Source organism: Gordonia desulfuricans NBRC 100010 (assembly GCF_001485495.1).
Taxonomy (GTDB): domain Bacteria; phylum Actinomycetota; class Actinomycetes; order Mycobacteriales; family Mycobacteriaceae; genus Gordonia; species Gordonia desulfuricans.
On record NZ_BCNF01000026.1, the window covers coordinates 1 to 57,671 of the forward strand.

A 57,671-nucleotide genomic window follows, 5' to 3' on the forward strand; every position below is an offset into this window, starting at 1 on the left:
TCTCCGCAGCCTTCGTCGAGTGGCGGCCACCTCGGAGGTGGTTGGGTTGGCGAGTTCGGCCGTCTGAGGTTTCGACACGACTTGCCGCTTCGCTCCTCGTCGGCTCAACCATCAACGGGCAGTTGATGATTGCTCCGGGACCGGGCATCGCGAAGCTATCAGCGGCCAGCCACCGGGAGTCACGCGTCAGCCGACCAACTCGAAGATGGTCGCGTTGGCCATGCCGCCTGCCTCGCACATGGTCTGCAGGCCGTAGCGGATTCCGTTGTCGCGCATGTGATGGATCAGGCGGGTCGCGAGGATGGCGCCGGAACCACCCAGCGGATGGCCGACGGCAATCGCCCCGCCGAGCGGATTCAGCGCCTTGTCCGCGGCACCGGTCTCGATCTGCCAGGCCAGGGGAACCGGCGCGAAGGCCTCGTTGACCTCGAACGCACCGATCTCGTCGATCGTCAGACCCGAACGGGCCAAGGCCTTGGCGGTGGCCGGGATCGGGCCGGTCAGCATGATGACCGGATCGTCGGCGGCGACCACGGTGGTGTGCACCCGTGCAATCGGGGTGAGCCCGTGCGCCGCAGCCGTCTCACTCGACATCACCAGCAGCGCGCCGGCGCCGTCGGAGATCTGTGAGGCATTGCCCGCATGGATCACACCGTTCTCGTCGAAGACCGTCTTGAGCTTGCCCAACGACTCCAGGGTGCCGCCACGACGGATACCCTCGTCACCCTCGAGAACACCGGGCAGGGTGGCGAGTTGTGCATCGAAGGCACCGGAATCGGCTGCGGCCGCCGCCAGCTCATGCGACCGCAACGAGTACTCGTCCACCCGGGTACGGTCCAGATCCCAACGGCGGGCGACCATCTCCGCACCGATCCCCTGACTGAACCGATCGACGCCGAAGCGGTCGAGCACCGTCGCCGGCTGGCTCTCCCCGTTCGGCGCGGCACTGCCCATCGGAACCCGGGACATCGACTCCACGCCACCGGCCACGACGATGTCGAGCTGGCCGGAGATCACCGCGGCAGCAGCCATCGCCAGCGTCTGCTGACTCGATCCGCAAGCACGGGTGACGGTGGTACCCGGAACGGACTGTGGCCAGCCCGCGGCGAGCACCGCGGTGCGGGCGATGTTGCCCGCCTGCTCACCGCTCTGGCTCACGCAACCCCACATCACGTCGTCGACGACTGCCGGATCGACACCGGTACGGGCGGCCAGCGCCTCGAGCACATGCGCCGACAGATCGGCCGGATGGATTCCGGAGAGCGCACCCCCACGGCGTCCGATCGGGGTGCGGACTGCGTCCACGATCACTGCATCTGTCATGTCACGACTTCCTCGGGTATCGGCGATCTCGGGTACAGGCGATCTCGGGTGCGGGTGTGTTCCGGCGGCGCCGGTCGCCACTGCCATCGAATCGACCATGAAGCGACGACGATCTCAAGGAGTTTGATGCTCATACAGACATAGCCACGACCTATAGTGCCCGGTGATCCGCCCACACATTGCCTGCCCCTAAGGCACCGTTAGCCGAACAGCGGTACCAAGCACCCCCGACGCGGGGCATGGTGGGTGCATCGCACGGGACCGGCGAGTACCCGCCGCGGCCGATCCACATCACTCACCAGGGGGAGACGACAACCGATGCAGCGCACCGTGTTCAACACCGATCATGAGGCCTTTCGCGCCACCGTCCGCGACTTCATCGCCAAGGAGGTGGAACCGGTCCACCACGAGTGGGAGAAGCAGGGCCACCCGCCACGCGAGTTCTACAACAAGCTCGGCGAACTCGGCGTCCTCGGCATCGAGGCACCCGAGGAGTTCGGGGGTGGCGGGGCCTCGGACTTCACCTACTCGATGGTGATCAGCGAAGAATGCGCCCGGGCCGGGGTGACCTTCGGCAGCTACTCGGTACACGCCAACCTGATCCTGCCGTACCTGATGGAGTACGCCACCGACGAGCAGAAACAGCGGTGGATTCCCGGATTCTGTTCCGGTGACCTCATGTTCGCCATCGCGATGACCGAGCCCGGCACCGGATCGGATCTGGCCAACATCGCCACCACCGCCCGGCTCGACGACGACGGCAGCCACTACGTCCTCGACGGTGCGAAGACCTTCATCACCGGCGGTGCACTCGCCGACCGCATCCTCGTGGTCTGCCGCACCTCCCCCTTCGACCCCGCCGACCGGCGCGCCGGACTCTCGATCCTGGTGGTGGACACCACCTCCGAGGGATTCAGCGTGGGCCGGCGACTGGAGAAGATCGGCCTCAAGGCCTCCGACACCGCCGAACTCTCGTTCAGTTCGGTGCGGGTACCGGTGACCGACCGCCTCGGCGACGAGGGAGCGGGCTTCACCTACCTCACCCACAACCTCGCCCAGGAACGGCTGACCATCGCGATCGGCGCCGCCGCGACCGCAGCCGCCGCCCTGCAGCACGCCCTCGCCTACACACGCGAACGCGACGTGTTCGGCAGGCCGGTGGCGTCGTTCCAGAACACCAAGTTCGTCCTCGCGGAATGCTCCGCCGAGGTCGAGGCCGTCCAGCAGTTCGTCGACCGCGCCCTCACCCTGCACAACGCGGGCGAACTCAGCGTGCCGGACGCCGCACGCGCCAAGCTCTTCGCCACCGACACCGCAGGCCGCGTCATCGACAAATGCCTGCAACTCCACGGCGGCTACGGCTACATCACCGAGTTCCCGATCGCCCGGCTCTACGCCGACACCCGCGTCTCCCGGATCTACGGTGGCACCAGCGAGGTGATGAAGACGATCATCGCGAAAGATCTGGGACTCTAGCGGGTTCTCACTCCATGCTGCGCAACTGGTCCAGCCAGACACGCGCCGACGCATCCGACGGCGACCGCCAGTCACCGCGCGGCGACAAGGAGCCGCCCGACCCGATCTTGGGGCCGTTGGGCATCGCGGTGCGCTTGAACTGGTTGCCCATGAACCGCTTGAGGAACACCCCCAGCCAGTGCTCGATGGTGTCGTCGTCGTAGCTGTTGCGGGACTCGACGGCCTCGGAATCCCACGGCAACCCCCGCGACCGCGGACCCCACGTCTGCTGTGCGAGGTAGGCGATCTTGGACGGCCGGTTGCCGTAGCGCGTCAGGTGATAGAGGAAGAAGTCGTGCAACTCGTACGGCCCGACGGTGTCCTCGGTGGACTGGACCGCCCCGTCCTCCCCCGGCGGGATCAGCTCGGGGCTGATCACGTCCTCGAGGATCTCCACCAGCGCCGCCGTGGTCTCCGACGCATAGGTACCGGTCGAGATCATCCAGCGGATCTGATGCTGGACAAGGGTTTTCGGTACCGACGAGTTGACATTGTAGTGCGACATCTGGTCGCCGACACCGTAGGTGCACCATCCGAGCGCGAGCTCGGACAGGTCACCGGTACCGAGCACGATCCCGCCATGGTGGTTGGCCAGCCGGAACAGGTGCGAGGTGCGCTCACCGGCCTGCACGTTCTCGAAGGTCACGTCGAAGACCTTCTCGCCCCGCGAGTACGGGTGCCCGAGATCGGCCAGCATCTGCTCACACGACGGCCGGATGTCGAGCTCGGCCCCACTCACCCCGAGCGTGTCCATCAGCACGTGGGCACGGGCCAGGGTCGCACCACCGGTGGCGAACCCCGGCATGGTGTAGGCCAGGATGTTGGTGCGCGGCAGGCCCAGTCGGTCGAAGGTGTCCACCGCGACCAGCAGCGCGAGGGTGGAGTCCAGTCCCCCCGACACCCCGATCACGATCTTGTCGAGACCGGTGGACCGCAACCGGGCGGCCAGACCCTGGACCTGGATGTGCCCGACCTCGGCACATCGCTCGTCACGGTCTGCGAGCCCGCTGGGCACGAACGGGAACCGCGGCACCGTCCGGCGCAGGCTGTCGGCGTGAGCGAATCCCGGTTCGGCGGATTCGACAGCAGCGGTGTCGCGCCCGTCGAAGGCGAACTCGATGCGCCGCAACGACTTCAGCTCGGCGGAGAGGTCACCGGCCTGATCGCGCAGGCTGATCATCCGCATCCGCTCCTGCCGGAGCCGGTCGAGGTCGACGTCGGCGCTGATGATCTGGGAGTCCATCGCGAATCGTTCACTGCGGGCCAGCAGCGACCCGTTCTCGGTGATCAGCGCGTCGCCGTCCCAGGCGAGATCGGTGGTGGACTCGCCGAAACCGGCGGCGACGTAGAGATGAGCGGCGACGCAGCGCGCGGAATGGCTGCTGCACAACGACAGTCGGTAGGCCTCCTTGCCGACGGTGACCGGGCTGCCGGACAGGTTGGCCAGCACCGTGGCCCCGCCCAGCGCCGCCGGCACACTCGGCGGGATCGGCACCCAGCCGTCCTCGCAGACCTCCAGGTGCAGGACGAACCCGGGCAGGTCGGCGGCGGTGAACAGCAGATCCGGGCCGAACGGGACCCGTTGCCCCAGAACCACACAGGTGTCGACGGTGGCGTCACGTGCGGCCGCGAAGTACCGCTGCTCGTAGAACTCGCGGTAGTTCGGCAGATACGACTTGGGCACCACGCCGAGGATCACGCCGTCCTGGATCGCGACCGCTGTGTTGAACAGACCGTCACCGACCACCAGCGGTAGCCCGACCGCCACCACCGACCGGATCCCGCGACTCGCCTCGACCACCGCGGCGAGGGCCTCCAGGCAGCCGTCGAGCAGCGCGTCCTGCTGGACGAGATCGTCGATGCTGTAGCCGCACAGGCCCAGTTCGGGGAAGACGATGAGCGCCGAGCCGTCGGCGGCGGCCCGCCGCATCAGCTCGATCGTCGCCTCGGCGTTGGCACGCGGATCGGCGATGCGCACGACGGGTACGGCACCGCTGACCCGCACGAATCCATGGTCGTAGACAGACACGGGTCAAAGCCTAGTGCCCAGGGCACGCCACGCGGTCACCACCGCGACGACACCACCGCCCGACGACACCGTCACACGCTCAGTCGTCGCACGCCTCGATGAGCTCCTTGAGCTGGCGGTCGAAGGCGGCGGCGATCTCCTCGACGTCGGGCACCTCGTCCGGGCAGGTCAGGATGCCCACGTTGAGGTGACCGTCCACCGAGAACACGGTGATGTTGAGGGCCAGCCCGTGGAAGATCGGGCCCAGCGGGTAGATCGCCGCGATCCGGGCGCCGCAGAAGTACAGCGGGAAGTCCGGTCCGGCCACGTTGGACACGGTGACGTTGTAGACCGGCGGATGGTTCATCGACAGTTTCCGGTCGCCGTAGAACTTCATCAGCGTCGACAACGTCATCCCGGGCGCGAACTGCGCCCACGCCCGCAGGATGTTGGGGTCGATGTCGGCGTGGTGTTCCTTGGCGCGCCGGGAGAGCTCACCGGCCTTCTCCAGCCGTTCGACCGGATCGGCGATGTCGGAGGGCAGTTCGGTGAACATGCCGGTCACCTTGTTGGTGCCGTTGACCACCAGGCCGCTCTCGTCGGCGCCGTGCACCGACACCGGGACCAGCGCGACGAGCGGCCGGTCGGGCAGGTCCTGATGGGACTCGAGGTAGTCGCGCAGCGCACCGCCGACCATGGCGAGCACGACGTCGTTGATCTTGACACCGAACCGGTTCTTCACCCGTTTGACGTCGGCGAGGGAGAGCTGGGTGGTCGCGATCGCCCGGTGCGGGGAGATCGGGCCGTTGAACACGGTGCGCGGGGCGGCGAACGGCACCGGCATGCTGGTCTTCGACCGTGACCGCCGGAGCCACTCGAACGGGACCGCGGCGGTGGTGGGGAGCAGCTTGGCCATCGAGATCGGCCGCTGCACGAAGTAGTTGACCGCACCCCGCAGCACCATTGCGGTGCGGTTGGAACCGCCGGCGGTCTGCATCAGACGGTCGGGGTCGGGGTCCGGCTCGTCGGGACTGAGGGTGCACAGCTGGGCGAGGACGTCGGCGGTGGTCACGCCGTCGACGCCGGCGTGGTGCATCCGCAGCATGGCCGCGATCCGGCCGTCGGCACTGCCCTCGATGATCCACAGCTCCCACAGCGGTTTGCCCCGGTCGAGGGTCTGCCCGGCCAGATGGCCGCACAGTTCGGCGAGTTCGGCCTTGCCGCCCGGCGCGGGCATCGCCACCCGGTGCACATGCCGTTCGATGTCGAAGTCGTCGTCCTCGATCCACACGGGGTGGTCGATGTTCAGTGCGGAGTTGTCGAGTTTGCGACGCAGCATCGGCATCCCGGCCACCCGGTGGGCGATCTGCGTCCGCATCCGAACGAAGGAGTACCCGCCGGACATCGTGGACGTGTCGAGTTCCATGATCCCGACCACATGCATCAGCTGCGACCTGGTCTCCATGTACAGAAATGACGCATCCAGGCCACTCAACCGCTGCATCTTGCCACCTCGTTCTGCTCACCCATGGGTGTCACCCCGACCCACCCGGGTCGGCACCACGCCCACCCCGTTGTCCATTCTGCTCTCCACCGGGCCGGATGCGCCGTCGGATCGCCGGAGAATTCGCGATCGGCCACGGCGATCGGCCCCACTCCCCTAGCGTGGACACGTGTCCACCACCTTCACCGCGACCGAACTCCACGACGCCTTCGCCGACTTCCAGGAGACGGTCGCCGAGATCGGCGACACCCGCGACTGGGATCGTTTCGCCGAGTTGTTCACCCCGGATGCGGAGTACATCGAGCACGCCCTGGGCACCATGCACGGCCGCGAGGAGATCCGGGAGTGGATCTGGCGCACCATGACCGCCTTCCCCGGCAGCCACATGACCGGGTTCCCGGCGCTGTGGCACGTCGTCGACGCCCCGACCGGCCGGGTGATCTGCGAGGTGGACAACCCGATGCGTGACCCCGGGGACGGCACCCACATCACTGCGACCAACATCACCATCCTCACCTACGCCGGTGACGGTCTCTGGTCCTGCGAAGAAGACGTCTACAACCCGATGGAGTTCGGGCACGCCGCGATGCGGTGGTGCGAAAAGGCCGCCGACCTCGGTACCCTCGACGACAGCGCAGCTCGATGGATGCGCCGGATCGGCCCGGCTTTCGCCTCTGGCCGGCCGGCTGCGGATCGGCTGTGAGTAGTCCGACGGATGTGGACGGGGCCCCATCCGCCGGAGCACGATGGTGGCCGGCCCGGCCGACGTAACGCCGGCGGGCCAGGTTACGACTGCGTAGGTACGGGCTTGGGTTGATCTCCGAAGTGCCGTAACCTTGACCACTGATCATTTGACGTGCGGCCTGCCGAAGACCGGCTTTCACGCACGAACACCGTTCGGAGGAAATCAATGGCACGTGAACTGACACAGCTGGAGCTCCTGCAGGAACTCGCTCCGGTTGCAGAGGAGAACGTGAACCGGCACCTCAAGATCGCCCGCGACTGGAACCCGCACGACTACGTGCCCTGGGACGAGGGCCGCAACTTCGCCGCACTGGGCGGCGACGACTGGGACCCCGAGCAGTCCCGACTCGACGAGGTCGCCAAGGCGGCGATGGTCACCAACCTGCTCACCGAGGACAACCTGCCCTCGTACCACCGGGTGATCGCCGACAACTTCTCGATGGACTCCGCGTGGGGCCACTGGGTCGGTCGCTGGACCGCCGAGGAGAACCGCCACGGCATCGTGATGCGTGACTACCTCGTGGTGACCCGCGGCGTGGACCCGGTTGCCCTCGAAGAGGCCCGCATGATCCACATGACCAACGGCTACGACCCGATGCTGGCCGCCGCCGGGCGCGCCGACGAGCTCGAGGAGCACGCCGACGAACTCGGCCTGCTGCACTCGGTTGCCTATGTCACCTTCCAGGAGCTGGCCACCCGCGTCAGCCACCGCAACACCGGCAAGGCCTGCAACGACCCGATCGCCGACAAGATGCTGCAGCGCATCGCGGCCGACGAGAACCTGCACATGATCTTCTACCGCAACATCTGTGGTGCGGGCATGGACATCTCCCCGGATCAGACGTTGCGCGCGGTCACCGACATCGTCACCAACTTCCAGATGCCCGGCGCCGGTATGCCCAACTTCCGTCGCAACGGCGTGCTGATGGCCAAGCACGGTATCTACGACCTGCGTCAGCACCTCGAAGAGGTCATCCAGCCGGTTCTGCGCAAGTGGAACGTCTTCGAGCGCGAGGACTTCTCCGCCGAGGGCGAGAAGACCCGCGAGGAGCTCGCGGCCTTCCTCGAGCAGCTCGAGAAGGACACCGTCCGCTTCGAGGAGATGCGCGACCGTTCGCTCGCCCGCGAGGCCAAGAAGCGGGAGCAGCAGGCATCCTGAGTACCACAGCACCCCTGACCGCGCCGGCGTCCTCGAGTTCTGACGAGGGCGCCGGTGCGCTGTCGTCTGCCCGACGACGCGCACCGTTGCGGATCGGGTCGATCGAACTGGCCAGTCCGGTGGTCCTGGCGCCGATGGCCGGGGTCACCAATGTCGCCTTCCGCACCCTGTGCCGCGAGCTGGAGCTCGCCCGGACCGGCACCGTGTCGGGCCTCTACGTCTGTGAGATGGTCACCGCCCGTGCGCTGGTCGAGCGCCACCCGGTGACGATGCACATGACCGCATTCGGCCCGGACGAGAACCCGCGGTCGATGCAGCTCTACACCGTCGACCCGCGCTACACCTACGAGGCCGCCAAGATGATCGTCGACGAGGGGCTCGCCGACCACATCGACATGAACTTCGGCTGCCCGGTGCCCAAGGTCACCCGCAAGGGTGGCGGCTCGGCGATCCCCTACAAGCGCACCCTGTTCCGCAAGATCGTCGCCGCGGCGGTGCGGGCCACCGAGGGCACCGACATCCCGGTGACCGTGAAGTTCCGCATCGGCATCGACGACGAGCACCGCACCCACCTCGACGCCGGCCGTATCGCCGCCGAGGAGGGCGCGAAAGCCGTTGCGCTGCATGCCCGTACCGCGTCGCAGCGATATTCGGGCGAGGCCGATTGGGACGAGATCGCCCGGCTCAAGGAGCATGTGACCGACGTCCCGGTGCTCGGTAACGGTGACATCTTCGAGCCCGCCGACGCGGTCCGGATGATGGCGCGGACCGGATGCGACGGCGTGGTGATCGGCCGCGGCTGCCTCGGACGACCGTGGCTGTTCGCCGAACTCGCCGCCGAACTGGGTGGCCTGCCCGCACCGGCGGCGCCGAACCTCGGCGAGGTGTCGAAGATCATCGTCCGGCACGCCGAGCTGCTCGCCGATCACCACGGCGAGGACAAGGGATGCCGGGAGATCCGCAAGCACGTCGCGTGGTATCTCCGCGGCTTCCCGGCCGGCTCGGATCTGCGCTCGCGGCTGTCGCTGGTCAAGACCCTCGACGAGCTGCGCGAACTGTTGTCGACGCTGCCCGCCGACGCCCCGTTCCCCGAGGACGGACACGGCCCCCGCGGCCGGCAGGGCACCCCGGCGAAGGTCGCACTGCCCGAGGGATGGCTCGACGATCCGTACGAGGACGTCGTCCCCGAGGGTGCCGAAGTGATGCACTCGGGCGGCTGATCTGCGCAGGCCGGAGGCCGGTGAGGGCCCTGGCGGCTTCGGTGACCGTCGTGGCCGCCGGGCGATCAGTATGATGACGCAAGGCCCTTGCCATGGCAGGGGCCGTCATCGTGAGGTGCCGCAGCGTTTCTCCCCGACGCAGCGGGAGCACACCGGCAGAGGGAATGAGGATCTTTCACAGTGAGTCGTTGGACGCCGAAACCGCGCCGCCGCGGGTCGGGTGATGACGCGGGCGACGACGCCCGCGCCGCCCGCCGCGAGCACTCCCGGGGCGGGTCCGACGATTCGTCGAGGTATGCCGCCCCGCCCACCGGCGAGATGCCTGCCGCCGACCGTCTCCGCGAACCCCGCTCGGCCGACCGCTTCGTCCGCGGCCGGACCCGGCTGACCGTCCGCGAGCTGATGGAGCAGATGAACGCGGCCGAGCCCGAGGCCGGCACCGCCCCCTCCGCACCGGACGAGTCCCCCACCCAGGCGATCCCCACCACCCGCGGCCGCCGCAACCGGCCGCCGCGCCCCCAGACTCCTTCGGTATCCCAGACTCCCCCGGCATCCCAGACTCCCCCGGCACCGATCCCGGATCACCGGTCACCGGCTCCACGCCACGTCGACGACCCGAGCCGGCAGTTCGGCACCGGGATACCCGTCGGCAACGACGTCACCCAGAGGATCCCACCGGTGGACGCCGGTGCCGAACCCGGTGTGGACCTGTCCGACCGGGCGACCACCCGCCGCGCGATCGAGGAGTCCCGGGCACAGGGCAGCCATGTCGCCCCGCCGGGTGCCGCGGTCCCGAACGGCCCGGGTGCCCAGCCCCCCAGCTCCACCGGCGGTGCCGACACCGCGGGCGCCGACGACGTACCGACCGGCTTCGTCCCGGTCCCGGCCGACACCCCCCGCGCCGATACCTCTCGCGCCGATGCCCCCGCCGACGCTCCGCCCGCCGATACCTCCGCCGCGGCCGGTACCCCCACGGTCGGCGAACCCGAACCGCTGCAGCGCACCCCCGACCTCACCGAGATCGCCCGCGGCCGGCCCCGGCGTGTGGCCGGGCGTTCCGCGGACCGGTCGCTGGCCCGGTCGGCCACGGTCACCGGCCGCATCCTGGTGTCGGTGGCCTGCGTCCTCGCCCTCGTCGGCACCGGCTTCGTCTGGGGTTTCCTCAAGTCGACCAACGGCAACTGGCACACGATCATGGCCGTCGACCCCGACGACACCAACATCCGCAACAAGGATGCGCAGTACGGCGACGAGAACTATCTGATCGTCGGCACCGACACCCGTGCGGGGAACAACTCCAAGGTCGGTGCGGGCACCACCGCCGACGCCGACGGCGCGCGCTCGGACACCGTCATCCTGGTGAACATCCCGGCCGACCGCAGCCGCGTCGTGGCCGTGTCGTTCCCGCGTGACCTGCAGGTCGACCGCCCCGAATGCCAGCAGTGGGACAACGCGAACGGCACCTACGGCGAGACCCTGCCCGCCGAGACCCACGTCAAGCTGAACAGCGTCTACGCGCTCGGCGGCCCGCAGTGTCTGGTGCGGGTGATCACCCAGATGAGCGGTCTGAACATCAACCACTTCATCGCGATGGACTTCTACGGCTTCGAGAAGGTCGTCAACGCGGTCGGCGGCGTCGAGGTGTGCTCGACCGCCCCGATGTACGACTACGAGCTCGGCACCATCCTGAAGAAGCCGGGCACACAGAAACTGACCGGACGACGCGCCCTGAACTATGTGCGGGCACGCACGGTGTCCACCGAGGGCAACGGCGACTACGGCCGCATCAAACGCCAGCAGCTGTTCATGTCGTCGCTGCTGCGCGCCACGCTGTCGGGCAATGTGCTGTCCAACCCGGCGAAACTCAACTCGATCATCAAGACGTTCATCGAGTACAGCTACGTCGACAACGTCGACACCAACTCGTTGATCCAGCTCGCCGAATCGATGCAGGGCATCGACGCCGGCCGGGTCACATTCCTGACCATCCCCACCTCGGGGACGTCCACCGACGGCGAGAACAACGAGATCCCGCGCACCGACGACGTCGACGCGATCTTCAACGCGATCATCGACGACCAGCCGTTGCCGGGTGAGCAGAAGCGCAAGTCCTCGACGACGTCGTCGGCCGGTCCCAGCTCGCCGACCGTCACCGCCACCACGCCGAGCCGGGCCTCGGCCACCGCTCAGAACCCGGGCAACGTGGGTGTGCGGGTGCTCAACGGCACCGGGCGCACCGGTGCCGCCAGCGAGGTCTCCGACCAGCTCAGCGCCCAGGGCTTCGACGTCCGCGGCGTGGCCGACGCCTCCGAGAACCGCACCGACACGGTCATCCGCTACGGTGTCGGCGAGCTGGACTCGGCGGCGACCCTGGCCGAGATGTTCCCGGGTGCGAACGTCCAGCTCGACCGCACCGTGCGGTCCGGCGTCGAGGTGATCCTCGGCAGCGACTTCGACGGATCGGTGGGGTCGGCCCCCTCGGTGGGCACCACCCTGTCGGTCGAGCAGTTGCCGCAGGCGTCCAACAGTGGCAGTCTCCCCAATGACCTCGCCGTCACCAACGCCGGGGACACCACCTGCTCCTGAGGCGCGAAAGCCCTGGTCGGCGGCGGGTGGACCGGTGCTGCCCCGGACTCGACGGCGAGCGTTCACGGTGTGTTCACCACGTGGGCGCCCGGGTTGTTCCCCCGATGGCAGTAACCTTGGTCCATGCGCACCGCTTATCAGGAACAGCTGCACTCACTCAACGTGATCCTCGGTGAGATGTGCGACCTCGCCGGCTCGGCAATGTCCCGCGCCACCCAATCACTTCTGCAGGCAGATCTCGCCATCGCCGAGGACGTGATCTCCGAGAACGAGCGGATGAACGATCTGACCGGGCGGGCCGAGGAACAGGCCTTCGGTCTGCTGGCCCTACAGGCACCCGTCGCGGGTGATCTCCGCGGTGTGGTCAGTGCCCTGCAGATCGTCGCCGACGTCGACCGGATGGGGGCGCTGGCGCTGCACGTCGCGAAGGTCGCCCGCCGCCGCCATCCCGCGAAGGCCCTCCCCGAGGAGGTCGCCGGCTACTTCGCCGAGATGGGTCGCCTCGCGGTCCAGCTGGCCGAGAACGCCCGCGAGGCCCTCGACACCCAGGACCCCGCCTCCGCGATCCGCCTCGAAGAGGACGACGACGCGATGGACGACCTCCACCGTCACCTGTTCACCGTGCTGATGGATCGCGACTGGAAGCACGGTGTGGCCGCAGCGGTCGACATCACCCTCCTCGGCCGCTACTACGAGCGTTTCGCCGACCATGCGGTGCTGATCGGCCGCCGGGTGGTCTTCCAGGCCACCGGCAAGACCCCCGAGCAGCTCAACGCCTGATCCAGGTCACACGCCTCACCCCACTGACGGCTTCGCCCCACCGGAACACCATGGACGTGCATCCGGGCGGGCGGAGCCGTTAGTGTTACCGGCATGGGCGTCCATTATCCGAGCGAACCGGATTTCAATGCCGAGTCCGACGACGAACCGTCGCACCCGCGTGCACGTCAGATCATCATCTACACCGGCGCCATCGCGTCGCTGTTGGCGCTCCTGGTGATCTTGTACCTCAACATGTGAGCCCCTCCCGGCTCACCCTCCCCTACGACATCTGATCACCACATCTGCATACGACGACGCCCCGGCCGCCTGTGGCGACCGGGGCGTCTGCGTATGCAGTCCACGCGGGTGTGCGGTGACCGGGGTGGACCCGGTGGTGCCGCCTAGCCGAAGCGACCCGAGATGTAGTCCTCGGTCTCCTTCTTGGTCGGATTGGAGAACATGGTCTCGGTGTCGTTGATCTCCACGAGCTGGCCGGGCTGGCCGACGGCCTCGAGGTTGAAGAACGCGGTCTGGTCGCTGACACGGGCGGCCTGCTGCATGTTGTGGGTCACGATGACGATCGTGTACTCCTTCTTGAGCTCGCCCATCAGGTCCTCGATCGCCAGGGTCGAGATCGGGTCGAGTGCCGAGCAGGGCTCGTCCATCAGGAGCACGTCGGGCGAGACCGCGATCGCGCGGGCGATGCACAGACGCTGCTGCTGACCACCGGACAGGCCGCCACCCGGCTTGTCCAGACGGTCCTTGACCTCGTCCCACAGGTTGGCGCCGCGCAGGCTGCGCTCGGCGACCTCGTCGAGCTGGGACTTGTTGCGCACGCCCTGCAGCTTGAGGCCGGCGACGACGTTGTCGCGGATCGACATGGTGGGGAACGGGTTGGGGCGCTGGAACACCATGCCGATGGTCGCCCGCACGCTCACCGGGTCGACGCCCTTGCCGTAGACGTCCTCACCGTCGAGCAGCACGGTGCCGGTCGCGTAGGCGCCCGGGGTGACCTCGTGCATGCGGTTGAGGGTGCGCAGCACCGTCGACTTGCCACAGCCCGACGGTCCGATGAAGGCGGTGATGCAGCGCGGCGGGACCTCCAGGCTGACCTCCTTCACCGCGTGGAAGTTGCCGTAGTAGATGTTGAGGTTCTTGATGTCGAGTCGCTTGGCCATGGGAGTTCCGTGAAGTCCGTTCTGGGAAGATCTGGTTCGGGAGGTGTCGGTGCGGCTAGCCGCGTGGTCCGGTGAAGCGGCTGACCACCTTGGCGCCGAAGTACACGATCGCCACCAGGATCACCAGGGTCAGTGCACCGCCCCAGACCTGGTCGAAGGCACCGGGGCCGTTGTTGTACTGCTGCACCATCATCAGCGGCAGCGACTGCTGGTTGCCCGCGAACGGGTCCCAGTTCATCGCCCTGGTCGCGCCGACGAGGATCAGCACCGGGGCCGATTCACCCATCACGCGGGCGATGGCCAGCATGACGCCGGTGATGATGCCCGACATCGCGGTGGGCAACACGATCCGCGCGATGGTCTTCCACTTGGGGATACCCAGCGCGTAGGACGCCTCTCTCAGGTCCTGCGGAACGATCTTGAGCATCTCCTCGGTGGAGCGCACGACCAGCGGAACCATCAGCAGCACCAGCGCGATCGCGACCAGGAAGCCCATCCGGGGCAGGCCCAGGGTGGTCCGCCAGACCGCGTAGACGAACAGGGCGGCGACGATCGACGGGACACCGGAGAGGATGTCGACCATGAAGGTGGTGAACCGGGCGAGGAACGACTTCCCGTTGCTGTACTCCACCAGGTAGATCGCGACGAAGATGCCCAGCGGGATCGAGATCACCGCGGCCAGTGCGGTCTGCACGATGGTGCCGACGATGGCGTTGGCGGCACCGCCCTTGCGCTCGGGCAGGGTCCACCAGTCGACGTCGAGGATGGGGCCGATACCGCGGGCGACGAGCGTCACGATGAGCCATACCAGCGGGACGAGGGCGACGACCAGGGCCAGCACCACCAGCACCGACACGGACTTGTCGGTGACCCGGCGCCGCAGCGACATCGGGGTGAAGCCGGGCGGCCGGCGCTTGACGGGATCGTGTGCTTGATCGGTGGTCAGGGTCATGTCGCTACTTCCTTCCGGCGACCACCGCGCGTGCCGCGGCGTTGACGATGAAGGTCAGGACGAAGAGGGTGAGGCCGGCCGAGATGTAGGCACCGGTCTTCGCCGGCGAGTCGAACTCGGCGGCGTTGTTGGCGATCTTCGTGGCGAAGGTCTCGCCGCTCTCCATCAGGTTGAAGTTCATCGGGCCCACCGTGGAGATGATCAGCAGCAGGGCCATGGTCTCACCGAGCGCGCGGCCGAGGCCGAGCATCGCACCGGAGATGTAGCCGGAGAAGCCGAACGGCAGCACCGCGATCTTGACGACCTCGAACTTGGTGGCACCGAGCGCCAGGGCCGCCTCGCGGTGGCCGACCGGGGTCTGGGTGAACACCTCACGGGTGACGGCGGTGATGATCGGCAGGATCATGACGGCCAGGACGATGCCGCCGGTGAGCAGCGTGCCGCCGGTGGACATGTTGGCCACCTGCGACGGTTCCTGGAAGAACGGCAGCCAGCCGACGTTGCCGACCAGCCAGTTGTTCAGCGGCACCAGGGCGGGGCCGAGCACGAGGATGCCCCAGAGGCCGTAGACGATCGAGGGCACCGCGGCCAGCAGGTCGACGGTGTAGGAGATCGGTCCGACGAGACGCTTCGGTGCGTACTCGGTGAGGAAGATCGAGATTCCCAGGGCCACCGGCATGGCCAGCAGCAGGGCGATCACCGAGACGACGACCGTGGCGTAGAACAGCTGCGGGATACCGAACTTGAGGCTGTCGCCGCTGGTCTCCCAGGGACCGGTGTAGGTGAAGAAGTTCTCGGAGTTCTTGGCCAGCGACGGGATCGCCTGCGCGAGCAGGAACACCGCGATCAGGAAGATCACGAGGGAGACCACGAATCCCGAGCCGACCGCGAGGGTCCGGAACACCTGGTCACCGACTCGGTGGTGCACGCTTCGATTCAGGGTGGCTTGGTTGTCGTCAGGCGGAGGCGGGCTCTGTGTGGGATCCCCACCTTGGGTCACCCCACCCTTGTCCAGCGTGGTCATGTGTTCCTCTGTTGGTTGTGCCTTGGTCATCAGATGCGCCCGTTCATCTTGTCCGCAGGTGACGATCGTCGCCGTGGTCCGTCCACGCCGGTGGCCGGCGACCCGTAGGGGTCGCCGGCCACCGGCGGGACGTCACACATCAGGACCCGGTCAGAGCGTCGACGGTGCCCTGCAGGGTGTTCTTGTAGGCGGTCGGCAGCGGGACGTATCCGAGGTCCGCCAGGCCGTCCTGCCCCTGGTTGAGGATCGTGGTGAACGCATCCTTCAGCGTGGTACTGATGGCGCTGTCACTGTATCCGGTCGAGCAGACGATCTCGTAGGTCGTCAGCAGCAGCGGGTAGGCACCCGGGGTCTTCGACGCGAACAGCGCCGGGGTGTCGACCACGAGGTTCTTGCTACCCGGGTTGGTGAACTTCACGGCGTCGAGCGCCGCGCCGGCCGACTCGGAGGTCAGCTTGACCGGTCCGGCACCGAAGTCGATCGCCGCGACACCGAGGTCGTTCTCGGTGGCGAAGCCCCACTCGACGTAGGTGACCGCGCCGGAGGTCTTCTTCACCGTGTCGCCGACACCGGTCGACTTGGAGGCAGCCGAACCGCCGGTTCCCTTGAACTCCTTGCCCGCCCCCTTGGTCCATGCCTGGGGGGCCGACGCGGTCAGGAACTTCTGGAAGTTGTCGGTGGTGCCCGACGAATCGCTGCGGTGGACCGGGACGATGGCCAGGTCCGGCAGGGTCTTGCCCGGGTTGAGGGCGGCGATCTCCGGGGCGTTCCACTTGGTGATCTTCGAGTCGAAGATCCCGGCCAGAACGGTCGGGTTGAGATTCAGGTCCGAGACACCCGGCACGTTGTAGGCGATCGCGACCGGTCCGGCGACCAGCGGGATGTGCCAGGCGTCGTTGCCCGAGCAGCGCTCCTTGGCCTTGACGGCCTCCTCGTCGGACAGCGGCGAGTCCGAACCCGCGAAGTCGACGTCGCCGGCGATGAACTTCTTGACTCCGTCACCGGAGCCGCTTCCGGTGTAGTCGAGGACGATATTGCCGTTGTTGGTCAGGACATCGGCGAAGTGCTGCATGGCCTTCTGCTGTGCGGTCGAGCCCTCACCGCTGATGGTCCCGCCGCTGTCGCCGCCGCTGTCGCCACATGCAGCGATCAGCGAGACAGCCGCCACTGCGGCCGCGGCCGACAGAGCACCCTTCCGGTTGATGTTCACGCGTGTGTCGCCCTTTCAGTTCATTCAAGTCGGGACAGCACAATGCTGTCCGCAACGACCGAATTGACGCTAGGTCGACGCGATGGCCGACCTCTCTACCCCGGGTTAACCAGAGATGAATTGGGGGTTGACGATCGGGGAACCGACCTCGCGACATGCGATTAGGTAAGGCTTGCTAAACTCGCCGGGAGCATCATGGCGAGACAACAGAGCGGACAAACCGCACCAGAGCACGTGCGCAGCACCGCCGTCGACCGGCATCACAGTCGGTTGCGCTCGGCCTTCGTCCTCGGCCCGGTCGACGTACCGACCGTCGAGCAGGCACGTGATCGGTTGTGTGCCATGGCCGCCGCCGGACCGCACACCAGGGTCGGACTGCATCCCCGCGCCGACCGGTGGATCTGGGAACACGAGCGTGATGCAGATCTCATCGTGGTGACCGAGGCCGACGACCCCGGAGACGATCCGCTACGTCTGCTCGACGCGGTCCGCACCGACGGCACCGAGCCGCTGCGGGTGGCATTCGGCGGTGACCACGTCGCCGTCGACTTCGATCACGGACTCGGCGACGCCGGAATGCTGCACACCCTGTTCGACGTCATGATGGGTGTCACCGATCCCGCCGATCCCGGTTCCTGGCAACGTTTTCGGCATCGGGTCCCACCGCTGGCCCTGGCCGCGGCGCGGGTCGGCGCCGATCCGCGCCGGCTGATCGCCCTGGCCCGGCTGCTCCGCAAGCAGCCCGACCTGCCGCAGGCGGGTGAGCCGGCCTCGGAGTCCGGCGCGATGCCCGGTCCGGTCCTGGCCTCGCTGCGGCCCCGGGGTGCGGGCGTGGGGATCGACGCCGACACCCTCACCGCGGTCCGCGCGGCGCGCGACACGACCATGCCGGGCGTGAGCCTCTACACCCTGACCACCGTCGCTCTCGTCGATGCGCTCACCGAGGCGGGCGTACACCTCGCCCCCACCGTGACCGCCCCCTTCGACGCCCGGGTGTATCTGCCGAAGTCCTGGGACACCCTCGCCAATTTCTCTGCGGGACTGGCTTTCCCGGTTCCCGCGGGCAGTGACCCGGTGGATTTCCAGAACGCATTGCGTACCGCGGCGGAGATCGGGCGACCGGTGGCGAACCTCCTGATCACCACCGTCAAGACACTGCGGGCGGGTACCTCGCCGGCCCACCTCGCCGAGGCCGCGCCGGCCCCGGCGACCGGTACCACCGACCTGTTGCACTCCAGCGTCGGGTACGTGCCGCGTGCGGGCCGGTGGCGCTGGCTCGACGACGACCGCGCCCAGGTGCTCGCCGTCGCCGATCCGCCACACCGGTCGGGGTTGACCGTCACCTCGGCCCTGGTCGGCGGGCGGATGTGCCTCGCCGCCGCCTTCCATACCGAACACCTTGCCGCCGAGACCATCTCGCGGGCCCTGTCCCGGGTTCCCGACCATCTGCTTCGGCTGTCCGGGGCACGCCCGGAACCGACCGCCAACCATCCCACAGGAGGTACCGGCGAATGACCCGCTGCCAGGTCGCGATCATCGGAGCGGGGCCGGCCGGCCTGACCCTCGCCCACATGCTCGCCCGCCAGGGCATCGACGCCGTGGTGATCGAGGCACGCTCGGAGGAGTACGTGCGGGCCCGCGTGCGCGCCGGGGTGATCGAGAACTCCACCGTCGACGTCCTCACCGACCTCGGCGTGGCCGACAGGCTGCATCGGGAAGCACTGGTACACAACGGTTTCTATCTCCGATTCGACCGGACCACCCATCACCTCGACTTCCATCGGTTCGACGGGCGGCATGCCTATGTCTACGGCCAGGCGCAGATCGTCGCCGACCTGATCGACGCCCGCAAGGCCGCGGGCCTGCCGCTGGTGTTCGAGGCATCCGACGTCACGATCGACGGCATCGACACGGCGACCCCGGAGGTGTCCTACACCGTCGACGGACGCCGGGAGCACATCGTCGCCGACGTCGTCGCGGGCTGTGACGGGTTCCACGGAATCTCGCGCACCCTGCTGCCTGCCGACGTCCGCACCCTGGAGCGGGTCTACCCGTTCGCCTGGCTCGGCATCCTCGCCCACACCACCCCGGTCACCGAGGAGGGCATGTACTGCGCCCACCCCGACGGACTCTCGGTGCACAGCATGCGCGGCGAGCACATCACCCGGCAGTACCTGCAGGTTCCGGCCGACACCGACCTCGCCGACTGGTCCGACGACCGGATCTGGGCCGAGCTCAAGCACCGCAGCGCCTCCGACGACCACCCGGAACTGGAGACCGGCGAGATCTTCGACCGGAGCCTGGCCCCGCTGCGCAGCGTGGTCACCGAACGGATGCAGACCGGGTCACTGTTCCTGCTCGGTGACGCCGCCCACATCGTCCCGCCCACCGGCGCAAAGGGTTTGAACCTCGCGGTGTCGGATGCATGTGTCCTGTCCCACGCCCTGGGGCAGTTCTACCGCAGCGGCGACCGCTCATGGCTGGAGTCCTACACCGACACCGCACTGCCGCGGATCTGGGCGGCCCAGAACTTCTCCTGGACCCTCACCTCGATCCTGCACCGCTTCACCGACGACCCGTTCGACGAGGGCCTGCGTCGTGCACGGCTGCGCCGCTGGGCGTCCTCCGACGCCGAGCAGCAGGCCCTCGGCGAGGTCTACGTGGGACTGCCGTTCCCTACCCCGTGGCGGCCGGAACAAGGGTGATCCCCTCGAATCGGGCCGCAGTCAGCGGTATTCCGTCGATGTCGAGCCCGATCACCCGGGACAGCACATCCCGCGCGCCGGCGATGTCGAGTTCGGAGGTGCGTCGCCCGGCGGCATCGGTGACCACCAGCCGGTAGACGCCCGGATCGTCGGCGTCACCGAGTGTCCAGCGCGCACCGTCGACGACGAGGGTGCAGATCAGCGACCGGGTGAACCGTGATCGGGGAGAGGTGCTGTGCCACCAGGCCATCGCCTCGAACTCGACCAGGTCACGACAGTGATCCTCCAGCACATAGGTGGCCGAGCCGACCTCGACCCGGAGGTCGGCCTCGGATGTGAGATCGATGGGACGCCAGACCATCTCGCCGCCGAAGCCGACGTCGACCAGCAACGGCGACCCGTGGCCGAACACGATCAGCGCCATATGCCCCAGGGGCGGACCGAGCCGGTCACCGGCGTCGACCCGGGCGCCGATCGCCGCGACGTCCACCCCCAGGGCCTGCAGGGCCAGCAGCAACAGCCCGTTGAGGTCATAACAGCAGCCACCACGCCGGCCGTACAGCAGCCGGGCGACGATCCGCCCGGGGTCGACCTCGTACGGAATCCCCAGGTGCACATCGAGATTCTCGAACGGAAAGACCGCGTGATGGGCGGTGGCGATGCGCTGCACCTCATCGAGCCCCACGCGTTCGGGGCGATCCAGTCCGATCCGCGCCAGATAGTCGGAGATCGGGAACGGGGCGGAAATGTCTGATTCGAACACTCTAAAAGGATAGGCTAACCTGCGTAGATATGGCTCCTGAGGTCTTCTGGTACATCAATCCCGCCGACGGAGAGGTCCCCTGGGAACCCGGGCACCGCGTGACGCCCTCGTTGTCGACGCTCGTCGAGCAGGCACGCAACCTCGACTCCCTCGGCTTCGACGGAGCGCTGACCACCGCCCGCGAACCCATCGCGCTCGTTCCCGGCACCCGGGATCTGCGGTTCCTGATCCCGGTCTACCCCGGTGTCACCCCGCCCGCACTGCTCGCCGAGCAGGCGCAGGTCTTCGACCACTATTCGGGTGGACGCCTCATCTACAACCAGGTCAACGGTGCCGATCCGGTCCTCGCCCGTTACGGCCAGTTCACCTCCAAGGAGCAACGGTATCGGCTGTCGGCGGAGTACTGGCGGCAGGTGAAGCGGCTCTACGCCGACGAGACCGACGCCTACGACGGCGAGTACCTCTCCTACGGCCCGCGCTACAAGCCCGCGATACCGGGCCCCCGGCAGCCGGGCGGGATCGAGGTCTGGGGCACCGGGGCGTCCCCGGAGGGCATCGAGCACGCCGCCGAGGTCCTCGACGCCTACCTGGCGTTCCTGTCCACCCCCGACCAGCTCGCCGGATTGTTCTCACGGGTCCGTGCGGCCACCGCCGAACGGGGCCGGACCGTGCGGTTCGGCGCCCTGGCCAGCGTGATCGTCCGCGAGACCGAGGAACAGGCCTGGGATCGGTTCGCCGAGCAGCTCGCGGCCACCTCCCGGGACACCGTCCTGGCCACCGCCGACCGCAATCTCCGCAGCTTCGGTTTCCCCGGCCTCGACGAACTCGTCGCCGACGACCCACAGGTGCAGGCCCGGATCGACGCCCTGCGCGCCGGCCGCATCCCGGACATCGACTCGCTGCGCTTCGGTCCCAACATGGCCGCCGGGCTCACCACGTGGACGGCGGCCGAGCCGCCCTTCGACATCGCGGGCAAGGGCACCGGGACCTATTTCGTCGGCAGCGCCGAGAACGTCGCGGCCACGATGAACGCCGTCGCCGAACAGGCCGGGGTGGACATCTGGTTGCTGTCGGGGTGGCCGTTGGCGTCGGAGGCACGACATGTCGCCGAACTGCTGATCCCCCGGTTGCGCTGAGCGACCGCCGTTCCCGGATCAGGCCGGGCGCACCGTCGCGATCACACCGCGGTGATCCGATCCGGGCAGCGCCACGGTCCGGAACGACGTCGGCTGCGGTCCGCCACGGGTGAGGATGTGATCGATCGCGATCAGCGGCGGCAACGTCGAATTGGCCGGGTAGGTGGGCGCGAATCCCGCTCCGACCCGCTCGGCGGCGTCGATCAGCCCCGGGGTGTCGGAGGTGACGTCGAGCAGGTCGCGGTAGCGGCTGTGATCCCATGTCGAGTTCATGTCCGCACCGATGATCAGCGGCAGCCGTTCGGCGGTCAATCGCTCACTGAGACGGTCGAGTTCGGCATACCAGCGCCATGCCTCCTCCGGCCACGGCGGCAGCGGGTGCAACGCATACAGTGCGTGGGTGCCGTGTCCGGGGAGCTCGATCTCGGCCCGGATGTTGCCGAGCCGATACCCTTCGAGCAGTTCGCCGTCGGTGATCGGATACCGCGCGAACACCCCCACCCCGCGGCCGTCGGGTCCGGGCGAGGTGAACGAATACGGCAGGGTGGCAACGAGTTCGGACGCCTGAATCCGTTCGAGTGCCGCCGGGGTCAGCTCCACCACGGTGAGCACGTCCACCCGGTTCTCGCGAACCGTGTCGGCGAGTGCGGCGGTGTCGGCGCGACCGAGGTAGACATTGGCCTGCATGACGACGAGATCGCCGTCGGCAGGCGAACTCTCGCCGATGTAGAGCGGCGCCTGGGTGACGATCCCGACCGCCAGCACCAGCACCCCGACGATCCCGAGCACCCAGCGCCGGGCCACCAGCAGGATCACCGTCCCCACCGCACCGACGACGATCAGCACGGGGGTGAACGCGGCCACCCGGCTCGCCGTGGTGGAGACCCACGACGCATAGTGGGCGGCCACCGCGAGAATCCCGACGCAGACCCCGGCGACCCCCACGAGGGTCGCCGCCCAACCGACCACCGTGCGCAGGCCCGAACGCTGCCCCGCCGGCGCGACCCCCGGATCAGCCATAGGCGACGTCGACGGCGTACCGGGTGAACCCGAGTCGCTCGTAGGTGTGTAGTGCGGCGGTGTTGTCCCCTTCGACGTAGAGCAGGACCTCGTCCACGCCGCGTTCGGCGAAGTAGTGCAGACCCGCCAGGGTCAGCAGCCGACCGAGCCCGCGGCCCTGCGCCGCCGGATCGACGCCGACGATGTAGACCTCACCGAGCCCGGGGCCCTGGCGCTTGGTCCAGTGGAAGCCGAGCAGGGTGTCCGGGTCGGCGGCATCGAACGCCAGGAACAACCCGGCGGGATCGAACCAGTCGGCGGCCGTCCGCTCGGTGATCTGCCCGAGGTCCCAGCCACCCTGTTCCGGATGCCAGTCGAATGCGGCGTTGTTGACCCGCAGGATCTCCGCGTCGTCGGCCGGACCGGCATACACGCGCAGCACCACGTCGTCGGCGACGACGATCGGGCCGAGCCCGGCCGAACCACCGGTTCGCCTCAGCTGCAACAGTTCTCGACGCTTGCCCAACCCCAGGGAGGCGGCCAGCGCGACCGCTCCGGGAAGGTCGCCGTGCGCCCACGCCCGTGGGCCGTCACCGAGTTCCCCGGCGACGGCGAATGCCGCGGTCAGCAACGCACGACCGTGACCGGCGCGGCGTGCCGCGGGATCGACGACCGCCTCGATCATCGGCGGCTCGCCGTCACGACCGGGCGTGACGTTGGCGTATCCGGCCGAGGACACCACGTGCCGCACCGTGCCCGACGGGGCGTCGACGGCGTGCACCGACTGCTCGGACAGGGGTGCGACGCCGTCGGCGGCGGTGGCGGCGTCGACGACGCGGTGGACCCACGCCCTCTGGTCTGCGGTGAGTGCGTCGAGCACCACCGGCGCGTCAGTGGGCACTGAACTCCTCGTCGAAGGACTCGTCGTCGGACAGCCCGGCATCCTCGGGCGCATCGTCGGCAGCGGTGTCACCGGCGTCGGCCCGACCGCCCCGCGAGGCGGGTCGCACGGCCTTGTAGCCCACGTTGCGCACGGTACCGATCAACGACTCGTGGTCGGCGCCGAGTTTGGCGCGCAGACGCCGGACGTGCACGTCGACGGTACGGGTACCGCCGAAGAAGTCGTATCCCCAGACCTCCTGCAGCAGCTGCGCGCGGGTGAACACCCGACCTGCGTTCTGCGCCAGGTACTTCAGGAGTTCGAACTCCTTGTAGGTGAGGTCGAGCGGACGGCCACGCAGCCGCGCCGTGTAGGTGCCCTCGTCGATGACCAGCTCACCCAGGGTGACCTTGCCCGACATCTCCTCGGTGCTGACCCCGCGGGTCCGCACCACCAACAGTCGTAGACGTGCATCGAGTTCGGCCGGTCCCGTTCCGGGCAGCAAGAACTCGTCGAGGCCCCAGTCGGCGTTCACCGCCACCAGGCCACCCTCGGTCAACACCGCAGCCACCGGAACCGCCGATCCCGTACTGCCCAGCAGGCGACACAGCCCGCGTGCAGCGGCGAGATCGGACCTCGCGTCGACGATCGCGACGTCGGCGTTACCGGCCTCCATCAGCGACGACACCTCGGTCGGTGCGACCCGCACCGTATGTGCCAACAGCGACAACGACGGCAACACCGATTCCGGATTGGGGTCTGCGGTCAACAGCAGGAGATCCACGAATCACTCCGATCTTCTACGCTCCGCTTCGGTTATCCACCCCGTCCGACCGGCCTCGACGCTGAGGCGAACGATCAGCTCGCACCCACTCGGCGGATGTTTACGCCGCCTTACCAACGTGTGCGCGATAGATGACAGAATAGCCGCAATGCCGGGACACGCTGTTAACAAGGCGGAGCCGCACGGCCCCGCCGCCGATGCCACTGCCCCGCCGCCGACCCCACCACGACTGCGCCGCGCCGTTCTCGTCGCGGTGGCCGTCGTGGTGGCGGTGAGTGCGGCCGGACTGATCACCGACACCGTCGCCGCCTCTCGCGCCGAACACCGACTGTCCGAATCGCTCGCGTCGTCTGACCTGCCCGGTTCCGCCGGTCTGCCCTATCACCCCGAGGTCACCCTCGGCGGTTTCCCATTCCTCACCCATGCCCGTGACGGCGAGTTCACCGGCGCCACCATCACCGCCCGGGGCGTGCCCGCCCTGGGCTGCACCCACACCGGCGGTGATGTGCCGGGCTGTTTCGCGGAGCTGGGCGTCACCCTCGGCCCGTTCTCGGTCGGTGACGGTTTCGACATCCGCCCCGGATCGGTGATCCGCGCCTCATCGGTGCAGGCGTACTCGTTGCTGAACTCGGTGAACCTGGGCCGCTTCCTCGGAATCCTGGATCTGACCGTCAACACCCCGGCCGCCGCCGACCGGGTCGGTGGCGGTGGGCCGCAGTTCGGCAACCTCGAGCGGACCTCCGGTGTGGTCCTGGCCGGGACGGTGGCACTCCCGCCGGGGTCGGCCCCCGCGGCCGACGGCCGGCCCACCCCGCAGAACTCGCCGTCGGCGTCGGGCTACGCCGACCCCACCGTGCGGGTCAGCGTCAGCGTGGACCTGTCGGTGGTCGACGGCCGGCTCCATCTGCAAGCAGTCGACTTCTACCGCGGCCCGGAGGAGCATCTCGACGTCCCCGATCTCGACGCGCCGCTGCGCCAGGCGGTCCTCGACCGCTTCACCGCAACCCTCCCGCGGCTGCCGATGCCGTGGGATCTGCCCGCCACCGGCGCCCACAGTGCGGGTAGCGACGTGGTACTCGAGGCCCACGCCGATGCCCGTGACCTGCAGGTCGACCGGTTCGCTGCCCCCTCGACGGCCACCGTCACACCCTGATCGGCCCGCCGCGCGCGAAAGGCGGGCCCACACGTCGAGCCACCGCGATCGCTGCTGTAGGCTGGCCTCCATGCAACTGCGCCGTGAGTTCTTGCTCACCCGCCGCCGGGCGATCGACTTCTGTCGTGTCGCCGACTGTTGTTGTCGCTAGACGGTGATCGTGGCGCATTCCTGCCGGCGCGTTCACCGATAGATGCCGGCCGGCGCCAGCGCACCCTCACAGGCCTCCTGTGCCCCGAGCGAACGTCATCCGTCATCTTCCGCCGAGGTCCTCGGCTCCTGACGCCGAGATCCTCATCTCTCGTTCCCACCCCTTGAAAACCCATTCCGGGAGGAAAACCCATGGCACGTTCCGACGTCCTGGTCAGCGCTGATTGGGCTGAGCAGAACCTGCACACCGACAAGGTCGTTCTCGTCGAGGTCGACGAGGACACCAGCGCCTACGACGGCGGCCACATCGAGGGCGCCGTGAAGATCGACTGGAAGACCGATCTGCAGGATCCGGTTCGTCGTGACTTCGTCGACCGTGAGCAGTTCTCCAAGCTGCTCTCCGAGCGCGGCATCGCCAACGACGACACCGTCGTCCTCTACGGCGGCAACAACAACTGGTTCGCGGCCTACGCCTACTGGTACTTCAAGCTGTACGGCCACGACGACGTGAAGCTGCTCGACGGCGGCCGCAAGAAGTGGGAGCTCGACGGGCGCCCGCTGTCGACCGAGTCGGTCGCCCGCCCGGCCACCGAGTACAAGGCCGCCGACCCGGACAACACCATCCGCGCGTTCCGCGACGAGGTCGTCGACGCCATCGGCGTGAAGAACCTGGTCGACGTCCGGTCGCCCGACGAGTTCTCCGGCAAGATCCTCGCCCCGGCCCACCTCCCGCAGGAGCAGAGCCAGCGCGCCGGCCACATCCCGACCGCGATCAGCGTGCCGTGGAGCAAGGCCGCCAACGAGGACGGCACCTTCCGCTCCGACGACGAGCTCGCCGAGCTCTACAAGGAAGCCGGTCTGGACGGGGCGAAGGAGACCATCGCCTACTGCCGCATCGGTGAGCGCTCGAGCCACACCTGGTTCGTGCTGCAGGAGCTGCTGGGCCACAAGAATGTCAAGAACTACGACGGCAGCTGGACCGAGTACGGCTCACTCGTCGGCGTTCCGGTCGAACTGGGAGAAGGTAAGTAATCATGTGTGCAGCACCCAAGCAGGGGCAGAACCTGCCCGCAGGCGTCGACGTCGAGAAGGAGACCGTCCTGACCGGACAGGTCACCGACTCGGCCGGCAGCCCCGTTGCCGGTGCCTTCGTCCGGCTGCTCGACTCGACCGGTGAGTTCACCGCCGAGGTCGTCGCCAGCCCGACGGGTGATTTCCGCTTCTTCGCCGCCCCCGGCACCTGGACGCTGCGTGCGCTCAGCTCGGTCGGCAACGGTGACACCACCGTGAGCCCCGAGGGCCCGGGCGTGCACACCCGCGACATCACCGTCGCCAAGTAAGGCATCACCGAAGGTCCCACAGGGCCCCGATCACCATCCCGGTGATCGGGGCCCTGTGACGTTCACGGCGTCGTGCATCACAGTCGTGGTCACCGCCGGCGCCAAACGGGTGGCCGTGGTGAACGGCCGCGAGCCGGAGCGGTAAACTGTCCGACGTGGTCATCTTCTTCGAGGTTCTGCTCGCACTGGCGTCGGTCCTGATCATCTGGTTCGCGCTCTACGTCCTCTACCGCCTGGTCACCGACGAGTCGTGACCCTTCCCCCCGAAGGGCCCGGCCCCGACCCGGACGACGCCACCCCGGCGTCCCGGCGGTCGGGCGACGAGGCGATCGGTCAGGCAGAGGCACGCGCCGTCGAGTCCGGCAGCCGCGAACGCAATCTGCCGACCTGGGACGACATCCCGCTCCCCCCGGACACCGCCAACCTGCGTCTGGGCGCCGACCTGCATCCGGGTCTGCTCGCCCTGCTGCCGATGGTCGGTGTGTGGCGCGGCGAGGGCGAGGCCAACGATCCCGAGTCCGGCGAGGACTATCACTTCGCCCAGCAGATCGTGGTCAGCCACGACGGCCAGAACTTCCTGAACTGGGAGTCGCGGTCGTGGGTGATCGACGAGGACGCCAACTATGTGCGCCCCGACCTGCGCGAGACCGGGTACTGGCGGATCGGTGAGGACGACACCATCGAGCTGCTGCTGGCACACGCCGAGGGTTCGGTGGAGCTGTTCTACGGGACACCGCTCAACCAGACCGCGTGGGAACTGGCGACCGACGTCGTGATCAAGTCCGAATCCGGCTTCCGGACCGGCGGCGCCAAACGTCTCTACGGTCTGGTCGAAGACGGCGACCTGGCCTACGTCGAGGAACGCGTCGACTCCGACGGCGACCTCATCCCGCGGCTGTCGGCCAAACTGCGCCGCCACGTCGGCTAGACCGGCCCACCCGGCCGGTCGCCGGCGACGAAATGCAGGGGGCGGCGCACCTCCAGGACGACGTCGTCCCCGGGTCGCAACGGTTCCAGCGCCTCGGCGAGTACGGTCCCGGTGACCTGGTTCGCGGTTCCTGACATCCCGGTGACCTGTGCGGTGACCCCGGTGATCTGTGCGGTCACCACCGTGCGATCTCCGGCGTACTCGGTGCCGGTCACCACCGCGGCCACCGTGCCGGCGCCCGCGTCCATCTCGTGTGCGCGCCTGCAGCCCACATCGGCGGCACGGATCAGCAGCCGCCCCGGTCCGTGACCGCGGGTCGCGAGATCCACCTCGCCGAGCGTGCACCGCGCACGGTCGGTGTCGGCGACGGCATCCACCACCGAGACCGGCCCGAACAGGGCGGCCACCTCCGCATCGCGCGGTGACGCGTAGACCTCCTGCGGGGTCCCGATCTGGCGGATCCGTCCGTCGATCAGCACCAGCACCTGATCGGCCATCGCGAGGGCCTCCTCCCGGTCGTGGGTCACGAGCAGTCCGGTACCCCCGTCGTCGAGGATCATCCGCCGGACCTCGGTGCGCAGACTCGCCCGCAGCGACGCATCGAGTGCCGAGAACGGTTCGTCGAGGCAGGTCAGCGCCGGTCGTGGGGCGAGCGCGCGGGCCAGCGCGACGCGCTGTCGTTGCCCGCCGGACAATGCGGCGGGTCGCCGGTCGGCCAGCTCGCCCATCCCGATCAGGTCGAGCAGTCGGGCCACCCGCGCGCCGCGATCAGCCCGGGGCACACCGAATCCGATGTTGCGCGCCACCGACAGATGCGCGAACAGGGATCCGTCCTGCGGCACCAGACCGATCGAGCGTCGTTCGGGTGGTACCCAGGTGTGTGCGGCGGCGACGGTGCGCAGCCGGCCGCCGGCGGTCCCGCCGGCACCGGCCACCTCGACGGTCCCCCGGCGGATCGGTTCCAGTCCGGCGACCGCCCGCAGCAGGGTCGACTTGCCACAGCCGGACGGGCCCACCACCACGGTGATCGTCGAGCGCGGCACCGTGAAGCAGATGTCACCGATCACGTCGGTGGTGCGGGCGGCACCGGTCCGGTATCCGACGGCCAGGTCGGCGACGCGCAGGACGAGATCGTCGGCCGATCCTGCGGTGACGGCTGCGGTCGTGGCGTCGGTCATGGCTCTCCTCGGGGCAGGAATCGGGTCGAGAGCACCACCGTGGGCACCGACGACACCGCGATGAGCACCAGACCGAGGACTGCGGCCTGGCCGTGGTGCAGTTCGTTGACGGCGCTCCACATGTCGGTGGCCAGGGTGCGGGTGCCGATCGGGGCCAGCATCAGCGTGGCGGGCAGTTCCTTGGCGATCGACAGGGCGGCCAGGCCCGCCCCGGCCAGCAGCGCCGGTGCGGTGGCGGGCAGCGTCACCCGCAGCAGGGTGCCGACGGCGCCGACCCCGAGGGTGCGCGATGCCCCCTCGACGCCTCCGGGCAACGCGTCGAGTTCACTGCGCAGCGGTCCCAGGCACAGCGGCAGGAACAGGATCAGATAGGCCACGACGAGCAGGGTGGTGGTGAGGTAGAGCCCCGGGGCCGCCCGCACCCCGAAGAACACCAGCGCCACCGCGACGGTGATCCCAGGCAGGGCGAAGCCCAGATACACGATCACCTCGACGAGATGTGCGGTGCGACTGCGTGGGCGCCGCAGGAACAGTGCCACCCCCACGGCGATCACCGCGATCACCGCGGCGGCCACGACGGCGAGCCGAAAGGTGTTGATCGCCAGCGGCCCCACCCACTCGAGGACGGTGCGGCCGTCGGGTGTCGCCCGCCGCGAGGCGACGATCTCGCGGATCAGGGCGAGAACCGGGGCCAGCACACCGATCCCGACGACGCCGGCCATCGCGACCCAGGCGAGTGTCGAATCACGCTGCACCACAGGACGGCCCACCGCGGTCACCGCAGACCCCGCCGGCCGGATCAGTCGTTCGAGCAGGGCGAGGCCGACGGCCATCGTCACCAGCAGGCAGGCGTACACCGCGGCCAGGGACCGGTCGACGGAACCGTTGTACGCGTTGTGGATTCCCACCGTGAACACGTCGTATCGGACGACCGCCGGACCACCGAAGTCGCTGATCGCATACAGCGCCACCAGCAGTGCCCCACCGAGGACCGCCGGGGCGATCCGGGGCCCGGTGGTGCGCAGGAAGGCCACCACGGGTGTGCAGCCGAGGGTGCGGGCCACGTCCTCGGCCGAACGCCCCGTCCCCGACAGCGCCGCAACGGCCGGGAGCATGACCAGCGGATAGCAGGTCATGGTGAGGACCAGCACGGCGGCACCGAACCCCTCGAACCCGGGAACCAGCCGGCCCCAGGCGAATCCGGCGATGTAGGAGGGGATCGCGAGCGGGGCGGCCAGCATCGTGACCCAGATCGGTCGGCCCCGGGAGACACCGCGGCTCACCCCCACCGCCAGGCCCACCCCGATCAGCACCGACAGCACCGTCACGGTGAGCGCCAGCCGGGCCGTGTTGGTGACCAGATCGAGGGTCCGCGTCCGGAACACCGCGGCCCGCACGGTGTCACCTCCGGCACCGCCCGCGCGGATCACCAGGTACACCACGACGAGCGTCACCAGCATCGCCACGGCGATACCGGTGACGCCCGCGAGGACTCGGATGCCCCGGTCGGCACGCGACCCCGACGAGACCGAGAACCTCAGACCGCACCCACCTCGGTGAGCATCCGTTCGGTCCCCGCGACATCGGCGAGGTCGTCGAGATCGACGGTCGGCGGATGCAGATCGGCGAGCAGCGGCGGGATGCCGGCCACCGGGATCGGGATGTCACCGGTGATCGCATACTCGCCGACCTCGGTGGTGAAGTACTTCTGGTTGTCGGCGGTGAACATCGCCCGGACGAAGTCGAAGGCTTTCTCCTTGTTCGGCGAGCTCTTGAGCACCGCGATGCCCGCGACGTTGACCAGCGCTCCGGGGTCGCCGTCGGCGAAGAAGTGCAGGCGCGAGGCCACCGCGTCGATCCCCTTCTCCTCCACCTCCTGCACCCAGTAGTAGTGGTTGGTCAGTCCGGTCGCGACGGTCCCGTCGTCGACCGCCTTGACCAGCGGCCCGTTGCCGTCGAATGCCTTGGGCTCGTTGGCCATGAAGCGGGTCAGCCAGTCGCGTGCGGCGTCGTCACCGCGGATCAGGCGCAGTCCGGTGACGAAGGACTTGAACGACGGGTTGGTCGGCGCATAGCCCACCTGGCCGCGGAAGCGCGGATCGAGCAGACCGTCGATCCCGGCGGGCAGATCGGCGGCCGGCACCTTCGACGGGTTGTAGAGCAGCACGCGTGACCGTGCCGACGTGGCAGCCCAGCCACCCGACTCCGACCGGTAGGTCGCCGGAACCCGGTCGACGATGTCGGCAGGCAGCGGCTCGAGTAGCCCGGCCATCGCGAGGGCGCCCAGTTCGCCTGCATCCTGCGCGAAGAACAGGTCGGCCGGGGAGTGCTCCCCCTCCTCGAGGATCTGTGCGGCCTTCTTGTCGTAGGCGGGGGTGACGGTCACGCCGACGTCGACACCCTCGACGAGCGGACCCACCAGGGACTCCGACCGGCCCGAGTACAGCGTCAGCGAGCCGTCACCGTCGCCTGTCCCGCCGCCCTCGTCCGACCCGCCGCTGCAGGCGACGGTTCCCGCCAGCACCACCGCCAGCACTGCGGCCACCAGGCCCGCTCGTCTGGTTCGCTTCATCGAATCCCACTCCCATCGGTCAATTCGGACATCGCGATGAGAGTAAAGAGAAGCCTTGCCTCACACGAGGTCCCGGCACTCAGGAAGTTTCAGCGTTCTCACAGGAACGCTGTGAAGCGGCAGGTCAGGCGAATACCTGGAGCACGTCGACGACGACCGGACGGCGGTGGCGACGAGCCGCCTGCACATAGTGCAGGCCCGGACCGGGCGGGATCGGGACCCGCTCTCCCGGCCGGGCGACGACCAGATCGAAGGCTCCGCCGATCCCGGTCATCAGCACCGCGATGCGGACGCAGCCGTCGTTGTGGACCACCACCATCCCCCCGACGTCGGTGTAGTGCACGCCCACATCGGCCGGGCACAGGCGGTGATCGTCGCGCCCGGGCCGCGGGGCGGTGCCGGGGGTCCAGAACTCGTCGGCCCCGGGCATCTGCGACCAGTCGACGGCCTCCGGTCGAGGCGGGTGCACGAGCACGATGGGATCGTCGTCGGTGCGGACCGGGTCGTCGACGATCTGGCCGACCAGCATCGGTCGGCCATCCCGCCGTTCGCCTTGCAGGATGTGGAACTCGCTGTCGGGCAACGCCGCCGACGACCCGCTCGGCAGATGGGTGAACCGTGTGCCGGTGGTGCCGGTGAATCCCGGCAGGGAGAGTACGGCCAGGTCACCGCACCCGCGGTTGTGCAGGGTCAGGCGCGAGTCGGCGCGCCCCGGGGTGCAGGTGTAGGTCAGTCCGCCGGCGTGCCCGGTCAGCCAGGTGGCGGCGCCGTCGTCGGTCCACTCCGGGTCGCCCGGGGTGAGGAAGCGGTCGGCGACGCGTCGAGGTGCGCCGATCTCGGTGGTGATCACGGTCATCGCAGTACTCCTCGTTCCGGACGCCGGATCGGTATGGTGCCGCCGGCTGTTCCAGTGCACCGCGCACGGGCGGGCCGGACACGAGTAGTGCGCTACCCGCAAAACGTGAAACGGCCCCCGCACCGCCCGAGGCATCGGGCGTGTCGACCGGACGGGTCGGGTGCGGGGGCCGGGTGACCACCTGGTATTCGCGGTGCAGAGACCTCCTGAGCGGATATCAGATGGCACTCCGCGTCAGCGGATGGTCACCTCACATGTCCCTGAGTAACTCAACTCGGACCACCTCCTTCCTCGTGTACTCCCGAAGTTACGCCCGATCTTCGGGGCGCGGCAACGGGTTTTCGCGAAGCGGCCCGCACGGCTCATCCGAGGACGGCCGGCTCCAGCCGGATGACGTCGGCGGCGACGCCGTCGGGCAACTGATGGGTGACCACGATGACCGTCCGGTCGGGCCCGAACAGCGCGTCCGTCGGGTCGAGCAGGCGGTCCAGCAGACGCTGCGCATCGGCGGTGTCGAGATGCTCGGTCGGTTCGTCGAGCAGGACCACCGGTGCGCGATGGATCAGGGCGCGCGCCAGCAACAGTCGCCGACGCTGCCCGCCGCTGAGGGCCTCCGCCCCGCCGGTGAGGTCGGTGTCGAGCCCCTCGGGCAGCCGCGCCACCCAGCCGTCGAGGCCGACCTCGGTGAGCGCGGCATCGATCTCGGCGTCGGTGACGTCGCCGCGGGCGACGCGCAGGTTCTCCCGCACCGACGTCGAGAAGATATGCGCCTCCTCGGCGAAATAGCAGGCGGCCGAGCGGAGTTCGATCCGATCTCCGTTCTGCGCGCCGGTCGCGGCGGCGGTCACCGTGCCCGCGCACGGGGTGAGCAGCCCGGACAGGGTGAGCAGCAGCGTCGATTTCCCCACCCCGCTGGGACCGACGACGGCCAGCCGGGAACCGGGCGGCAGGGTGCGGGTGAGACCGTCGGCGGGGCCGAGGGTCTGCTCGGTCGACCACCCCCAGCGCATACCCCGCAGGTCGAGGGCGACCGGTCCGGGATGGACGGCGACGTCGTCGATCTGCTCGATGTCGTCCGGCTCGCCCGGATGTGCCCGCCCGTGGCCGGCGGCGCCGTCGACCAGTGCCATCACCCGGGCCGCCGCCTGGCGGCTGCGTTCGAGTTGGATACCGGCCTCGGTGAGCGGTGCCGTCGACTCGAAGGACGAGAGCGGGAGCAGGATCAGCACACCGAGCAGCATCGGGGTGAGCGCTCCGGTCACCGAGGACACGTCGGCCAGCGATCCGGTGACCTGCCCGGCCAGACCGATTCCGATCAGGCAGGCCGCCAGCAGGGAGACACCCAGCGACAGCGGGGTGGCGGCTCGCGCCGCGGCCTCGATCCGACGGCCACGGTCGGTGGCCACGATCGCGTCGGCATCGGCACGGCGGGCGGCGTCGAGCACGCTCTCGCGGCGACGGGCCACGACGAGTTCGGACGCATGCCACAGCGCGGTGGTGGTGGCGTCGGCGGACCGGTGCACGGCCTGCGCACCGTCGGCCAGTGTGCGGGCCGATCCGCGGGCCGCCAGCCAGGGCGCGATCACCCCGGACACGATCAGGGCCACGGCCAGCACCACTGCGGCCCAACCGGATACGAGGGCCATGATCGCGACCGCCGACGCGGAGGTGGTCAGTCCCACCCCGATCGGGATCATCGCGCGGATCAGTGCATTGCCGATCTCGTCGATGTCGTCGCCGGTGCGGGTCAGCAGTTCGCCGCGGCGCAGGGTCACCGAGTACGCGGGTGAACCCGACGCCAGCGCCAGATAGACACGCTCGCGGGCGGTGGCCATCGCGCCGAGCGCCAGATCGTGGGTGGCGAGGCGTTCGAGATAACGGAACAGGCCGCGCGAGATGCCCAGTGCCCGAACCGCGGTGATGGCGATCGACAGGTACAGCACCGGCGGCATCTGCCAGGCACGGGTGATCAGCCAGGCCGACAACGCGGCCAGCCCCAGCGCCGACAGCGCCCCGGCCACGCCCAGGATCAGCGGCAGCACGATCGCCCGGGCCCGCAGGCCCAGCAACCCCAGTGCGCGGATCAACGGGTCGGAACGCAGTTCAGCCCACATGGACGACCTCCGGGAACTCGATCACCTCGTCGGCGAGGCCGCGCGCGACGTCGCGGTGGGCGACGACGATGACGGTGTCACCGGCGCGGGCACGGGCGGCGAGGGCCTCGAGCACGGTGCGTTCGGCGGCCGCGTCGAGGTGGGCGGTCGGTTCGTCGAGCAGCAGCAGCGGTGCGGGTGCGGCCAGCACGCGGGCCAGCGCCAGGCGTTGTCGCTGACCGGCCGACAGCCCCACTCCCCCGGCACCGAGCACGGTGTCGGGGCCGTCGGGCAGCGCGGCGAGCACCTCGTCGAATCCGGTGGTGGCACAGGCCCGTCGCAGGCCCTCCGGGTCGAGGGCGCCGAACAGGGCGAGGTTGTCGGCGACGGTCCCGGGGACCACCACCGGATGCTGTGGGAGCCAGGCGATCTGTTCGTGGTAGGCGCCGGGCTCGAGTTCGGCCACCGAGATCGGACCGACGAGCACAGACCCCTCCTCGGGGGCGAGCAGACCGAGGATCGCGGCGATCGCGGTGGACTTGCCGGAACCGTTCGGTCCGGTGAAGACCGTCAGCGCACCCGGATTCGCCGTCGCCGACAACTCGTGCGGCGCCCATCCGTCCCGGCCGTGCACGCCGACATCGAGCAACCGGATCGGTTGTCCGGCAACGGTGCACGTGCGATTGCGGGCGTGTGGCGCATCGTCGTCGCCCGACTCGATGAGGTCGAGCACCTCGCGGGATGCGGCGACACCGTCGGCGGAGTTGTGGAACTGCGCACCCACCTCACGCAACGGCTGATAGGCCTCCGGGGCCAGGATCAACGCGAGAATGCCTGCGTACAGACTCATCTCGCCACCCACCAGACGCAGGCCGATACCCACTGCGACCAGTGCCACGCACAGGGTCGACAGCAGTTCGAGCACACCGCCGGACAGGAATGCCACCCGCAGCGCCGACATCGTCGAACGCTGGTGTGCGCGGCCGAGTTCGGCCACCTGGACCGCCGGTGCGCGGGCCCGGTTGAGTGCACGCAGGGTGGGCAGACCGGCGATCAGGTCGAGGAGCTGACCGGTCAGGCGGCTCATCGTGGCCAGTTTGCGTTCGGTGCGGTCGCGGGTCGTCACCCCGATCAGCACCATGAACAGCGGGATCAGCGGGAGCGTGATCAGGATGATCACCGCCGACAGCCAGTCGGTCACCGCGATCACCGTCACCACGGTCGGGGTGACGAGCACCGTCACGATCAGGGCCGGCACGTACCCGGACAGGTACGGGCCGAGCGCATCCAGCCCACGCAGCAGTGTGGTGGTGGCATGATCGCGGCGCCGCAACAACTCTCGCGGCGAGGTGTGGTCGGGGTCGGTCAGACCCTCCAGCGCCCGCCCGCGGAGCTCGGTGATCGCCTGCGCGGCCGACCGGTGCGCATATCGGTCGTGGGCGTAGGAGGCGCCGACACGCACGGCGACGGCGGCCACCAGCACCCACAGGTGCCAGGCCTGGGCGCCGAGGCTGCGCCGGGACGGATCGGTGACCAGTTCGGACAGGATCGACGCGGTCATCGCCGCGGTGACGATCACCGCCACCACGGTGACCGTGGCGAACAGGGCCGTCACCACCACATAGTGACGGGTGGTCCGGGAGTACCGCAGCAGTCGCGGGTCCAGCGGCGGCGCCGCACGTCGGGCGCCGCCGCCGGCCGCTTCGGTCACCACCGGTGAGCGAGTGGTGATCGCTGGTGGCACATGCCTACTCCCCCACCCGCAGGGAGGGCAGGCCGGCCGGCTTGGGGATCTGCTCGACGCTGATCCGCTTGCGGAACACCCAGTACGTCCACGCCTGGTAGCAGATCACCACCGGGGTGACGATCACCGCCGCCCAGGTCATCACGGTGAGGGTGTAGTTGCTCGACACGGTGTTCTCGATGGTCAGGTTCCAGGCCGGATTCGTCGTCGACGGAAGCACATTCGGGAACAGCACCGAGAACAGGGTGGCCACGGTACCGGCGATGGCGATACACGTCGCGGCAAAGGCGATGCCCTCACGCTGCACCTGGGTGGCGGCCACCATCACGACCGCGGCGACCGCGGCGATCAGCACCGGAATCCAGGTCCACCCGTTGCCGTAGGCGAACTGCGTCCACAGCAGGAAGGCCGCCGCGACCACCAGGGTCGGGATCGCGAGGACCTTCGCGTACTTCATCGCGTCCTGCTGCAGCACACCACTGGTCTTGAGGCCCAGGAAGATCGCGCCGTGGGTGAGGAACACCAGCAGGGTGGTGAGCCCACCGAGCAGGGCGTACGGGTTGAGCAGGTTGAAGAACCCGGCGGTGTACTGGTGATCGGCGTCGATCGGCAGGCCGCGGACCACATTGGCGAAGGCCACACCCCACAGGATCGCGGGAATCCATGAGCCGAGCCCGATCCCGATGTCACACCACTTCCGCCACCGGGGATCGTTGATCTTGCCGCGCCATTCGATCGCGACGACACGGGTGATCAGACCGATCAGGATGATGAACAGCGGCAGATAGAACGCGGTGAACATGGTGGCGTACCACCCGCCGAAGGCGGCGAACAGTGCGCCGCCCGCGGTGAGCAGCCACACCTCGTTGCCGTCCCAGACCGGACCGATCGTGTTGAGCAGCACGCGCCGTCGTTTGTCGGGGTCGGCGACCTCGTCGGTGGCCGCGACCTGTTCGTCGCCACCGGTGTGGGTCCGCCCCAGGAACGGCATGAGCATGCCGACCCCGAAGTCGAAGCCCTCGAGCACGAAGTAGCCGATGAACAGGACGGCGACGAGGATGAACCAGAAGTTAGCCAGCATCAGTCGTCACTCCTCAGTACGCGAACGAGAGTTGTTTGGGCTCATCGGCATCGGAGTCGTCGTCGTCGGACCTGACCTCCGGGGCGATGTGGTCATAGGCGGCCGGTCCCTCCAGCGCATAGCGGCGTTGCAACATGAACCAGATGACGCCGAGCGCACCGTAGAGGATGGTGAAGCCGATCATCGTCACCCACAGCACCGGTGGCGTGTGGTTGGAGACGCCGTCCTGCACCATCATGCTGATCTGACGCGGATCGAGGTTGTCCTGGAAGTTCGGGGCGACGACCCACGGCTGACGACCCATCTCGGTGAAGATCCAGCCGGATGCGTTGGCGAGGAACGGGGTCGGGATCATCCACAGGGCGAGGATGCCGAACCGTCTGGACTCCACCACCCGCTTCTTGCGGGTGAGCCACAGGCCGCCGAGTGCGACCACCACCGAGCCCAGCGCCCAGGTGATCATGGCGCGGAATCCCCAGTAGGTGACGAACAGGTTGGGTGCGAAGTTCGCGCCCGGCATGTCGAAGTACTCCTGGTACTGCGTCTGGAGTTCGTTGACACCCTGCAACTCGGCATCGAACCGGTGGGTGGCCAGGAACGACAGCATGTTGGGGATCTCGATGACGTGATCGATGTTGTCGCAGTTGTTCTGCCGGCCGATCGACAGGACCGAGAAGCCGGCACCGGTCTCGGTGTTGCACAACGACTCCGCCGAGGCCATCTTCATCGGCTGCTGTTTGAACATGATCTGGGCCTGGAGGTCACCGGTGATGAACAGTGCGACACCGGCGACGATGGTGACCCACAAGGCCAGTCGGGTGACCGGTCGCCACAGGTGATGGGCATCGTGCTCGAGATCCTCAGGGGTGGCGTCGACCTGACTCGGTGCGGTGGTCGGCGGCAGATCCGGTGTCTCTCCGGTCTCGGCGGCGGCCCGCAATTTCCTGGCGCGCCACATGTTGCGCGACATCCACCAGATGCCGATCGCCGCGACGAAGGTGGCCGCGGTCAGCCAGGCACCGGCGAGGACGTGCGGGAACGCCGCAAGGGTCGTGTTGTTGGTGATGACGGCCCAGAAATCGTTCATCGCAGGGCGATCCCGGGTCTCGTCCCACACCACACCCACCGGGTGCTGCATCCACGAGTTGGCGGCGATGATGAAGTACGCCGACGCGGTCACGCCGATCGCGGCCAGCCAGATGGTGGCCAGGTGGATCTTTCGGGGCAGTCGATCCCAGCCGAAGATCCAGAGTCCGAGGAAGGTCGACTCCAGGAAGAAGGCCACCAGCCCCTCGAGCGCCAGTGGCGCGCCGAAGACGTCGGCGACGAATCGGCTGTACTCGCTCCAGTTCATGCCGAACTGGAACTCCTGCACGATGCCGGTCGCGACACCGAGCGCGAAGTTGATCAGGAAGAGCTTCCCGAAGAACTTGGTCGCCCGCAGCCACTGCTCGTTGCCGGTCTTGTGCCAGACGGTCTGCATGATCGCCACCAGGGGCGCGAGACCGATCGTCAACGGCACGAAGATGAAGTGATAGACGGTGGTGATACCGAACTGCCACCGGGACAGATCCAGAGCGTTCAAATTCGCCTCAAATCGCTTGGCCGCGCCTCGGGCTGCGAGACGCGAACAGGGACGCAAGCATAGGCACTGACGCAGCGACACCGGTACGACACCACTGACGCTATGTACTACGGCACGTAGTACCTATGTCGGCGACGTTACGCCGGCCCGAAAAGCCCGACAAGCGACCAAGGTCCCGCCACCATGGATTCAGTTGTGGGCCGAGTCTCTCTTGTGGTACGAGTCACGCATTTCGGACTCAACCCTATTCTGGCTGAACGCAAATCGCGCGGTTGACCAAATCGACGAATTTCTTCGCGTCCTCGGGCTCGGGCATCGCACGACCGTTGAGCGCGGTGACCCGTGCGGCCAGGGTGACGCTGCTGATCAGCCATACCGAGTCGGCCACCAGCAGGTCGGCCGGCCGTAGCACCCGGGTCTGCGTCGCCCACCCCTCGGACTCCGCGAGCGCGAAGGTCGCGAGCTGGGTGGTCCCGGGCAGGATGCCCACCTCGACCGGGGGCGTGACCAGCGTCTCGCCGGTGACGGCCACCACGGTCGACCGCGGACCCTCCAGGACGGCCCCCTCGCTGCTGACATAGATCACGTCGTCGTAGCCGAGTGAGCCGGCGTACCGCAGTGCGGCCATGTTGGTCGCATAACTCAATGTCTTGGCGCCGAGCAGCTGCCAGGGCGCGGCCTCGGCCAGATCGAGGGAGAAACCGCGATCCAATGTCACCACCGACACCCCGGACTCCCGCGCGGCCGCAGCACGCGGGGCCACCTCGCCGACGGTCAGATAGGCGGTGGGCGGACCGGCCGGGGTGCTCTCCCGGCCGCGCGAGTACACCAGGCGCAGCAGTCCCTCGGTCCGGTTCCCGGCACGCTCGGTCCAGGTGGTGGCGGCCACGTCGATGGCCGCCTGCCAGGCGGCACGGTCCGGGGCGGGCAGGTCCAGCATGACGGCGCTGCGGGCGAGCCGGTCGAGGTGCAGGTCGACGCAGCGCGCGTGTCCGTCGCGGATCAGCAGGGTCTCGAAGATGCCGTCGCCCCGCACCGCCGCGAGGTCGTCGGCATGGAGGAACGGGGTGTCCGGATCGAGAACCGTGCCATCGAGGGTCACCAGGATCGACTGCGCCATACCGCCAAGGGTATGCGGGCAGGCACGACGGTGTGGCATCGGCATCGAAGTGTCTAGACTCGAGGCGTGACCCGCTCACCCATCCTGACCAGGTATTCCGGCGAGGGAGCGGTCGGTTCGGCCGTCGCTGCCGATCCCGCAGGCACCGGCAGTCCAGAATCCGACAGCTCCCCGCACGAGACCCCGGGGTACGAGACCCCGTGGCACTACGGCGACCCGCTGGGCGAACAGCGTGCCGCGATCACCGGTGCGATCGTCGTCGACCGCAGTGACCGCGCGGTGCTCGAACTCACCGGCCCCGAACGGCTGAGCTGGCTGCACACCATCTGCAGCCAGTACCTCACCAACCTCGCCGACCGCCACAGCGCCGAGGCACTCTCGCTGGACACGAACGGCCGGGTCGAGGACCACTTCGTCCTCACCGACATCGACGACGTCACCTGGGTCGACACCGAGCCGGCGCGCGGGCGGGCACTGCTGGACTTCCTCACCAAGATGGTCTTCTGGGCCAAGGTGGAGCCGGCCGACCGGCCGGATCTGCGGGTGCTCACCCTGATCGGCCCCGACGCCGTGCGCGGACCGATCGCCGACGTGCTCGGCGTCCCCGCCGACGCCGCGGTCTATCAGGCCGGAGACCTGCCGGAGACCCACCACGACGACGAACCGCTCGGGTTCTGGCGGATCATGCCGCCGCTGTCGGAGGGACCGCACTCCGACGCCCTGCTGCCCGTCGTCGACGTGGTGGTGCCCGAACCCGATCTGCTGACCTGGTGGGCCGAGCTCGTGGCGGCCGGCGCCCGGATGGCCGGCAGCTGGGCCTTCGATGCGCTGCGCGTGGCCGGGCTACGGCCGCGTCTGGGCGTCGACACCGACGAGCGCACCATCCCGCACGAGGCCCACTGGATCGGCGGTCCCGCCGAGTTCGGGGCGGTCCACCTCGACAAGGGCTGCTATCGCGGGCAGGAGACGGTGGCCCGGGTGCACAACCTCGGCAAGCCGCCCCGCCAACTGGTCCTGCTACACCTCGACGGCTCCAGCGACCACCGGCCCGCACCGGGTGGCCCGATCACCGCGGGCGGACGCACGGTCGGCCGGCTCGGGACCGTCGTCGACCACTTCGACCTCGGTCCGGTGGCGCTCGGTCTGGTCAAGCGCGGGATCGGTGCCGACATCGATCTCGTCGTCGGCGACGAGGACGCCATGGCCGCGCGGATCGATCCCGATTCGGTGGCCGCCGACGAGCACGTCCAGGCCGGGCGGGCCGCCGTCGAACGACTCCGTGGACGGGCCTGAGGTGGGCGGGACCGAAGCACTGCCGATGGGCCGGGTCCTCGCCGTGTGCGTGGCGACCGACGACGTCGACCTCGGCGCGGTCGGGGTGAGCGCCATCGACAAGCACCCGCAGCCGGATCGCGTCGTCGTCGGGGAGCTGGGCCCGGTGACCGACCACGTGTGTGACACGAAGCACCACGGCGGTGCGGATCAGGCGGTCTACGCCTACGACGACGCCGAGGCACGGCGCTGGGCCGGCGAACTCGGGCGTGAGCTTGCTTACGGCTGGTTCGGCGAGAACCTCCGGATCGAGGGGATGCCGGTGACCGACGCCATCGTCGGTGAGCGCTGGGCGGTCGGCGACGACGGCCTCGTCCTGGAGACCACCATCCCCCGTATCCCGTGCCGGACCTTCGCGGCGTGGGCGGAGGAACCGCAGTGGGTCAAGCGGTTCATGCAGCGCGGTGATTCCGGCGCCTACCTGCGTGTTCTGACACCGGGAACGGTCGGCGCGGGCGACGAGGTGCGGGTGGTCCATCGACCCGATCACGGTGTGAGGGTTCGCGACCTGATCTTCGGCACGTCCGCGGCAGACCTGCGGGCCCTGCTCGCCGGCGACGATCTCCCGCCCAAGGTACGGCGCGAGGCGACCAAGCATCTGGCCCGTGCCTGACCGGGTCGGCGTGCCGTAACCAGGGGAGTCAACGGAATCGGCAAGAGCGCGCTAGACTGGTCCCCACGACATACTCAACTACCTAGAGAACGGGGCCGCCACACATTGGCCGCCCCGTCATTGTGCGAGGGGGTCCCATATGGGCCGCGGCCGGGCTAAAGCAAAGCAGACGAAGGTTGCTCGTCAGCTCAAGTACTCCACTCCCCACACCGACTTCGAGAGCTTGCAGCGCGAGCTGTCGGGGTCGGGGGATTCGGTTGATCATCACCCGGATCCTGTGGTGGAGGAGTGGGCCGAAGAGGACGAGTGGCGCCACGCTTGACGGCGTGGAGTCGAGTGCCTCTTGACCTGGACCTGACGTCGACCACCCCGACGCAGGCACGGTAGCTTCCGAATCGCAAGCGACGACGCCGGTCACCGGTTGTGAGCCCCTGCCCGGGCCACGCCGGTGGCCGGTGCCGTCGCTTGTGGTCGTTGCCCGGCGGCTGTTGCCGCTCCCCTGTCAGTCGCGCTCCCGCTGCGTCTGCTCCCGCTGCTCCTGCCGCGCGTCTGTTCCTGAAACTAGGGGAAAGTGACTTTCCCCTACTTTCGTCACCTTCCCCGTGTTGTAACCAGGGGAAAGCCACGAATCTAGGGGAAGGACACCTTCCCCGGGTTTCGGGACACCGGGAAGTGCGATCCCGGACGACCCGTCGTCGACGACGAGCTCCCACTCGATCCTCACCCACCCCGTCCCCGACCGCCCGAAACCCGACTGCCCGAAACCCACCGACAGAAACCAGGGGAAAGCGGACCTTCCCCCACTTTCGTCACCTTCCCCGTGTTGCAACCAGGGGAAAGCCACGAATCTAGGGGAAGGACACCTTCCCCTGGTTTCGGGCCGTCCCCGAGTTTCGGGCCGTCCCCGGGTTTCGGGCCGTCCCCGGGTTTCGGGGCGTCCCCGGGTTTCCCCACAGACATACGACAGAGCCCGTCGACACCGATCTCTCGGCGTCGACGGGCTCTGTCGTTATCGTGTCTGTGTTGCCGTGTCCGGCAGGCACTCAGAAGCGCGGGTGCTCGCCGACCAGTGTCGCGCGCGGGGCGGCGTCGGAGGACCGCTTGATGGTGCCCAGCACCCAGTTGTCGACGTGGCGTGCGGTCAGGACCGCCTGTGCCCGGTCGGTGTCCTCGGGAGCGACGACGGCGACCATGCCCACACCCATGTTGAAGGTGCGCTCCATCTCGGCCTGCGCCACGCGACCGCGCTGCGCGATCATCGCGAAGATCGGTGCGGGGGTCCAGGTGTTGCGTTCCAGTTCGGCGACGAGTCCTTCCGGGATCACCCGGGCCAGATTCTCGGCCAGTCCGCCACCGGTGACGTGGGCAAAGGTGCGCACATCGGTCTCGGCGGCCAGGGCCAGGCAGTCGCGGGCGTAGATACGGGTCGGCTCGAGCAGCTCCTCACCGAGGGTGCGGCCGAACTCCTCCACGTGCCCACCGAGATCCATGTGACCCCAGTCCAGCAGGACCTTGCGGGCCAGCGAGTAACCGTTGGAGTGCAGTCCCGACGCACCCATCGCGATCACCGTGTCGCCGGCCCGGACCTTCTCCGGCGACAGCACCTGATCGGCCTCGACGACGCCGATCGCGGTCGCCGACAGATCGTAGTGGTCGTCACGCATCAGACCCGGGTGCTCGGCGGTCTCACCGCCGAGCAGGGCACAGCCGGCGATGACACAGCCGTCGGCGATACCGGCGACGATCTCGGCGACCGTCTCGGGCACCACCTTGCCGATGGCGATGTAGTCCTGCAGGAACAGCGGCTCCGCACCGCAGACGACGAGGTCGTCGACGCACATGGCGACGAGGTCCTGGCCGACGGTGTCGTGCTTGCCGACCGCCTGGGCGACGGCGAGCTTGGTGCCGACGCCGTCGCTCGCCGCGGCGAGCACCGGCTCACGGTAGTTGCCCTTCAGGGCGAACAGACCGGAGAAGCCGCCGAGTCCGCCGAGTACCTCCGGGCGCGTGGCCCGCTTGGCGTGACTCGAGATCAGCTCGACAGCGCGCTCACCGGCGTCGATGTCCACACCTGCGGCCGCATACGACAGGCCCTCGGGCGTGGTGTTCGTGTTCTCGGTGGCCGAATCCTGTTCGCTCATCTCCGGCGAAGCACCCCTTGTTCGAATCAGGTCAGGAAGATCGCCGCCGATCGGCGATCTCGTCCCTGGCGGACCAATCCGCCGGATATACGCTACCCGAGACCGAGGTCAGGGCCGCATCACGGCACTGACGTTGTCGTTCTTTGCGCTCAACGGGTTGCCGCGATCCTCGCCGGCCGCATTCGCGAGCATGTGCTCGAGGACCGCCTTGCCCATCGAGGTCTCCTTGGGGAGCTCGATGGGATAGTTGCCGTCGAAGCAGGCCGCGCACAGATTCGAGGCCGGCTGATCGGTGGCCCCGATCATCTCCTCGATGCTGATGTAGCCGAGCGAATCGGCACCGATCGCCTGCCGCACCCCCTCGACCATGTGCTCCTCGGAGTCCATGCCGTTGGCGATGAGTTCGGCCGGCGACGCGAAGTCGATGCCGTAGAAACAGGGCCAGCGCACCGGGCTCGAGGCGATCCGCACGTGGATCTCGGCCGCGCCGGCCTCCCGGAGCATCCGGATCAGCGCCCGCTGGGTGTTGCCACGCACGATCGAGTCGTCGACGACGACCAGGCGTTTACCGCGAATCACCTCACGCAGCGGATTGAGCTTCAACCGGATACCCAGCTGGCGGATGGTCTGCGACGGCTGGATGAACGTGCGCCCGACGTAGGCGTTCTTCATCAGGCCCTGCCCGTAGGGGATGCCCGATTCCTGGGCGAACCCGACCGCGGCCGGGGTCCCCGACTCCGGCACCGGGATCACCAGGTCACCGATGGCCGGATGTTCCTTGGCGAGGCGGCGGCCGATCTCGACGCGGGTGGAGTGCACCGACCGGCCGTGGATCACGCTGTCCGGGCGGGCGAGGTAGACGTACTCGAAGACGCAGCCACGCGGGGTGGCCGGGGCGAACCGGGTGCTGCGGACGCCGTCGGCGTCGATCGCGAGGAGCTCACCGGGCTCGATGTCACGGACGAAGGACGCGCCGACGATGTCGAGGGCGGCGGTCTCCGAGGCCACCACCCAACCGCGGTCGAGACGGCCCAGCGACAGCGGACGCACACCGTGCGGGTCGCGGGCCGCGTACAGGGTGTGCTCGTCCATGAAGGTCAGGCAGAATGCACCGCGCAGGGTCGGCAGGAGCGCCATCGCGGCCTGCTCGAGGCTGCTGTCGGCGGCGCCGTGCGCGAGCAGTGCGCCGACGATGTCGGAGTCGGAGGTGGCGGCGGTGGACTTGATGCCGAGTTCACGGGCGCGGCTGGCGAGATCGGCGGTGTTGACCAGGTTGCCGTTGTGCCCGAGCGCGACGCCGGTGCCGGCGGCGGTGGTGCGGAAGATCGGCTGGGAGTTCTCCCAGGTGGTGGAACCGGTCGTGGAGTATCGGCAGTGGCCGATCGCGACGTGCCCGGACATCGAGCCGAGGGTCTGTTCGTCGAAGACCTGACTGACCAGGCCGAGATCCTTGAAGACCAGCACCTGCGAGCCGTCGCCGACAGCGATTCCGGCGGCTTCCTGACCGCGATGCTGCAGCGCGTAGAGGCCGTAATAGCTCAGCTTGGCGACGTCCTCACCGGGCGCCCACACTCCGAAGACACCGCACTCCTCGCGCGGCTCGTTCTCCATCTCCTCGGCCGGTTCGGGACTGTGGCCGGGTGACGTGTGGCAGGGCGGGGTGGGTACCGGGTGGTGGCCGGCTGGCGACATTTCGGTCATCGACGAGCTCCCTGGGGCTGGGCGGCGGGGTCGGACATACGGCGCTACCGCGGCCCCGTGGATCAACGGGTCGATGTGGATCCAGGGTCGATGCAACGTCGGGCTGGGAGACCTCCCCGGAGTTTACCGGCCGTCACCGACCGAAGGCGAACCGTTCAGCATCGTGGCGCGGTCCGAAGTTCCCCGGCCAGCGCCCGTGCGGGGCGCGGCGTGATGTGTCTCACCGCAGATCGAGCGGCACCAGCGGCATCCAGTGGGCCACCTCACCGGCCCGGCTGCCCGATGCGCTCACGGTGCCGTCCTCGACGAGATCGTCGAATCCGACGGCACCGACGACGAGCAACAGCCATGACCGCGGGTCGGTCTCGACGACGTTGGGCGGGGTACCGCGGGTGTGCCGCGGCCCCTCGATGCACTGCACGGCCACGAACGGCGGCACCCGCACCTCCACGGAGTTGCCGGGGGCGACGTCCTCGAGGGTGCGGGCGGTCAGGCGCACGGCGGCGGCGAGCTCGGCTCGGGCCGGGGCGGGCAGGGACTGATCCCGCAGCCACGGCCCCACGGCGACGACGGCGGCGCGGGCGGCGGCGGGATCGATGGGTTTACGCGCGGGCACGCCAGTGATCATGCCCCGGCATGCGGGACATGATCACCGGCGCCTTCCCCCACACCGGGCCCCCACCCGGTCAGGCCAGGGTGATCTCCACCGGAACCCGGTTGCCGATGGTGTGTCCCACCGGGGAGCTCGCCTGGACCTTGGCATGCAGGGCCTCGAGCTGCTCGCGCGGCGCGTCGGAGTCGATGGTCACCGTCGCCGTGACCGAGTCGAAGCCCGCGTGACCCTCCCCGAGCCCGAGGAACACCGTGAGGTCGACGTCGCCCTTCACGTCCACCCGCAGATCCTTCAGTTCGATCCCGGCGACCGTCGCATTGGCGGCATAGCCCACCGCGAGGCAGTTGCCGAGCGCGCCCAGCAACTGCTCGACCGGATTCGGTGCGGTGTCGGCGCCGCCCAGTCCGGCGGGCTCGTCGGAGGCGATCGGGTCGAATCCACGCACCCTGGCCTGCGAGGCGAACGCACGATTCCACTGGACCCGGGCCGCCCAGGTGGTCCGGGCCTTGGCGGGATCGGCCTGGATCGATTCGACGAGCCGGCCCACGGCCGCGATGTCGACGTCGTTGAGCGCGGTCAGTGATTCTGTGGTCATGCGCCGGACACTAGGTGCCGTCGGGGCGGAGATGACCTGTCTGCCTCACGTCGGGTTCAAGTGTGGACACACCTGCCAAGACGTGGTCAAGATCCGGCCACGACGCGGATTATCCGTCCGGCGCACGGATTCGAGCCAGGTTGTGGACCGTTCTGGGCGACTATGGACCGCATGGGCACCGACGTCAGCCGCCAACAGTTCACCGGCGCCGACCGCGTGCGGTTCCGCCGACAGGTCGGACGCGGCACCGAGGCCATCGCCCGCATGCTCGCCGACGGCCTGTTCACCGATCAGGGCCGGCCACCGCAACCGCTCCTCGGGATGGAGGTGGAGCTCAACCTCGTCGACGACGACATGGAACCGGCGATGGCCAACGCCGAGGTGCTCGACGCCATCGCCGACCCCGACTACCAGACCGAACTCGGCCAGTTCAACATCGAGATCAACGTCGCGCCACGCCCGTTCACCACCGATGACACGATGTCGCTCGAGCAGTCGCTGCGGACCTCGCTCAACCGCGCCGAGGGCCACGCCGCGCAGGTGAACAGTCACCTGGTGATGGTGGGCATGCTCCCGACGCTGCGCACCGAACATTTCGCGCACCACTGGATCTCGGCCAACCCGCGCTACGACCTGCTCAACCAGCAGATCTTCGCGGCCCGCGGCGAGGACATCGAGATCGACATCACCGGCGTGCCGCTGGGCGATCACCACGACGTCGAGCGGCTGCACACCGAGACCGACTCGATCCTGCCGGAGGCGGCGTGCACGTCGCTGCAGCTGCATCTGCGAGTGGCGCCCGAGGACTTCGCCGCACACTGGAACGCCGCACAGGCGATCGCCGGAGTCCAGGTGGCCCTGGCCGCGAACGCGCCGTTCCTCGCCGGGAACGCACTGTGGCACGAGAGCCGGATCCCGGTCTTCGAGCAGGCCACCGACACCCGGCCGCTGGAACTGAAGAACCAGGGTGTGCGGCCGCGGGTCTGGTTCGGCGAGCGGTGGATCACCACGATCTTCGACCTCTTCGAGGAGAACACCCGCTACTTCCCGGCGTTGCTTCCGGTGTCGACCGACGTCGATCCGCTCGCCCGGCTCGACGCCGGAGAGATCCCCGCCCTCGACGAACTGCGCCTGCACAACGGCACCGTCTACCGCTGGAACCGCCCGGTCTACGACGTCGTCGACGGCCATGCGCACCTGCGGGTGGAGAACCGGGTGCTGCCGGCGGGGCCGACCGTCGTCGACACCATGGCCAACGCCGCCTTCTATTACGGCCTGGTCCGTGGGCTGGTCGAGGCCGACCGCCCACTGTGGTCGCAGATGTCGTTCGACGCCGCGGCGGAGAACCTGCACGCCGGTGCACGACGCGGCCTGGACGCCCAGCTGTACTGGCCGTCGATCGGCTGGGTCCGCCCCGACGAGCTGACGTTGCGCCGGCTGTTGCCGATCGCCGATCACGGGTTGCAGTCGTTCGGGGTGTCCGACAAGGCCCGCAACCGGTACCTGTCGGTGATCGAGGGCCGGTGCCTGAACCGGCAGACCGGGGCGGCGTGGCAGCGCCGAGCCGTCGCCGAGCGTGAACAGGCCGGTGACCACCGATCGGATGCACTACGTGGGATGCTGCGCGACTATGTCGGCCTGATGCACGAGGGCGAACCCGTGCATTCGTGGGGAATCTGATCCGGGCCGCCGATCTGGTGTTCCTGTCGGCGATGCAGATCCACCCGACCGACTCCACCCGCGGATACGACGCCGTCGCCGCACATTTCCCCACTCGGACATCTCGCCCGAGTACCTGATCATCCGATCCGACCACGACCTGCGTGACACCACCGATCCGGCCGCCTGGAGCTCGCCGCAATACCCACAGCCGTTGCGGTGCAATCGATCACACGTCCGGACCGTCCTGGTCCCGGCCGCGATGGCCGTCATCGGACACCGTCACCGGACGGCCATGAGGAGTTCCGACATCCACACCGATTCGGCGCGCCAGCACGCAAAGGCCAGCAGTGCCAACACAAGTGCCCGCACCACCGCGGCACCGCGCGGCCGGAGTCCGCCCGCGGCGGGTATCCCCAGAGCGGCCAGTCCCGCGGCGGTCGCGGCATAGCCGGCGAACACCCCGGGGCGCGCCAGACCGCCGTGTCCGGTCAGCCACGTCACGAACCCGCCTGCGATCCAGGCCAGGACCGCGACGACGATCACCAGGGTCACCCGCTCCGGCCACCGCCCCCATCGCGGCACCACACCGGCCAGCGACCAGCATGCGGCGAGTCCGCACATGGCGGTGATGATCAGCGCAACCGACGGATTCATCCGCGGGGCTTCACGCGGGGGCCACCGATGCCGACTGCGCCCGATCCCGGGCCACCCGACGCCGACGTCGCGCCGTACGCATCCTGATCTGCCAGGTGCTCAGCCCGGTGATCAGCAGTGCCAGCGGCGCCAACCCGAAGACGAACCACAGGGCACGCCACCATCCGTTCACCGAGACCCCATAGTGCAGTGTGGGTTTCGCCCATTCGTCGATGATCGTGTTGGACACCGTCGGAGGCGCACCGGCGAACTCCTTGATCAGGGTGAGATCGTGCGCGTCGATGCCGATCTCGCGGTTCGCGTGGTAGGTGGCATTGGCCGACCACAGATCGGGCCCGCCCACGACGAGATCCACCGAGTAGTAGTCACCGTCGGTGGGCAGGCCCACCCAGGTCGCCTGCGATCCGGGGTAGTAGGCCTGCGCCGCGGCGATCGCCTCGTCCAGCGAGATCTCCGGCCCCTCGGCACCGGATGAGGGCATGTCGTAGACGTCGTCGGCGGGGGCCACCCCGCCGGTCGCGGCATACCAGACCTTCCCGACGCCGGGGATCTCGAAGTTCATCCCGGTCAGGCCCCAGATGAGCAGCGGGATCGCCGCGACGATCCCGATCACGTTGTGCAGGTCGGTGTCCCGCGCGAACCGACCCTTGCCGATACGGACCCGGAAACCGTTGCGCCACTTGCGTAGCCCCGGGAACCAGATGACCACCCCGGAGATCGCCAGGATCACCAGCAGCAGTCCGGTCAGCCCGAGGATCACCGCACCCCAGGTCATGTCGGCGGTGAACCATCCCCAGGTGGCCGGCGGTGCCGGCTGCGCCAGCCAGTCGATGTAACCCGGGTAGCCCTCACAGGTGAGACCGCAGTCGTGCAGGTTCACCAGGAAGCCGAGCACCGCACCGTCGATGTCGCCGTGCCCGTTGACCTTTCCGGTCCCGGAGTCCACCGTCCAGGTGCCCGCCCCCTCGTCGGCGGAGTCGACGAAGTAGACGCCGTCCTTGTAGGACAGGTACATCGGGTCGAAGTCCGGATCGGCCGCGCGGACCGCCGCGACCGCGGCCGAGAACGACACCGGATGATCGGACGGGGTCGAGGCGAACAGCTGACTGTGGCTCGCACGTGCGAGTTCGGGCTCGTAGACGAGGACGGCCCCACTGGTGCAGATCACCACCAGCACGAGACCCAGCACGATCGACATCCATCGATGCGTGACGACGAGAGCACGCCGGACCGGCTTGCGGGCGGCTCGGCTGCGCCGCTCCGGGCGCGGACGAACCGCCGAATCTTTCGCCGGGACAACCTCTTCGGTGACCATGGTAGGCGAGGCTAACATAACCGGCCCGGCCACCGGCACCAGATGGGATGATGTCCGATTGGGCCGATTCCATTGCCGGAACGGATATTTCAGGCCAAACGACCAGATGGATCGGCGAGGGCTACTCCGCGGCGGCCGACCCTGCGACCAGCCCCCGGCCGGTCACCAACGGCAGATCGAGGGCCGTGACCAGTCCGGGTGGTGCCGCCACCACCGCGGGAACCGAGTTCACCAGCCGCATGGCGGTGACGATCATGCCCGAGACATTGTGGTCGCCGTGCTCACCGTGGTGACCGAACTCCACCTGCATCTGCGGTTCCCCGCTGATCTGGATGCGATAGCAGCCGTCCCCCTCGGCCGGGCGTGGCCACGCCGGACACTGGTCGGGGTGGGTCCGGGTGTAGTGCTCGAGCACCACGCGATCGACGCCGTCGACCTGGCCGACGACCTCGAACCGCAAGGCGGCCATCGTCCCCGCAGCGATCTCCACCGACACCGTCGAGTAGTCGCGGTCGGCGGCGACCCGCTCGACCCGTTCGACCAGCGGCTCGTCGAGCGTGATCGAGAGCCCGGCGGCGATCTGGCGGACCACACTCCCCCACGCCAGCGACAGCACGCCCGGGGTGAGCAGCATCGGCACCGAGTCCATCGGTCCGCCGAAGCCGAACAGGTCGGCCATCACGACCGGCTGATAGTAGGTGGAGTAGTCGGCGATCTCCTGGCACCGCACCTCGTCGATGCGCCGGGACAGACTGGTCTTGGCCAGCGGCAGGACGTCGTTGGCGAATCCCGGGTCGATGCCGTTGACGTGCAGGCTCGCCCCACCCTGCTTCGCGGCGGCGACGATGTCGTCGACCATCCCGCCCGGCAGCACCCCGTGCGGGAACTGCAGCACCACCGGACCGGAGGAGACGACGTCGATCCCGGCGCGGACGAAGGCGGTGAGGTCGGCGATCGCCTCCACCACGCGGTCGTCGGTCATCGCGGTGTGCACGATCGCATCCGGGCGCAGGGCGAGCAGGGCGTCGCGGTCGTCGGTCGCAAGCACCCCGAGGTCGCGGCCGAGCCCGGCGAGTTCACCGGCATCGCGTCCCACCTTGGCCGGGTCGGAAACCCACACCCCGACGAGTTCGAGGTCCGGATGGGCATCGATCCCGGCGATCGCATGCCGTCCGACGGTTCCGGTGGACCACTCCACCACGCGCAAGGTCATGCCCTCAAACTAGAACACGTTACAGTTCGTCGTGGGGGTTTCGGCGGTAGTGTTCTGACCCAATGACCCGACCGGCACCGGTGGCGATCGACGTGGACGGCCACCGCACTCTCCTGAAATGGCATCGGGGACGACGCACCGCCACCGATGCCCCGTTCACCCCGACCCGCATCGCCGACGGCCTGCGTGCCGGCGCGAGTGTGGAGATCGACCTCCGCGTGCACGCCCCCGATCCCGGTGGGCGCGGTCACGGTTTCGTGGTGTTGCACGACGACCTGCTCGACCATGCGACCACCGGGACCGGCCCGGTCGCGCTCGCCACGTCGTCGCAGCTACGCCGACTGCACCTGCGGGACAACGATTCCCGGCCGACCACCGAACCGGTCCTGCTGCTCGCCGACCTGGCCGCACTGCTCGCCGACATCGCGCTCGGTGACGGTGCGATGCTGCAGCTGGATTTCAAGGACGATGCGTCGGTGCTCGACGCCGGCACGGTCGCGAACTTCGCGGACGCGGTCTCCCCCGTCGCCGACGCCGCGATCCTGTCGTGCGGCGACGCCGCAGCGGTCCGCATCCTCACCGATGCCGTTCCCGCGCTGCACGTCGGCTACGACCCGTGCCACCACGGCGCGATCGACCGGGTGTTGCGGTGGCGCACCTACCGTCGGTTCGTCGACGACGCGATCGCGAAATCGCCTCGCGCCGAGATGATCTACCTCGACAAACGCCTGGTGCTGACCGCCGCCGACCGCGGCGTCGACCTGATCGGCGCCTTCCATAGGCGGGAGCGGGCGGTGGACGTGTACACCGTCGCCGACGTCGATGCGGGGTCGGTGGCGATCATCCGGCGGCTCGGCGCACTCGGCGCCGACCAGATCACCACCGACGACCCGCAGCGCGTCGTCGAACTGTTGGGGTAGGAGCGGCGGTCAGCCGAAGAGCTTCGGCAGGGTGCCCTCGTGGACCTCGCGCAGTTCGGTGAGCGGCACGTCGAACAGGTCCTGCACGCTCACCGAGTCGCTGCCCTGATCGACCACGCCGATCCGCGTCCACGGCATGCCGCGGGCGTCGAGCATCGCCGAGAAGCGGGACTCCTCGGTGCGCGGCACGGCCACCAGCACACGGCCGGTGGACTCGGAGAACAGCCACACGAACGGGTCGGCCCCCTCGGGCAGCAGCACGCGGCAGCCGGTCTCGCCGGCCAGCGCCGACTCGACGACCGCCTGGATCAGGCCACCCTCGGAGAGGTCGTGTGCCGCCGACACCAGGCCGTCGCGGGAGGCCGCGACCAGGATGTCCGACAGCAACTTCTCGTGGTCGAGGTCGACGGTCGGGGCGGCGCCGCCGAGGTGATCGTGGGCGACCTGCGCCCAGATCGAGCCGTCGAACTCGTCGCGGGTCTCACCCAGCAGGATCAGCGTCTCGCCGGGTTCGGTGCCGAATCCGGTGGGCAGTCGGCGGTGGACGTCGTCGATCACGCCGAGCACGCCGACCACCGGGGTGGGCAGGATCGCGGTGGAGCCGGTCTGGTTGTAGAAGCTGACGTTGCCGCCGGTCACCGGGATGCCGAGCTGGGCGCAGCCGTCGGCGAGGCCGCGGACGGCCTGCTGGAACTGCCACATCACGGCCGGGTCCTCGGGGGAACCGAAGTTGAGGCAGTTGGTGACGGCCCGCGGGCTCGCCCCCGAGGCCGACACGTTGCGGTAGGCCTCGGCGAGGGCGAGCTGCGCACCGCGGTACGGGTCGAGGTAGGTGTAGCGCCCGGACGCATCCGTCGACAGCGCGATGCCGCGGCCGGTGGACTCGTCGATGCGGATCACGCCGGAGTCGGCGTTCTCGGCGAGGACGGTGTTGCCGCGGACGTAGCGGTCGTACTGCTCGGTGATGAACTTGCGGCTGCACAGCGCCGGCGAGGCCAGCATCTGCAGCAGGGTCGCGCGCAGTTCGTCGGCGCCGGCCGGGCGTGCCAGCGACGCAGTGGTCGAGGCGGTCACCTCGTCCTGCCAGTCGGGGCGGGCCACCGGACGCTCGTACACCGGGCCCTCGTGGGCGACGGTGCGCGGCGGGACGTCGACGACGGTCTCGCCGTGCCAGTCGATCACCAGGTGGTCACCGTCGGTGACCTCACCGATCACGGTGGCCAGCACGTCCCACTTGCGGCAGACCTCGAGGAAGGCCTCGACGTTGTCCGGGGTGACCACGGCACACATGCGTTCCTGCGACTCGCTGGAGAGCACCTCGGCGGGGGTCATACCCACCGCACGCATCGGCACCTGCTCCAGGTCGATGTGCATGCCGCCGTCGCCGGCGGAGGCGAGTTCGGAAGTGGCACAAGACAAGCCGGCACCGCCGAGGTCCTGGATACCCACCACCAGGCCGGCGTGGTAGAGCTCCAGACAGCACTCGATGAGCACTTTCTCGGTGAACGGATCGCCCACCTGCACGCTCGGCAGCTTCTTGCGGTTGGGTCCGGTGGAATCACCGTCGTCGTCGAAGGTCTCCGACGCCAGCACCGACACACCGCCGATACCGTCGAGGCCGGTCCGCGCGCCGAACAGGATGATCTTGTTGCCCGCGCCCGAGGCGAAGGCCAGCTGCAGGTCCTCGGTGCGCAGCACACCCGCACACAGTGCGTTGACCAGCGGGTTGCCCTGGTAGCTGGGGTCGAAGACCGTCTCGCCGCCGATGTTGGGCAGGCCGAGGGAGTTGCCGTAGCCGCCCACGCCGCGGACCACACCGTCGACGACGCGACGGGTGTCGGGGGCGTCGGCCGCACCGAAGCGCAGCTGATCCATCACCGCGATCGGGCGGGCACCCATGGCCATGATGTCGCGGACGATGCCGCCGACGCCGGTCGCCGCACCCTGGTAGGGCTCGACGTAGCTGGGGTGATTGTGCGATTCCACCTTGAAGGTGACGGCCCAGCCGTCGCCGACGTCGACGACGCCCGCGTTCTCGCCGATACCGGCGAGCATCCCGGCACGCATCTCCTCGGTGGTGGTCTCACCGAAGTAGCGCAGGTGCACCTTGGACGACTTGTAGCTGCAGTGCTCGGACCACATCACCGAGTACATCGCCAGTTCGGCGTCGGTGGGGCGGCGGCCGAGAATCTCCCGGATGCGCTCGTACTCATCGTCCTTGAGTCCGAGTTCCCGGTAGGGCTGCGGATGATCGGGGGTCTGGGCTGCCGCCGAGACGGTATCGAGTGCACTGGTGGCGGTCGCTGCGCTCTTGTCGCTCACCGGCCCATTCTAGCCGTCCAGGCATTACGCTTTCGGCGGGGACGGCGGGTAGGCGGGCACGGGGGAGGTTCGATGGCCGACATCGGCAAGGCGAGACAACTGTTCGAGCTGGGGGTGCTCTCGTCGGGCATCGCGATCGACGGCACCGAGCCGGTCGACGACGCCGCTCAGGCGGCCAAGGCGTTCACCCGCGCGAGCGAGTGGGACCCGCAGATGGCCGACGCCTGGATCGGCCGGCTGGCGTCCGGCGACACCTCCGACGAGGCCCTGCTCGGGCTCTACCGGGCCCGCGGTGCGATCGGCGTCGAACAGCGGCGACTGGGGCTTCCGCCGGGTCTGCTGGTGGGCCGCTGGTACACCGGGATGTTCCTCGACTATCCGCTCGTCGACGCGGTCCACGCGACCGCCGCCTACGCCTCGACGCTGATCCGCGGGCGCGATCTGGCCGGGGCCGCCGACGTCCTGGCCACCATCCCGCCGACTCCGCGGGTACCGATCGCCGAGTTCATGACGGCCGTGCTGCATTTCACCGCGCAGCGCTGGCCGGACGTGCTGTCGGCGTTGTCGGGGGCCGACGGCTGGAACGACCCGCACCTGGCGTGTGCCGCCGACTATCTGGGCGGGAGCGCCTGCATCCAGCTCGGCCTGTTCGGCGAGGGCGCCCGCCGGTTGCAACAGGCCGTCGACGGCCCGATCCCGACGTGTGCGACCCGCGCCATGTACGGCCTGGGTCTGGCCCTGCGCGAGCAGGGACAGGAGGACAAGGCCCGGGCCATGTTCGAGGCGGCCTTCGCCCGCGACCCGTCGTTCGTCGCGGCGGGCAAGGCCCTGCGCTCGCCGAGCGTCCGGCTGTCGGTGACGTCGGCCGAGGAGATCGCCCGGCGCAGCGATCCGTGGGATCCGGGGTCGGTTCCCGGGTCGGCGGAGTCGGGTACCCCCGGACCGGCCGGTTCCGGTGCCGACGGGGTGGGGCCACAGGTCGACGGCTCGCCGTCGGATCTGGTCGACACCGCGCAGACCGAACTCGACGCGCAGATCGGATTGGAGTCGGTGAAGGAGCAGGTCGCACGCCTGCGCTCGGCCGCGACCCTGGCGCGGGTGCGCGCCGACCGCGGCCTGACCACCGCGGCCCGCAGCCTGCATCTGGCATTCACCGGGCCACCCGGCACCGGCAAGACGACGGTGGCGCGGGTGATCGCCAAGCTGTACTGCGGGCTCGGGTTCATCGCCACCGACAAGGTCGTCGAGGCCACCCGCCGCGATCTGGTCGGCGAGCATCTCGGCAGCACCGCGATCAAGACCGCCGCGCTGATCGACTCGGCGATGGACGGGGTGCTGTTCATCGACGAGGCGTACACACTGATCCAGCAGGGGCTCTCCGGCGGTGACGCCTTCGGCCGCGAGGCCGTCGACACGCTGCTCGCCCGGATGGAGGACGACCGTGACCGCCTCGTCGTGATCATCGCCGGCTACGACGCCGAGATCGACCGGTTCCTGGCCGCCAACGACGGTCTGGCATCCCGGTTCGCCCGGCGCATCCGCTTCGACTCCTACACCCCGGCCGAGCTGGCCCGGATCGGGTCACACCTGGCCTCGCGCCGCGACTCGGTCCTCACCGCCGAGGCCGCCGCCGAACTCGAACTGGCCTGCACTCCCCTGTATCACGATGTGCGCGAAGGGCCGTCGGGGTCACTGCGCGCCACCGACCTGGCCGGCAACGGCCGGTTCATCCGCAATGTCGTCGAGGCCGCCGAGGAAGAACGCGAGCACCGGCTGTCGGCGTCGTCGGATCTCGACGCCCTGACCCACGACGACCTCGTCCGGATCGAGGCGGTCGACCTCCGTGCCGCACTCGGGTCGGTGCTCTCGGGGTTCGCGGTCCGGCGCTGAGTCCACGACCGGACACCGGGCACGATCCGACACCGAGAACTGCGTGGAACCGCAGCCTGCGCGGGCGACTACCCCCTACGCGGTGGGCCTACCGCGCAGGGGGGTAGGTGGTGGGGATCAATCCCCTTGTCCCGTGCGCGACACGACGAATCACGCTGCGGCTCACACCGAGTGGGGATGAGTGCTGCACCGCGGAAACCGCTCGGGACCACGCGATTCACGACGGCGCCAGAACGTGTATTTCGACGTCGATCATCGAGAGGAACCCCAAGACGATGAGCTCGAGGAGATGGCACAGCTGATCGCAATCGACCTCGGGCCGTGAGGTAGATGCCCACGCAGTTGTCGTCGGACGGTCCTCAGCCCTGCGATGTCACCGCGATGATCGCCTCGCGCAGTTCCGGCCGGCAGATCACCAGGTCGGGCAGGTAGGTGTCGTCGTTGTTGT

The 57,671-nt window shown here is 68.9% G+C and carries 50 protein-coding genes (1 of these 50 running past the window's edge); 21 read left to right on the forward strand and 29 right to left on the reverse strand.

Annotated features, from left to right (window positions below):
* Nucleotides 1–186 precede the first annotated feature (186 nt).
* Nucleotides 187–1,323: a thiolase family protein gene (locus tag GD1_RS04315; RefSeq protein WP_053778269.1), complete on the reverse strand. Its 1,137-nt coding sequence runs from the start codon at nt 1,321–1,323 to the stop codon at nt 187–189.
* 318 nt (nt 1,324–1,641) lie between these two features.
* On the opposite strand from GD1_RS04315, the gene GD1_RS04320 reads away from it, so the two are divergent.
* A complete protein-coding gene (locus GD1_RS04320; protein ID WP_053778268.1) occupies nt 1,642–2,799 on the forward strand; it encodes an acyl-CoA dehydrogenase family protein in 1,158 nt (385 codons plus the stop codon).
* 7 nt (nt 2,800–2,806) lie between these two features.
* On the opposite strand, the gene GD1_RS04325 is transcribed toward GD1_RS04320, so the two are convergent.
* Nucleotides 2,807–4,867: an NAD(+) synthase gene (locus GD1_RS04325; RefSeq protein ID WP_059035908.1), complete on the reverse strand. Its 2,061-nt coding sequence runs from the start codon at nt 4,865–4,867 to the stop codon at nt 2,807–2,809.
* A gap of 79 nt (nt 4,868–4,946) precedes the next feature.
* Entirely contained in the window at nt 4,947–6,350 is a 1,404-nt protein-coding gene (locus GD1_RS04330) for a WS/DGAT/MGAT family O-acyltransferase (RefSeq protein WP_059035911.1), read from the reverse strand.
* 169 nt (nt 6,351–6,519) lie between these two features.
* Here GD1_RS04330 and GD1_RS04335 point away from each other — a divergent pair, with 169 nt between their 5' ends.
* From GD1_RS04335 to GD1_RS24940, 6 genes are all read left to right on the forward strand, one after another.
* The gene (locus GD1_RS04335; protein ID WP_059035913.1) at nt 6,520–7,053 is read left to right on the forward strand and encodes a nuclear transport factor 2 family protein; all 534 of its coding nucleotides are present in this window, start codon (nt 6,520–6,522) and stop codon (nt 7,051–7,053) included.
* Nucleotides 7,054–7,260: 207 nt separating this feature from the next.
* Nucleotides 7,261–8,253, forward strand: a complete 993-nt coding sequence (locus GD1_RS04340) for an acyl-ACP desaturase (RefSeq protein ID WP_020794158.1) — start codon at nt 7,261–7,263, stop codon at nt 8,251–8,253.
* Between the two features lie 59 nt (nt 8,254–8,312).
* Nucleotides 8,313–9,473, forward strand: a complete 1,161-nt coding sequence (gene dusB, locus GD1_RS04345; protein WP_274381517.1) for a tRNA dihydrouridine synthase DusB — start codon at nt 8,313–8,315, stop codon at nt 9,471–9,473.
* A gap of 180 nt (nt 9,474–9,653) precedes the next feature.
* On the forward strand, nt 9,654–12,059 hold the full coding sequence (locus tag GD1_RS04350; RefSeq protein WP_059035915.1) for an LCP family glycopolymer transferase: 2,406 nt from the start codon (nt 9,654–9,656) through the stop codon (nt 12,057–12,059).
* A gap of 123 nt (nt 12,060–12,182) precedes the next feature.
* Nucleotides 12,183–12,839 carry a phosphate signaling complex protein PhoU gene (gene phoU / locus GD1_RS04355; protein WP_020791567.1) on the forward strand — a complete coding sequence of 219 codons (657 nt, stop codon included), beginning with the start codon at nt 12,183–12,185 and terminating at the stop codon, nt 12,837–12,839.
* A gap of 93 nt (nt 12,840–12,932) precedes the next feature.
* Nucleotides 12,933–13,079: a hypothetical protein gene (locus GD1_RS24940; protein ID WP_020791564.1), complete on the forward strand. Its 147-nt coding sequence runs from the start codon at nt 12,933–12,935 to the stop codon at nt 13,077–13,079.
* A gap of 143 nt (nt 13,080–13,222) precedes the next feature.
* Here the strand turns inward: GD1_RS24940 and pstB are convergent, their stop codons facing one another.
* The 4 genes from pstB to pstS all read right to left on the reverse strand — a co-directional run bounded on the left by pstB (nt 13,223) and on the right by pstS (nt 17,185).
* On the reverse strand, nt 13,223–13,999 hold the full coding sequence (gene pstB, locus GD1_RS04360) for a phosphate ABC transporter ATP-binding protein PstB (protein WP_020791566.1): 777 nt from the start codon (nt 13,997–13,999) through the stop codon (nt 13,223–13,225).
* A gap of 55 nt (nt 14,000–14,054) precedes the next feature.
* Nucleotides 14,055–14,951 (reverse strand): phosphate ABC transporter permease PstA, encoded by an 897-nt coding sequence (gene pstA / locus GD1_RS04365; protein WP_020791563.1) that lies wholly within the window; start codon nt 14,949–14,951, stop codon nt 14,055–14,057.
* A 4-nt stretch (nt 14,952–14,955) separates the two neighbouring features.
* Entirely contained in the window at nt 14,956–16,005 is a 1,050-nt protein-coding gene (pstC, locus tag GD1_RS04370) for a phosphate ABC transporter permease subunit PstC (protein ID WP_373855238.1), read from the reverse strand.
* A 109-nt stretch (nt 16,006–16,114) separates the two neighbouring features.
* Nucleotides 16,115–17,185, reverse strand: coding sequence for a phosphate ABC transporter substrate-binding protein PstS (gene pstS, locus GD1_RS04375; RefSeq protein WP_059035918.1), 1,071 nt, complete (start codon nt 17,183–17,185; stop codon nt 16,115–16,117).
* A 195-nt stretch (nt 17,186–17,380) separates the two neighbouring features.
* Here pstS and GD1_RS04380 point away from each other — a divergent pair, with 195 nt between their 5' ends.
* Nucleotides 17,381–18,700, forward strand: coding sequence for a hypothetical protein (locus GD1_RS04380; protein ID WP_174519009.1), 1,320 nt, complete (start codon nt 17,381–17,383; stop codon nt 18,698–18,700).
* On the forward strand, nt 18,697–19,890 hold the full coding sequence (locus GD1_RS04385; RefSeq protein WP_020791800.1) for a 4-hydroxybenzoate 3-monooxygenase: 1,194 nt from the start codon (nt 18,697–18,699) through the stop codon (nt 19,888–19,890). The genes GD1_RS04380 and GD1_RS04385 overlap by 4 nt, the downstream gene beginning before the upstream one ends.
* Here the strand turns inward: GD1_RS04385 and GD1_RS04390 are convergent.
* Nucleotides 19,862–20,653: an arylamine N-acetyltransferase family protein gene (locus GD1_RS04390; RefSeq protein WP_244882512.1), complete on the reverse strand. Its 792-nt coding sequence runs from the start codon at nt 20,651–20,653 to the stop codon at nt 19,862–19,864. The genes GD1_RS04385 and GD1_RS04390 overlap by 29 nt on opposite strands.
* A 29-nt stretch (nt 20,654–20,682) precedes the next feature.
* Between GD1_RS04390 and GD1_RS04395 the strand changes: the two genes are divergently transcribed.
* The gene (locus GD1_RS04395) at nt 20,683–21,789 is read left to right on the forward strand and encodes an LLM class flavin-dependent oxidoreductase (protein WP_059035920.1); all 1,107 of its coding nucleotides are present in this window, start codon (nt 20,683–20,685) and stop codon (nt 21,787–21,789) included.
* An 18-nt stretch (nt 21,790–21,807) separates the two neighbouring features.
* Here the strand turns inward: GD1_RS04395 and GD1_RS04400 are convergent, their stop codons facing one another.
* From GD1_RS04400 to GD1_RS04410, 3 genes are read right to left on the reverse strand one after another with little or no spacing between them, the layout of a single operon-like run.
* Nucleotides 21,808–22,809, reverse strand: coding sequence for an endonuclease/exonuclease/phosphatase family protein (locus GD1_RS04400; protein ID WP_059035922.1), 1,002 nt, complete (start codon nt 22,807–22,809; stop codon nt 21,808–21,810).
* Nucleotides 22,802–23,731, reverse strand: coding sequence for a mycothiol synthase (gene mshD, locus GD1_RS04405; RefSeq protein WP_083533850.1), 930 nt, complete (start codon nt 23,729–23,731; stop codon nt 22,802–22,804). Before mshD ends, GD1_RS04400 begins: the two co-directional genes overlap by 8 nt.
* On the reverse strand, nt 23,679–24,452 hold the full coding sequence (locus GD1_RS04410) for a winged helix-turn-helix transcriptional regulator (protein ID WP_020791925.1): 774 nt from the start codon (nt 24,450–24,452) through the stop codon (nt 23,679–23,681). Before GD1_RS04410 ends, mshD begins: the two co-directional genes overlap by 53 nt.
* A 148-nt stretch (nt 24,453–24,600) precedes the next feature.
* Here GD1_RS04410 and GD1_RS04415 point away from each other — a divergent pair, with 148 nt between their 5' ends.
* The 4 genes from GD1_RS04415 (at nt 24,601) to GD1_RS04430 (ending at nt 28,023) form a co-directional block, all read left to right on the forward strand.
* Complete coding sequence (locus GD1_RS04415; RefSeq protein WP_059035923.1) at nt 24,601–25,605, forward strand: LmeA family phospholipid-binding protein; 1,005 nt, start codon at nt 24,601–24,603, stop codon at nt 25,603–25,605.
* A gap of 342 nt (nt 25,606–25,947) precedes the next feature.
* Nucleotides 25,948–26,787 carry a sulfurtransferase gene (locus tag GD1_RS04420; protein ID WP_020792211.1) on the forward strand — a complete coding sequence of 280 codons (840 nt, stop codon included), beginning with the start codon at nt 25,948–25,950 and terminating at the stop codon, nt 26,785–26,787.
* A gap of 2 nt (nt 26,788–26,789) precedes the next feature.
* Entirely contained in the window at nt 26,790–27,095 is a 306-nt protein-coding gene (locus GD1_RS04425) for a DUF1416 domain-containing protein (RefSeq protein WP_020792210.1), read from the forward strand.
* 250 nt (nt 27,096–27,345) lie between these two features.
* Nucleotides 27,346–28,023, forward strand: a complete 678-nt coding sequence (locus tag GD1_RS04430) for a heme-binding beta-barrel domain-containing protein (protein ID WP_059035925.1) — start codon at nt 27,346–27,348, stop codon at nt 28,021–28,023.
* On the opposite strand, the gene GD1_RS04435 is transcribed toward GD1_RS04430, so the two are convergent.
* From GD1_RS04435 to GD1_RS04475, 9 genes are all read right to left on the reverse strand, one after another.
* The gene (locus tag GD1_RS04435; RefSeq protein ID WP_059035927.1) at nt 28,020–29,201 is read right to left on the reverse strand and encodes an ABC transporter ATP-binding protein; all 1,182 of its coding nucleotides are present in this window, start codon (nt 29,199–29,201) and stop codon (nt 28,020–28,022) included. The two genes, GD1_RS04430 and GD1_RS04435, sit on opposite strands and share 4 nt — an antisense overlap.
* A complete protein-coding gene (locus tag GD1_RS04440; protein WP_059035929.1) occupies nt 29,198–30,661 on the reverse strand; it encodes an ABC transporter permease in 1,464 nt (487 codons plus the stop codon). The genes GD1_RS04435 and GD1_RS04440 overlap by 4 nt, the downstream gene beginning before the upstream one ends.
* A gap of 77 nt (nt 30,662–30,738) precedes the next feature.
* Entirely contained in the window at nt 30,739–31,773 is a 1,035-nt protein-coding gene (locus GD1_RS04445) for an extracellular solute-binding protein (RefSeq protein ID WP_059035931.1), read from the reverse strand.
* A gap of 124 nt (nt 31,774–31,897) precedes the next feature.
* Nucleotides 31,898–32,629, reverse strand: a complete 732-nt coding sequence (locus GD1_RS25175; protein ID WP_174519010.1) for a hypothetical protein — start codon at nt 32,627–32,629, stop codon at nt 31,898–31,900.
* 362 nt (nt 32,630–32,991) lie between these two features.
* A complete protein-coding gene (cydC, locus tag GD1_RS04455; protein ID WP_174519011.1) occupies nt 32,992–34,743 on the reverse strand; it encodes a thiol reductant ABC exporter subunit CydC in 1,752 nt (583 codons plus the stop codon).
* Nucleotides 34,733–36,433, reverse strand: a complete 1,701-nt coding sequence (gene cydD, locus GD1_RS04460) for a thiol reductant ABC exporter subunit CydD (protein ID WP_244882517.1) — start codon at nt 36,431–36,433, stop codon at nt 34,733–34,735. Before cydD ends, cydC begins: the two co-directional genes overlap by 11 nt.
* Before the next feature lie 37 nt (nt 36,434–36,470).
* Nucleotides 36,471–37,550 carry a cytochrome d ubiquinol oxidase subunit II gene (gene cydB / locus GD1_RS04465; protein WP_059035933.1) on the reverse strand — a complete coding sequence of 360 codons (1,080 nt, stop codon included), beginning with the start codon at nt 37,548–37,550 and terminating at the stop codon, nt 36,471–36,473.
* A gap of 10 nt (nt 37,551–37,560) precedes the next feature.
* Nucleotides 37,561–39,132 carry a cytochrome ubiquinol oxidase subunit I gene (locus tag GD1_RS04470; RefSeq protein ID WP_059035935.1) on the reverse strand — a complete coding sequence of 524 codons (1,572 nt, stop codon included), beginning with the start codon at nt 39,130–39,132 and terminating at the stop codon, nt 37,561–37,563.
* 244 nt (nt 39,133–39,376) lie between these two features.
* Nucleotides 39,377–40,252 (reverse strand): aminodeoxychorismate lyase, encoded by an 876-nt coding sequence (locus tag GD1_RS04475; RefSeq protein WP_059035937.1) that lies wholly within the window; start codon nt 40,250–40,252, stop codon nt 39,377–39,379.
* Nucleotides 40,253–40,318: 66 nt separating this feature from the next.
* Here GD1_RS04475 and ygfZ point away from each other — a divergent pair, with 66 nt between their 5' ends.
* From ygfZ to GD1_RS04490, 3 genes are all read left to right on the forward strand, one after another.
* The gene (gene ygfZ, locus GD1_RS04480) at nt 40,319–41,545 is read left to right on the forward strand and encodes a CAF17-like 4Fe-4S cluster assembly/insertion protein YgfZ (protein ID WP_059035939.1); all 1,227 of its coding nucleotides are present in this window, start codon (nt 40,319–40,321) and stop codon (nt 41,543–41,545) included.
* Between the two features lie 25 nt (nt 41,546–41,570).
* Nucleotides 41,571–42,197 carry an MOSC domain-containing protein gene (locus tag GD1_RS04485; protein ID WP_059035968.1) on the forward strand — a complete coding sequence of 209 codons (627 nt, stop codon included), beginning with the start codon at nt 41,571–41,573 and terminating at the stop codon, nt 42,195–42,197.
* 139 nt (nt 42,198–42,336) lie between these two features.
* Complete coding sequence (locus GD1_RS04490) at nt 42,337–42,519, forward strand: DUF3073 domain-containing protein (protein ID WP_053778255.1); 183 nt, start codon at nt 42,337–42,339, stop codon at nt 42,517–42,519.
* A 721-nt stretch (nt 42,520–43,240) separates the two neighbouring features.
* On the opposite strand, the gene purM is transcribed toward GD1_RS04490, so the two are convergent.
* From purM to GD1_RS04510, 4 genes are all read right to left on the reverse strand, one after another.
* A complete protein-coding gene (purM, locus tag GD1_RS04495; protein ID WP_020791128.1) occupies nt 43,241–44,338 on the reverse strand; it encodes a phosphoribosylformylglycinamidine cyclo-ligase in 1,098 nt (365 codons plus the stop codon).
* Between the two features lie 108 nt (nt 44,339–44,446).
* Complete coding sequence (purF, locus tag GD1_RS04500; protein ID WP_059035941.1) at nt 44,447–46,039, reverse strand: amidophosphoribosyltransferase; 1,593 nt, start codon at nt 46,037–46,039, stop codon at nt 44,447–44,449.
* Between the two features lie 220 nt (nt 46,040–46,259).
* Entirely contained in the window at nt 46,260–46,655 is a 396-nt protein-coding gene (locus tag GD1_RS04505) for a sterol carrier family protein (protein ID WP_169798177.1), read from the reverse strand.
* A 70-nt stretch (nt 46,656–46,725) separates the two neighbouring features.
* A complete protein-coding gene (locus GD1_RS04510; RefSeq protein ID WP_020790910.1) occupies nt 46,726–47,247 on the reverse strand; it encodes an OsmC family protein in 522 nt (173 codons plus the stop codon).
* Between the two features lie 171 nt (nt 47,248–47,418).
* Between GD1_RS04510 and GD1_RS04515 the strand changes: the two genes are divergently transcribed.
* Both GD1_RS04515 and GD1_RS25620 read left to right on the forward strand, forming a co-directional pair.
* A complete protein-coding gene (locus GD1_RS04515) occupies nt 47,419–48,927 on the forward strand; it encodes a glutamate-cysteine ligase family protein (protein ID WP_059035945.1) in 1,509 nt (502 codons plus the stop codon).
* Nucleotides 48,915–49,046, forward strand: coding sequence for a hypothetical protein (locus tag GD1_RS25620; RefSeq protein WP_020790908.1), 132 nt, complete (start codon nt 48,915–48,917; stop codon nt 49,044–49,046). Before GD1_RS04515 ends, GD1_RS25620 begins: the two co-directional genes overlap by 13 nt.
* Nucleotides 49,047–49,188: 142 nt before the next feature.
* On the opposite strand, the gene GD1_RS04520 is transcribed toward GD1_RS25620, so the two are convergent.
* From GD1_RS04520 to GD1_RS04530, 3 genes are all read right to left on the reverse strand, one after another.
* A complete protein-coding gene (locus GD1_RS04520; protein WP_238403533.1) occupies nt 49,189–49,563 on the reverse strand; it encodes a hypothetical protein in 375 nt (124 codons plus the stop codon).
* 10 nt (nt 49,564–49,573) lie between these two features.
* Nucleotides 49,574–50,878 (reverse strand): PepSY-associated TM helix domain-containing protein, encoded by a 1,305-nt coding sequence (locus GD1_RS04525; RefSeq protein ID WP_083533852.1) that lies wholly within the window; start codon nt 50,876–50,878, stop codon nt 49,574–49,576.
* A gap of 121 nt (nt 50,879–50,999) precedes the next feature.
* The gene (locus tag GD1_RS04530; RefSeq protein WP_059035949.1) at nt 51,000–52,091 is read right to left on the reverse strand and encodes an NAD(P)H-dependent amine dehydrogenase family protein; all 1,092 of its coding nucleotides are present in this window, start codon (nt 52,089–52,091) and stop codon (nt 51,000–51,002) included.
* 62 nt (nt 52,092–52,153) lie between these two features.
* Between GD1_RS04530 and GD1_RS04535 the strand changes: the two genes are divergently transcribed.
* Nucleotides 52,154–53,011: a glycerophosphodiester phosphodiesterase gene (locus GD1_RS04535; protein ID WP_059035951.1), complete on the forward strand. Its 858-nt coding sequence runs from the start codon at nt 52,154–52,156 to the stop codon at nt 53,009–53,011.
* Between the two features lie 9 nt (nt 53,012–53,020).
* Here GD1_RS04535 and purL read toward each other — a convergent pair whose 3' ends face one another.
* Nucleotides 53,021–55,333, reverse strand: a complete 2,313-nt coding sequence (gene purL, locus GD1_RS04540) for a phosphoribosylformylglycinamidine synthase subunit PurL (protein ID WP_059035952.1) — start codon at nt 55,331–55,333, stop codon at nt 53,021–53,023.
* A gap of 72 nt (nt 55,334–55,405) precedes the next feature.
* Between purL and eccA the strand changes: the two genes are divergently transcribed.
* Nucleotides 55,406–57,223: a type VII secretion AAA-ATPase EccA gene (eccA, locus tag GD1_RS04545; protein WP_059035954.1), complete on the forward strand. Its 1,818-nt coding sequence runs from the start codon at nt 55,406–55,408 to the stop codon at nt 57,221–57,223.
* A 359-nt stretch (nt 57,224–57,582) separates the two neighbouring features.
* Here the strand turns inward: eccA and GD1_RS04550 are convergent, their stop codons facing one another.
* Nucleotides 57,583–57,671, reverse strand: the final stretch of a protein-coding gene (locus tag GD1_RS04550; RefSeq protein ID WP_059035956.1) for a 3'(2'),5'-bisphosphate nucleotidase CysQ. The gene runs 667 nt beyond the window's last position; 89 of the gene's 756 nt are visible here — the last part of the coding sequence; its start codon lies beyond the right edge, outside the window; the stop codon is at nt 57,583–57,585.

What these genes read in the sequence shown, in the direction of transcription:
- GD1_RS04315 (WP_053778269.1), bottom strand. Translation starts at nt 1,323, where the DNA reads ATGACAGATGCAGTGATCGTGGACGCAGTCCGCACCCCGATCGGACGC.
- GD1_RS04320 (WP_053778268.1), top strand. Translation starts at nt 1,642, where the DNA reads ATGCAGCGCACCGTGTTCAACACCGATCATGAGGCCTTTCGCGCCACC.
- GD1_RS04330 (WP_059035911.1), bottom strand. Translation starts at nt 6,350, where the DNA reads ATGCAGCGGTTGAGTGGCCTGGATGCGTCATTTCTGTACATGGAGACC.
- GD1_RS04340 (WP_020794158.1), top strand. Translation starts at nt 7,261, where the DNA reads ATGGCACGTGAACTGACACAGCTGGAGCTCCTGCAGGAACTCGCTCCG.
- phoU (WP_020791567.1), top strand. Translation starts at nt 12,183, where the DNA reads ATGCGCACCGCTTATCAGGAACAGCTGCACTCACTCAACGTGATCCTC.
- GD1_RS24940 (WP_020791564.1), top strand. Translation starts at nt 12,933, where the DNA reads ATGGGCGTCCATTATCCGAGCGAACCGGATTTCAATGCCGAGTCCGAC.
- pstB (WP_020791566.1), bottom strand. Translation starts at nt 13,999, where the DNA reads ATGGCCAAGCGACTCGACATCAAGAACCTCAACATCTACTACGGCAAC.
- pstA (WP_020791563.1), bottom strand. Translation starts at nt 14,951, where the DNA reads ATGACCCTGACCACCGATCAAGCACACGATCCCGTCAAGCGCCGGCCG.
- pstC (WP_373855238.1), bottom strand. Translation starts at nt 16,005, where the DNA reads ATGACCAAGGCACAACCAACAGAGGAACACATGACCACGCTGGACAAG.
- GD1_RS04380 (WP_174519009.1), top strand. Translation starts at nt 17,381, where the DNA reads ATGGCGAGACAACAGAGCGGACAAACCGCACCAGAGCACGTGCGCAGC.
- GD1_RS04385 (WP_020791800.1), top strand. Translation starts at nt 18,697, where the DNA reads ATGACCCGCTGCCAGGTCGCGATCATCGGAGCGGGGCCGGCCGGCCTG.
- GD1_RS04395 (WP_059035920.1), top strand. Translation starts at nt 20,683, where the DNA reads ATGGCTCCTGAGGTCTTCTGGTACATCAATCCCGCCGACGGAGAGGTC.
- GD1_RS04400 (WP_059035922.1), bottom strand. Translation starts at nt 22,809, where the DNA reads ATGGCTGATCCGGGGGTCGCGCCGGCGGGGCAGCGTTCGGGCCTGCGC.
- mshD (WP_083533850.1), bottom strand. Translation starts at nt 23,731, where the DNA reads ATGCCGGGCTGTCCGACGACGAGTCCTTCGACGAGGAGTTCAGTGCCC.
- GD1_RS04415 (WP_059035923.1), top strand. Translation starts at nt 24,601, where the DNA reads ATGCCGGGACACGCTGTTAACAAGGCGGAGCCGCACGGCCCCGCCGCC.
- GD1_RS04420 (WP_020792211.1), top strand. Translation starts at nt 25,948, where the DNA reads ATGGCACGTTCCGACGTCCTGGTCAGCGCTGATTGGGCTGAGCAGAAC.
- GD1_RS04425 (WP_020792210.1), top strand. Translation starts at nt 26,790, where the DNA reads ATGTGTGCAGCACCCAAGCAGGGGCAGAACCTGCCCGCAGGCGTCGAC.
- GD1_RS04435 (WP_059035927.1), bottom strand. Translation starts at nt 29,201, where the DNA reads ATGACCGACGCCACGACCGCAGCCGTCACCGCAGGATCGGCCGACGAT.
- GD1_RS04440 (WP_059035929.1), bottom strand. Translation starts at nt 30,661, where the DNA reads ATGCTGGTGACGCTCGTCGTGGTGTACCTGGTGATCCGCGCGGGCGGT.
- GD1_RS04445 (WP_059035931.1), bottom strand. Translation starts at nt 31,773, where the DNA reads ATGAAGCGAACCAGACGAGCGGGCCTGGTGGCCGCAGTGCTGGCGGTG.
- GD1_RS25175 (WP_174519010.1), bottom strand. Translation starts at nt 32,629, where the DNA reads ATGACCGTGATCACCACCGAGATCGGCGCACCTCGACGCGTCGCCGAC.
- cydC (WP_174519011.1), bottom strand. Translation starts at nt 34,743, where the DNA reads ATGTGGGCTGAACTGCGTTCCGACCCGTTGATCCGCGCACTGGGGTTG.
- GD1_RS04475 (WP_059035937.1), bottom strand. Translation starts at nt 40,252, where the DNA reads ATGGCGCAGTCGATCCTGGTGACCCTCGATGGCACGGTTCTCGATCCG.
- GD1_RS04485 (WP_059035968.1), top strand. Translation starts at nt 41,571, where the DNA reads ATGGGCCGGGTCCTCGCCGTGTGCGTGGCGACCGACGACGTCGACCTC.
- GD1_RS04490 (WP_053778255.1), top strand. Translation starts at nt 42,337, where the DNA reads ATGGGCCGCGGCCGGGCTAAAGCAAAGCAGACGAAGGTTGCTCGTCAG.
- purM (WP_020791128.1), bottom strand. Translation starts at nt 44,338, where the DNA reads ATGAGCGAACAGGATTCGGCCACCGAGAACACGAACACCACGCCCGAG.
- purF (WP_059035941.1), bottom strand. Translation starts at nt 46,039, where the DNA reads ATGACCGAAATGTCGCCAGCCGGCCACCACCCGGTACCCACCCCGCCC.
- GD1_RS04510 (WP_020790910.1), bottom strand. Translation starts at nt 47,247, where the DNA reads ATGACCACAGAATCACTGACCGCGCTCAACGACGTCGACATCGCGGCC.
- GD1_RS04515 (WP_059035945.1), top strand. Translation starts at nt 47,419, where the DNA reads ATGGGCACCGACGTCAGCCGCCAACAGTTCACCGGCGCCGACCGCGTG.
- GD1_RS04520 (WP_238403533.1), bottom strand. Translation starts at nt 49,563, where the DNA reads ATGAATCCGTCGGTTGCGCTGATCATCACCGCCATGTGCGGACTCGCC.
- GD1_RS04525 (WP_083533852.1), bottom strand. Translation starts at nt 50,878, where the DNA reads ATGGTCACCGAAGAGGTTGTCCCGGCGAAAGATTCGGCGGTTCGTCCG.
- GD1_RS04530 (WP_059035949.1), bottom strand. Translation starts at nt 52,091, where the DNA reads ATGACCTTGCGCGTGGTGGAGTGGTCCACCGGAACCGTCGGACGGCAT.
- GD1_RS04535 (WP_059035951.1), top strand. Translation starts at nt 52,154, where the DNA reads ATGACCCGACCGGCACCGGTGGCGATCGACGTGGACGGCCACCGCACT.
- eccA (WP_059035954.1), top strand. Translation starts at nt 55,406, where the DNA reads ATGGCCGACATCGGCAAGGCGAGACAACTGTTCGAGCTGGGGGTGCTC.